The organism is Marinococcus tarijensis (genome assembly GCF_054971385.1).
In genome coordinates this window covers 171,993-229,663 of record NZ_JBQOJA010000001.1, presented here as the reverse complement: position 1 = coordinate 229,663, position 57,671 = coordinate 171,993, and the positions used below count along the sequence as shown (strand labels likewise).

The 57,671-nt window shown below is 46.9% G+C and carries 57 protein-coding genes (2 of these 57 cut by a window edge); 37 read left to right on the top strand and 20 right to left on the bottom strand.

Annotated elements, in window-relative coordinates; all coding sequences use genetic code 11:
• The 7 genes from groL to ACTTK7_RS01095 all read left to right on the top strand — a co-directional run.
• A protein-coding gene (gene groL / locus ACTTK7_RS01125; RefSeq protein WP_462865136.1) for a chaperonin GroEL crosses the window boundary here: on the top strand, positions 1-712 show its end. 935 nt of this gene lie to the left of the window's left edge; the window shows 712 of its 1,647 coding nt (coding positions 936-1,647); the start codon falls outside the window, past its left edge; it ends in the stop codon at positions 710-712.
• A gap of 376 nt (positions 713-1,088) precedes the next feature.
• Positions 1,089-1,988 carry an Ltp family lipoprotein gene (locus ACTTK7_RS01120; RefSeq protein ID WP_462865134.1) on the top strand — a complete coding sequence of 300 codons (900 nt, stop codon included), beginning with the start codon at positions 1,089-1,091 and terminating at the stop codon, positions 1,986-1,988.
• A 124-nt stretch (positions 1,989-2,112) separates the two neighbouring features.
• The gene (locus tag ACTTK7_RS01115) at positions 2,113-3,087 is read left to right on the top strand and encodes a Gfo/Idh/MocA family protein (protein WP_462865133.1); all 975 of its coding nucleotides are present in this window, start codon (positions 2,113-2,115) and stop codon (positions 3,085-3,087) included.
• 87 nt (positions 3,088-3,174) lie between these two features.
• Entirely contained in the window at positions 3,175-3,519 is a 345-nt protein-coding gene (locus tag ACTTK7_RS01110; protein ID WP_462865132.1) for an ArsR/SmtB family transcription factor, read from the top strand.
• A 47-nt stretch (positions 3,520-3,566) separates the two neighbouring features.
• On the top strand, positions 3,567-4,016 hold the full coding sequence (arsC, locus tag ACTTK7_RS01105) for an arsenate reductase (thioredoxin) (RefSeq protein WP_462865131.1): 450 nt from the start codon (positions 3,567-3,569) through the stop codon (positions 4,014-4,016).
• Positions 3,994-4,938 (top strand): thioredoxin-disulfide reductase, encoded by a 945-nt coding sequence (gene trxB, locus ACTTK7_RS01100; protein WP_462865130.1) that lies wholly within the window; start codon positions 3,994-3,996, stop codon positions 4,936-4,938. The genes arsC and trxB overlap by 23 nt, the downstream gene beginning before the upstream one ends.
• A 135-nt stretch (positions 4,939-5,073) precedes the next feature.
• Entirely contained in the window at positions 5,074-6,195 is a 1,122-nt protein-coding gene (locus ACTTK7_RS01095) for a PQQ-dependent sugar dehydrogenase (protein WP_462865129.1), read from the top strand.
• A 159-nt stretch (positions 6,196-6,354) separates the two neighbouring features.
• Here the strand turns inward: ACTTK7_RS01095 and ACTTK7_RS01090 are convergent, their stop codons facing one another.
• The 4 genes from ACTTK7_RS01090 to ACTTK7_RS01075 form a co-directional block, all read right to left on the bottom strand.
• Entirely contained in the window at positions 6,355-7,071 is a 717-nt protein-coding gene (locus tag ACTTK7_RS01090; RefSeq protein ID WP_462865128.1) for a Na-translocating system protein MpsC family protein, read from the bottom strand.
• Between the two features lie 202 nt (positions 7,072-7,273).
• A complete protein-coding gene (locus ACTTK7_RS01085; protein ID WP_462865127.1) occupies positions 7,274-8,731 on the bottom strand; it encodes a DUF2254 domain-containing protein in 1,458 nt (485 codons plus the stop codon).
• A gap of 54 nt (positions 8,732-8,785) precedes the next feature.
• Positions 8,786-9,253 carry a universal stress protein gene (locus ACTTK7_RS01080; protein WP_462865125.1) on the bottom strand — a complete coding sequence of 156 codons (468 nt, stop codon included), beginning with the start codon at positions 9,251-9,253 and terminating at the stop codon, positions 8,786-8,788.
• Positions 9,250-9,459: a hypothetical protein gene (locus ACTTK7_RS01075; protein ID WP_462865123.1), complete on the bottom strand. Its 210-nt coding sequence runs from the start codon at positions 9,457-9,459 to the stop codon at positions 9,250-9,252. Before ACTTK7_RS01075 ends, ACTTK7_RS01080 begins: the two co-directional genes overlap by 4 nt.
• 282 nt (positions 9,460-9,741) lie before the next feature.
• On the opposite strand from ACTTK7_RS01075, the gene ACTTK7_RS01070 reads away from it, so the two are divergent.
• Positions 9,742-10,296, top strand: a complete 555-nt coding sequence (locus ACTTK7_RS01070) for a hypothetical protein (protein WP_462865121.1) — start codon at positions 9,742-9,744, stop codon at positions 10,294-10,296.
• A 431-nt stretch (positions 10,297-10,727) separates the two neighbouring features.
• Complete coding sequence (locus tag ACTTK7_RS01065; protein ID WP_462865119.1) at positions 10,728-11,600, top strand: YihY/virulence factor BrkB family protein; 873 nt, start codon at positions 10,728-10,730, stop codon at positions 11,598-11,600.
• A gap of 84 nt (positions 11,601-11,684) precedes the next feature.
• Here ACTTK7_RS01065 and ACTTK7_RS01060 read toward each other — a convergent pair whose 3' ends face one another.
• Positions 11,685-12,446: an SDR family oxidoreductase gene (locus ACTTK7_RS01060; RefSeq protein WP_462865118.1), complete on the bottom strand. Its 762-nt coding sequence runs from the start codon at positions 12,444-12,446 to the stop codon at positions 11,685-11,687.
• 199 nt (positions 12,447-12,645) lie between these two features.
• On the opposite strand from ACTTK7_RS01060, the gene ACTTK7_RS01055 reads away from it, so the two are divergent.
• Positions 12,646-13,260, top strand: a complete 615-nt coding sequence (locus ACTTK7_RS01055; RefSeq protein ID WP_462865116.1) for a TetR/AcrR family transcriptional regulator — start codon at positions 12,646-12,648, stop codon at positions 13,258-13,260.
• Positions 13,261-13,276: 16 nt separating this feature from the next.
• Here ACTTK7_RS01055 and ACTTK7_RS01050 read toward each other — a convergent pair whose 3' ends face one another.
• Positions 13,277-15,004 carry a plasmid pRiA4b ORF-3 family protein gene (locus ACTTK7_RS01050; RefSeq protein ID WP_462865114.1) on the bottom strand — a complete coding sequence of 576 codons (1,728 nt, stop codon included), beginning with the start codon at positions 15,002-15,004 and terminating at the stop codon, positions 13,277-13,279.
• Between the two features lie 125 nt (positions 15,005-15,129).
• Here ACTTK7_RS01050 and ACTTK7_RS01045 point away from each other — a divergent pair, with 125 nt between their 5' ends.
• On the top strand, positions 15,130-17,076 hold the full coding sequence (locus tag ACTTK7_RS01045) for a DNA/RNA helicase domain-containing protein (protein WP_462865112.1): 1,947 nt from the start codon (positions 15,130-15,132) through the stop codon (positions 17,074-17,076).
• A 46-nt stretch (positions 17,077-17,122) separates the two neighbouring features.
• Here ACTTK7_RS01045 and ACTTK7_RS01040 read toward each other — a convergent pair whose 3' ends face one another.
• Entirely contained in the window at positions 17,123-18,226 is a 1,104-nt protein-coding gene (locus ACTTK7_RS01040; RefSeq protein ID WP_462865110.1) for an AbrB family transcriptional regulator, read from the bottom strand.
• Positions 18,227-18,396: 170 nt separating this feature from the next.
• Between ACTTK7_RS01040 and ACTTK7_RS01035 the strand changes: the two genes are divergently transcribed.
• The 3 genes from ACTTK7_RS01035 (at position 18,397) to ACTTK7_RS01025 (ending at position 22,677) form a co-directional block, all read left to right on the top strand.
• Complete coding sequence (locus ACTTK7_RS01035; RefSeq protein WP_462865109.1) at positions 18,397-19,725, top strand: DUF2252 domain-containing protein; 1,329 nt, start codon at positions 18,397-18,399, stop codon at positions 19,723-19,725.
• A gap of 269 nt (positions 19,726-19,994) precedes the next feature.
• Positions 19,995-21,041, top strand: coding sequence for a GGDEF domain-containing protein (locus tag ACTTK7_RS01030; RefSeq protein WP_462865107.1), 1,047 nt, complete (start codon positions 19,995-19,997; stop codon positions 21,039-21,041).
• A gap of 220 nt (positions 21,042-21,261) precedes the next feature.
• A complete protein-coding gene (locus ACTTK7_RS01025; RefSeq protein WP_462865105.1) occupies positions 21,262-22,677 on the top strand; it encodes a right-handed parallel beta-helix repeat-containing protein in 1,416 nt (471 codons plus the stop codon).
• A 50-nt stretch (positions 22,678-22,727) separates the two neighbouring features.
• On the opposite strand, the gene pelG is transcribed toward ACTTK7_RS01025, so the two are convergent.
• Genes pelG through ACTTK7_RS01000 form a run of 5 tightly spaced genes read right to left on the bottom strand, consistent with a single transcriptional unit; the run spans position 22,728 to position 29,594 of the window.
• The gene (gene pelG / locus ACTTK7_RS01020) at positions 22,728-24,200 is read right to left on the bottom strand and encodes an exopolysaccharide Pel transporter PelG (protein WP_462865103.1); all 1,473 of its coding nucleotides are present in this window, start codon (positions 24,198-24,200) and stop codon (positions 22,728-22,730) included.
• Positions 24,181-25,602, bottom strand: coding sequence for a GT4 family glycosyltransferase PelF (pelF, locus tag ACTTK7_RS01015; RefSeq protein ID WP_462865101.1), 1,422 nt, complete (start codon positions 25,600-25,602; stop codon positions 24,181-24,183). The genes pelG and pelF overlap by 20 nt, the downstream gene beginning before the upstream one ends.
• Positions 25,599-27,437 (bottom strand): DUF2194 domain-containing protein, encoded by a 1,839-nt coding sequence (locus tag ACTTK7_RS01010; protein ID WP_462865100.1) that lies wholly within the window; start codon positions 27,435-27,437, stop codon positions 25,599-25,601. The genes pelF and ACTTK7_RS01010 overlap by 4 nt, the downstream gene beginning before the upstream one ends.
• Positions 27,437-28,369, bottom strand: coding sequence for a tetratricopeptide repeat protein (locus ACTTK7_RS01005; protein WP_462865098.1), 933 nt, complete (start codon positions 28,367-28,369; stop codon positions 27,437-27,439). The genes ACTTK7_RS01010 and ACTTK7_RS01005 overlap by 1 nt, the downstream gene beginning before the upstream one ends.
• The gene (locus ACTTK7_RS01000) at positions 28,359-29,594 is read right to left on the bottom strand and encodes a hypothetical protein (protein WP_462865097.1); all 1,236 of its coding nucleotides are present in this window, start codon (positions 29,592-29,594) and stop codon (positions 28,359-28,361) included. Before ACTTK7_RS01000 ends, ACTTK7_RS01005 begins: the two co-directional genes overlap by 11 nt.
• A gap of 283 nt (positions 29,595-29,877) precedes the next feature.
• On the opposite strand from ACTTK7_RS01000, the gene ACTTK7_RS00995 reads away from it, so the two are divergent.
• From ACTTK7_RS00995 to ACTTK7_RS00945, 11 genes are all read left to right on the top strand, one after another.
• Entirely contained in the window at positions 29,878-30,663 is a 786-nt protein-coding gene (locus ACTTK7_RS00995) for a putative glycoside hydrolase (protein ID WP_462865095.1), read from the top strand.
• A gap of 109 nt (positions 30,664-30,772) precedes the next feature.
• Positions 30,773-31,786, top strand: coding sequence for a UDP-glucose 4-epimerase GalE (gene galE, locus ACTTK7_RS00990; protein WP_462865093.1), 1,014 nt, complete (start codon positions 30,773-30,775; stop codon positions 31,784-31,786).
• Between the two features lie 228 nt (positions 31,787-32,014).
• On the top strand, positions 32,015-33,043 hold the full coding sequence (locus ACTTK7_RS00985; protein WP_462865092.1) for a polysaccharide deacetylase family protein: 1,029 nt from the start codon (positions 32,015-32,017) through the stop codon (positions 33,041-33,043).
• Positions 33,044-33,110: 67 nt separating this feature from the next.
• The gene (locus ACTTK7_RS00980; RefSeq protein WP_462865091.1) at positions 33,111-33,362 is read left to right on the top strand and encodes a hypothetical protein; all 252 of its coding nucleotides are present in this window, start codon (positions 33,111-33,113) and stop codon (positions 33,360-33,362) included.
• Positions 33,363-33,558: 196 nt separating this feature from the next.
• The gene (locus ACTTK7_RS00975; RefSeq protein ID WP_462865089.1) at positions 33,559-34,008 is read left to right on the top strand and encodes a MarR family winged helix-turn-helix transcriptional regulator; all 450 of its coding nucleotides are present in this window, start codon (positions 33,559-33,561) and stop codon (positions 34,006-34,008) included.
• A 68-nt stretch (positions 34,009-34,076) separates the two neighbouring features.
• Positions 34,077-35,000, top strand: a complete 924-nt coding sequence (locus ACTTK7_RS00970; protein ID WP_462865087.1) for a ring-cleaving dioxygenase — start codon at positions 34,077-34,079, stop codon at positions 34,998-35,000.
• 12 nt (positions 35,001-35,012) lie between these two features.
• Entirely contained in the window at positions 35,013-35,621 is a 609-nt protein-coding gene (locus ACTTK7_RS00965) for an alpha/beta hydrolase (protein WP_462865085.1), read from the top strand.
• Positions 35,622-35,753: 132 nt separating this feature from the next.
• Positions 35,754-36,371 (top strand): NAD(P)H:quinone oxidoreductase, encoded by a 618-nt coding sequence (wrbA, locus tag ACTTK7_RS00960; RefSeq protein ID WP_298788485.1) that lies wholly within the window; start codon positions 35,754-35,756, stop codon positions 36,369-36,371.
• 72 nt (positions 36,372-36,443) lie between these two features.
• Positions 36,444-37,430, top strand: coding sequence for a ring-cleaving dioxygenase (locus tag ACTTK7_RS00955; protein ID WP_462865083.1), 987 nt, complete (start codon positions 36,444-36,446; stop codon positions 37,428-37,430).
• Between the two features lie 125 nt (positions 37,431-37,555).
• Positions 37,556-37,942 carry a (deoxy)nucleoside triphosphate pyrophosphohydrolase gene (locus tag ACTTK7_RS00950; protein WP_462865082.1) on the top strand — a complete coding sequence of 129 codons (387 nt, stop codon included), beginning with the start codon at positions 37,556-37,558 and terminating at the stop codon, positions 37,940-37,942.
• A gap of 29 nt (positions 37,943-37,971) precedes the next feature.
• Positions 37,972-40,851, top strand: a complete 2,880-nt coding sequence (locus ACTTK7_RS00945; protein ID WP_462865080.1) for a DUF3427 domain-containing protein — start codon at positions 37,972-37,974, stop codon at positions 40,849-40,851.
• 66 nt (positions 40,852-40,917) lie between these two features.
• Here the strand turns inward: ACTTK7_RS00945 and ACTTK7_RS00940 are convergent, their stop codons facing one another.
• Entirely contained in the window at positions 40,918-41,217 is a 300-nt protein-coding gene (locus tag ACTTK7_RS00940; RefSeq protein WP_462865078.1) for a hypothetical protein, read from the bottom strand.
• A gap of 545 nt (positions 41,218-41,762) precedes the next feature.
• Here ACTTK7_RS00940 and ACTTK7_RS00935 point away from each other — a divergent pair.
• Positions 41,763-42,062 carry a hypothetical protein gene (locus ACTTK7_RS00935; protein ID WP_462865076.1) on the top strand — a complete coding sequence of 100 codons (300 nt, stop codon included), beginning with the start codon at positions 41,763-41,765 and terminating at the stop codon, positions 42,060-42,062.
• 124 nt (positions 42,063-42,186) lie between these two features.
• Positions 42,187-42,888 (top strand): SDR family NAD(P)-dependent oxidoreductase, encoded by a 702-nt coding sequence (locus ACTTK7_RS00930; protein WP_462865075.1) that lies wholly within the window; start codon positions 42,187-42,189, stop codon positions 42,886-42,888.
• Positions 42,889-42,960: 72 nt separating this feature from the next.
• Here the strand turns inward: ACTTK7_RS00930 and ACTTK7_RS00925 are convergent, their stop codons facing one another.
• The gene (locus tag ACTTK7_RS00925; RefSeq protein ID WP_462865073.1) at positions 42,961-43,947 is read right to left on the bottom strand and encodes an alpha/beta hydrolase fold domain-containing protein; all 987 of its coding nucleotides are present in this window, start codon (positions 43,945-43,947) and stop codon (positions 42,961-42,963) included.
• 103 nt (positions 43,948-44,050) lie between these two features.
• Positions 44,051-45,052 (bottom strand): acyltransferase family protein, encoded by a 1,002-nt coding sequence (locus tag ACTTK7_RS00920; RefSeq protein ID WP_462865072.1) that lies wholly within the window; start codon positions 45,050-45,052, stop codon positions 44,051-44,053.
• 216 nt (positions 45,053-45,268) lie between these two features.
• On the opposite strand from ACTTK7_RS00920, the gene ACTTK7_RS00915 reads away from it, so the two are divergent.
• The 4 genes from ACTTK7_RS00915 (at position 45,269) to ACTTK7_RS00900 (ending at position 47,510) form a co-directional block, all read left to right on the top strand.
• On the top strand, positions 45,269-45,580 hold the full coding sequence (locus tag ACTTK7_RS00915; protein ID WP_462865071.1) for a hypothetical protein: 312 nt from the start codon (positions 45,269-45,271) through the stop codon (positions 45,578-45,580).
• A gap of 185 nt (positions 45,581-45,765) precedes the next feature.
• A complete protein-coding gene (locus ACTTK7_RS00910) occupies positions 45,766-46,074 on the top strand; it encodes a hypothetical protein (RefSeq protein ID WP_462865069.1) in 309 nt (102 codons plus the stop codon).
• A 117-nt stretch (positions 46,075-46,191) separates the two neighbouring features.
• On the top strand, positions 46,192-47,040 hold the full coding sequence (locus ACTTK7_RS00905) for a phosphotransferase family protein (RefSeq protein ID WP_462865067.1): 849 nt from the start codon (positions 46,192-46,194) through the stop codon (positions 47,038-47,040).
• Entirely contained in the window at positions 47,037-47,510 is a 474-nt protein-coding gene (locus ACTTK7_RS00900; protein WP_462865065.1) for a GNAT family N-acetyltransferase, read from the top strand. Before ACTTK7_RS00905 ends, ACTTK7_RS00900 begins: the two co-directional genes overlap by 4 nt.
• A 37-nt stretch (positions 47,511-47,547) precedes the next feature.
• On the opposite strand, the gene ACTTK7_RS00895 is transcribed toward ACTTK7_RS00900, so the two are convergent.
• The 4 genes from ACTTK7_RS00895 to ACTTK7_RS00880 all read right to left on the bottom strand — a co-directional run bounded on the left by ACTTK7_RS00895 (position 47,548) and on the right by ACTTK7_RS00880 (position 51,591).
• Complete coding sequence (locus ACTTK7_RS00895) at positions 47,548-48,357, bottom strand: ABC transporter ATP-binding protein (protein WP_462865063.1); 810 nt, start codon at positions 48,355-48,357, stop codon at positions 47,548-47,550.
• 29 nt (positions 48,358-48,386) lie between these two features.
• Positions 48,387-49,421 (bottom strand): FecCD family ABC transporter permease, encoded by a 1,035-nt coding sequence (locus ACTTK7_RS00890; protein ID WP_462865061.1) that lies wholly within the window; start codon positions 49,419-49,421, stop codon positions 48,387-48,389.
• Complete coding sequence (locus tag ACTTK7_RS00885; protein WP_462865060.1) at positions 49,422-50,462, bottom strand: FecCD family ABC transporter permease; 1,041 nt, start codon at positions 50,460-50,462, stop codon at positions 49,422-49,424. It lies immediately after the preceding gene.
• A gap of 220 nt (positions 50,463-50,682) precedes the next feature.
• A complete protein-coding gene (locus ACTTK7_RS00880) occupies positions 50,683-51,591 on the bottom strand; it encodes a VOC family protein (RefSeq protein ID WP_462865058.1) in 909 nt (302 codons plus the stop codon).
• Between the two features lie 240 nt (positions 51,592-51,831).
• Between ACTTK7_RS00880 and ACTTK7_RS00875 the strand changes: the two genes are divergently transcribed.
• Together ACTTK7_RS00875 and ACTTK7_RS00870 are read left to right on the top strand one after the other, a co-directional pair.
• On the top strand, positions 51,832-52,038 hold the full coding sequence (locus tag ACTTK7_RS00875; RefSeq protein WP_462865056.1) for a hypothetical protein: 207 nt from the start codon (positions 51,832-51,834) through the stop codon (positions 52,036-52,038).
• 1 nt (position 52,039) lies between these two features.
• Entirely contained in the window at positions 52,040-52,612 is a 573-nt protein-coding gene (locus ACTTK7_RS00870) for a Fic/DOC family protein (RefSeq protein WP_462865054.1), read from the top strand.
• A 33-nt stretch (positions 52,613-52,645) separates the two neighbouring features.
• Here the strand turns inward: ACTTK7_RS00870 and ACTTK7_RS00865 are convergent, their stop codons facing one another.
• Positions 52,646-53,281 (bottom strand): YitT family protein, encoded by a 636-nt coding sequence (locus ACTTK7_RS00865; RefSeq protein WP_462865052.1) that lies wholly within the window; start codon positions 53,279-53,281, stop codon positions 52,646-52,648.
• A 153-nt stretch (positions 53,282-53,434) separates the two neighbouring features.
• Here ACTTK7_RS00865 and ACTTK7_RS00860 point away from each other — a divergent pair, with 153 nt between their 5' ends.
• The 4 genes from ACTTK7_RS00860 to ACTTK7_RS00845 form a co-directional block, all read left to right on the top strand.
• Positions 53,435-53,866, top strand: a complete 432-nt coding sequence (locus ACTTK7_RS00860; RefSeq protein WP_462865050.1) for an Lrp/AsnC family transcriptional regulator — start codon at positions 53,435-53,437, stop codon at positions 53,864-53,866.
• A gap of 107 nt (positions 53,867-53,973) precedes the next feature.
• Complete coding sequence (locus ACTTK7_RS00855) at positions 53,974-54,933, top strand: AAA family ATPase (protein WP_462865161.1); 960 nt, start codon at positions 53,974-53,976, stop codon at positions 54,931-54,933.
• Complete coding sequence (locus ACTTK7_RS00850) at positions 54,930-56,114, top strand: DUF58 domain-containing protein (RefSeq protein WP_462865049.1); 1,185 nt, start codon at positions 54,930-54,932, stop codon at positions 56,112-56,114. The genes ACTTK7_RS00855 and ACTTK7_RS00850 overlap by 4 nt, the downstream gene beginning before the upstream one ends.
• A gap of 15 nt (positions 56,115-56,129) precedes the next feature.
• A protein-coding gene (locus tag ACTTK7_RS00845) for a transglutaminase TgpA family protein (protein ID WP_462865047.1) crosses the window boundary here: on the top strand, positions 56,130-57,671 show its 5' portion. 612 nt of this gene lie beyond the right edge of the window; 1,542 of the gene's 2,154 nt are visible here — the first part of the coding sequence; the start codon lies at positions 56,130-56,132; its stop codon lies beyond the right edge, outside the window.

The following is a 57,671-nucleotide window of genomic DNA, read 5'->3' as shown; positions in this document are numbered from 1 at the left end:
CGATCAGCTTGGTCACGCTAACAAAATCACCATCGATAAAGACAACACTACGATCGTAGAAGGAAGCGGCGATCCACAGACCATCGGTGCCCGTGTAACGCAGCTCCGTACGCAGATGGAAGAAACGACTTCCGAATTCGATCGTGAAAAACTTCAGGAACGCCTCGCGAAGCTTGCCGGCGGCGTAGCCGTTGTTAAAGTCGGCGCAGCTTCTGAAACGGAAATGAAAGAGCGCAAGCTCCGCATCGAAGACGCCCTCAGCTCTACACGCGCAGCAGTAGAAGAAGGCATTGTCTCCGGCGGCGGTACCGCGCTGATGAACGTCTACAAAAAAGTAGAAGAAGAAATGAACAACACAACAGGCGACGAAGCAACCGGCGTGAAAATCGTTCTCCGTGCCCTCGAAGAACCACTCCGTCAGATTGCTCATAACGCAGGCCTTGAAGGCTCCGTTATCGTTGAGCGCCTGAAAACAGAAGCAGTTGGACACGGCTACAACGCAGCGACCGGCGAATGGGTGAACATGATTGACGCAGGCATTGTCGATCCTACAAAAGTTACCCGCTCCGCGCTGCAAAACGCATCGTCCGTATCCTCCATGTTCCTGACCACCGAAGCAGTTATCGCCGATATCCCAGAAGAAAATGGCGGCGGTGCCGGCGGCGGCATGCCAGACATGGGTGGCATGGGCGGAATGGGCGGCATGATGTAATGTCGCTCGCCCAGCCCTTATGTAGTAAGGGTGCTTCTCGATAGGGAAGGTTAAAATGAGCAGAATGCTAACATTTTGCTAACATTTGAATAGGATTTATTTTAAGCTTCTCATGAGTTCATTGAACTTGTGGGAAGCTTTTTTATGTTTTTTGTTCATGCGAACGCTAAGACGATTACCTGTTAGGCAATCAATCTAACCACTAATAAAGCAAACTGGACACTCAAGGAATCCGTTAATCGTAAAGTTTCCAAGAATCTTTTCAGACCCTCTATTCGATGCGGCCAAAATCATATAAAGGCTCTACCGCAGTGTATTGCCAGCTTTACTTTACCATGATAAAATGTAACCATTATATGTAAAAGGAGGGATTTTAATGAGGTATAAAGAAAAGAAAAAATGGTATCAGCGGATTCCGGGGTATCGTTCCGGGGCAAAGTGGAAGATGATTACAGCTTCTGTTATTTACGCTTTAATTTTATTTGTTATACTATCTCCAACCGATTCTTCCACAGAAATAGCCGGTGAAAATACCGCGGAAGATGTGACAGAATTAGAAGCAGAAGATGCCACGGTAGCTACGAATAAGCAAAAAAACAATGAAGAGAAAGAAAAACAGGAAGCAAAAGAAGAGGAGGAGCGCGCGGCTGAAGAGGAAGCCGAGCAGGAAGCGAAGGAAGAAGAACGTGAGGCTGAAGAAGCCGAGCGGGAAGCGAAGGAAGAAGAACGTCAGGCTGAAGAAGAAGCTGAACAGGAAGCGAGAGAAGAGGAAGAGCGCGAGGCTGAAGAAGAGGCTGAGCGGGAAGCAGAGGAAGAAGAGGAACGTCAGGCTGAAGAATCCAGCGGATCTGTTTCTCAGGAGCAGGCACTGAGTCAGGCTCAGAGCTACCTGGACTATACGTCCTTTTCTAAATCAGGCTTGATCGAGCAATTGGAATATGAGGGCTTCAGCACAGAAGATGCAACATATGCTGTGGAAAACGTCACAGTGGACTGGGAGGAGCAGGCGGTCAGCCAGGCCGAGGATTATCTGGAGTACACCGCATTCTCTGAATCAGGATTGATTGAGCAACTAGAATACGACGGTTTCAGTTCATCGGAAGCGGCTCATGGTGTGGCAAATGTCTCGGTGGACTGGGAGGAACAGGCGGTGCTTCAGGCCGAGGATTATCTGGAATACAGCTCTTTTTCAAGACAGGGCCTGATTGATCAACTGACCTTTGAAGGGTTCAGCACAGAGCATGCCACCTATGCTGCCGGCCAGGTTGGTTTGTAATAGACATATTAATTTTAAGGGAACAGCAAAAGCTGCTCCCTTTATCCATAGGCAATGGCTTTTACATTAAAAGGTATAAAAGAATGTTGAATAGACAAATGAATTTCATTTGGGAGGAAACGCTATGAAAAACATACGATGGGGCATTATAGGGTGCGGTAACGTGACAGAAGTGAAAAGCGGTCCCGCCTTTCAGCTGGCTGAAAACAGCTCCCTGCAGGCGGTGATGAGAAGAAATGGAGAAAAAGCGCAGGACTATGCACAACGTCACGGGGTTCCCAGCTGGTACGATAAAGCGGAGGATCTTATCCACGACAACGAAGTGGATGCCGTTTATATTGCGACGCCGCCTTCCTCGCACAGGGAGTATACGATCATGGCCGCCGACGCAGGGAAGCCGGTATATGTAGAAAAACCGATGGCAGGCAGCACGGATGAATGCGCAGAAATGATAAAAGCCTGCGAAAATAACGATGTACCTTTGTTTGTTGCCTACTATAGAAGATCCCTCCCTCGTTTTCGAAGGGTGAAAGAGCTGTTGGATGCCGGAAGCATCGGAGAGGTGCGGTTTGCTTCTATTCAGCAGACCCAGCCTATTGTTCCAAAAGATGAAAACGGCGAATGGCCTTGGAGGGTAAACCCTGAAAAGGGCGGAGCAGGGCTATTCTATGATATAGGCTCTCATACGCTGGATCTTTTTGATTACCTGCTCGGCCCTTTAAGCGAGGTGAAGGGTTCTGCGGTAAACCTGGCTGATTCCTATCCGGCTGAAGACACGGTAAGCGGCACATGGAAATTTGAAAGCGGGGCTGTCGGAATAGGTGTATGGAATTTTTCTTCCTATAATAAAGAAGACGATAACCGTATTGTTGGCACAAAAGGAGAAATAAAATTCTCGACATTTGACGACAAGCCGATTATCCTTCTGAAGGAAGCCGGTGAAGAGTCTTTTTATATTGAGCATCCGAAGCATATTCAGTATTACCATATTCAATCTATTGTCGATGAACTGCTTGGAAAAGGAGCCTGTCCAAGCACCGGCAACACGGCGCTCCGTACTAATCAGGCAATGGAGGAACTGGTAAAAGAATATTATTAAAAGGTCTTTGCTAAGCGTTATTTATTGACGTTTGGCGAATTATATATTAGCATATGCTTATATAATAAAACGATGGTAGGTGAACGTATGGAAAAGATCAAACCGGAAATTAAAGACACTGCTTCTGTACTGAAGCTTTTGGGCGATAATACCCGTCTTTCCATTGTCGGCCTTGTACAGAACCATGAGTGCTGCGTGTGTGAATTCGTTGAGCTTTTGCAGATGTCGCAGTCATCGGTGAGCCAGCATCTCAGAAAGCTCCGGGACGCCGGCCTGGTCAAAGAACAGCGGAAGGGCCACTGGATTTTTTATTCGTTTAACCGGCAGCATCCTTCGGCAGAAATGGTGGAAGATATACTCCGGCATGTGCCGGATCAGAATGAAAAGCTGCAGCAGCTGGAACGGGATGGTCTGCGCATTAATTGCGACTGAGGCCCATCACCACTGGGATTAATATTTTGTGAAATGAGGATGCAGCCATGAGCAAAAAGAAATTGTATTTTTTATGTACGGGCAATTCCTGCCGCAGCCAGATGGCAGAAGGGTTTGGGCATTATTTCCTGGGAAATGACTGGGAGGTCCGGAGTGCCGGTATCGAAGCCCACGGCCTGAATCCAAAGGCGGTCGAAGCCATGAACGAAGTCGGCATCGATATATCCACACAGAAGTCGAGCATGATCGATTCAGAGTATTTAAACAATGCAGACATGGTGGTCACGCTTTGCGGCGATGCCAACGATAAGTGTCCAATGACCCCGCCGTATGTAACGCGGGAGCACTGGGGCTTTGACGACCCGGCAAAAGCAGAGGGCACAGAGGACGAACGCTGGATGGTTTTTCAGCGTGTACGTGATGAAATTAAAAGCCGTATTCAGAGTTTTGCTGAAGAAGGAAAGGAGTCATTTTATGACGGAAGAACGGATTTATGATGTGATTATCGCGGGCGCCGGACCGGCCGGCATGACCGCGGCGGTGTACGCCTCCCGGGCAGAAATGGACACGCTCATGCTCGAGCGCGGCGTGCCCGGCGGCCAGATGGCCAACACCGAGGACGTGGAAAACTACCCGGGCTTTGACCATATTCTCGGGCCCGACCTGTCGACGAAAATGTTCCAGCACGCCCAGAAGTTCGGGGCGGCGTACGCCTACGGCGACATCTCCCGTGTCGAGGACGGCAAGGAGTACAAAACCGTCTACGCCGGAAACAAGATGTACAAAACGCGCGCGCTCATCATCGCGACCGGTGCCGAGTACAAGCAGCTCGGCGTCGAGGGCGAAAAAGAGCTCGGCGGCCGCGGCGTATCCTACTGTGCGGTCTGTGACGGCGCCTTTTTCCGCAACAAGGAGATCGTGGTCGTCGGCGGCGGGGATTCCGCCGTCGAGGAGGCGGTGTATCTGACCCGGTTTGCCGATAAGGTGACGGTCATTCACCGCCGCGACGAGCTGCGGGCGCAGAAAATCCTGCAGCAGCGCGCATTTGTGAACGACAAGATCGACTTTAAATGGAGCACGGTGGTCAAAACGATCAACGGCGACGGCGGCAAGGTCGGAAGCGTCACGCTGACGGACCTGAAGACCGGCGAGGACTACGACTTTGCGACCAGCGGCGCGTTCATCTACATCGGGCTGCTGCCGCTGAACGGGGCGTTTCTGGACCTGGGCATCACGAACGATGAGGGCTACATTGAAACGAACGAGGAAATGGAAACAAAGATTCCGGGCGTGTTCGCCGCCGGCGACATCCGGGACAAATTCCTGCGCCAGATCGTGACGGCGACCGGCGACGGGTCGCTCGCGGCGCAGACGGCGCAGCAGTACGTGGAAGAACTGAAGAACGCGGTCGAAGCGTAAGCGCTTTGGCCCGGTAATCGTAGATTACCCGCCCTGACTGCACAAGGCAGCCAGGGCGTTTTTTTATGGTAGTATTATGATAAAAGTAAGTGGTTATCCAAAGGCTTATGCTGTTTTCATGAAAGGAGAGCTGAAATGATAATCGATCCCATCAGAAAAAATACAATCAACCTCTTGGTCTTCGGAGCAGTGGTTCTTGCCGGATGCAGTGCGGAGGAGAACGATGAAGGCCCGGAAGAAAATGCCGGAGAGACTACGGAGGCTGTGGATTCAGTTTCTGAAGCAGAAACAGAGGATTGGAGCGTAGAAGTGGTGGCGAAAAATCTCGATGTCCCGTGGTCGTTAAACATTCAGGAGGACACGTATTATATGACCAACCGCGGGGGAGGGGTAATCGAGGTGAGCGGCGGAGAAACAGAAGGCCTTTCGCTAAATACGAGTGATGCTGTGGCAAATGAAGGGGAGGGCGGCCTGCTTGGCTTTGTGCTGGCTGAGGATTTTGCTGACTCTTCGGAAGGCTATGCGTATTACACGTACCGTAAAAATGATGGAGCGCTCGTGAACAGAGTGGTTGCTGTGGAGCGGGGTGACAGCCAATGGAATGAAACGGAGGTGCTGCTTGATGACATTCCGGGGAGTCGGATTCATAATGGTGGCCGGCTGGAAATCGGGCCCGATGGTTATTTATATGCTACCGCCGGAGATTCAGACGTGCCTTCACTTGCGCAGGATGAAGACAGCCTTGCAGGGAGTATATTGCGAATGACGGTCAATGGAGAGGTGCCTGAGGATAACCCGTTTGAAGATTCTTATGTGTACAGCTACGGCCACCGGAATCCGCAGGGACTCGCCTGGAACAATGATGGCCAGCTGTACAGCTCAGAGCACGGGCCGAACGCCCAGGATGAAATCAATGTAATTGAGCCTGGAACTAACTACGGCTGGCCGGAAATTACCGGCAGTGAACCAGCAGAAGGACTGGAAGCGCCGGCGATTCAATCCGAAAATACTACCTGGGCGCCTTCCGGCACAGCTTTTTTCGAAGATACTCTTCTGGTAGCCGGACTTCGCGGGGAGAGTCTTTATGCCTTTGATGAAGAAGCAGAAGAAATGACTGCTGTATTTGGAGAAGAAGGCAGGCTCCGGGATGTCAAAGTTGAAGATGGAGACGTTTACCTGCTAACAAATAATACAGATGGAAGAGGGGAACCGGCAGAAAATGATGACCGTCTGCTAAAGCTTACCCTGGATGAATAGTTATTTATAGTATTTTCGCTGGTTGGCAGACAATACCACTGAACAGCGAATTTTTGCTGAAAAAATCATGAGCTTTCGAAGGGTGCAGAGATTTAAAATAAAAAAGCCATCCCTAAAGAAAAGCTCTTTAGAAACGACTTAAAGCAAAGCTGAGCGGTTTTATGTTTTTTCTGCAGGATCTGTAATGAAAACGACGAGACTTCGGTCACGGGCAAAATCCCAGTCAACGAAGATATCACGGACTGTGGTGCCGAATATAGAATCAAATTGTTCTTTATAGAGTTCCTCTTTTTCAAGAAGACGCTTCGTTGATTTCAAAATTTCCAAATGACCCGTTCGGATTAATTCTTTTTCAATTAAAATCAGGCCGCCCGTGCGTACGGCGAGCATCGTTCGTTCATTTACAGGGTGGACGGTTACGTCGTCAGGCTTTTTCCCTACTTCTTCACTGACACGCTGGACCGCCTGCTTAATATCCTCCTGGCGTGGTGTGCGGTTCCTCTCCTGCTTTTCCTTCAGTTTATCAGGGTGAAAGGCGGTGATAACTCCCGATTTGTTTTCAATATTCCAGTCAAAATAGAATTCCCAGCCTTCGATATCCAGGAGAGAGGAAATATAATGCTCGATTTCAGGAAGCATTTTTGCCATCATGATTTCTCTTAATTCCTCGACGGCGCTCTTGTCTCTCTGATCGAGCATGACTTTTTCAATCGGGGATAAGAACTTACGTATATGCATGACAATACAGCAGGGATCGACGCTCACGTAGACGGATTCGGGTCCTTTGCCGAAATGATCGCGAAGCACTCTGCCGAGGTAGCTTCCAATTTGTTTCTGATATTCTTCTATTTGTTCAGGCGCAGAATGTTCAGCCATGTTTTCACCTCTTATTCATTGTGTTGAATGGACTAAATTAATGCAGTTGATTAAGTACGGCTGCGGCCTGGCAGCGCCTGACGCTTTTACAGCATACAGGCGTTGATAGAGGTGCAGCCATAAATAATCAACAGCCTCACACCGCAGCGATAAATAAGAAAACCTTTTATTTTTATATCTGGAATTGTTCAAACAAACACCTTTAAGCGTCGCTGAAAGCTTTTTCCCGTTTCTGTTCATGCTTGTATAAAACCGGTGAAGCCGTAGCGGGCTCTTTCTCTGGGTACTCGTTTTTTTCGAGCTTTTCCATCAGGCTGTTGAAGGATTCGTGCTGCCCGGCGGCTGTGGAGATAGCGCGTAGGTAGCTGAAGCATTGTCTCCGGTCGTGATCAAACAGCATTTTGCCTTCAAAGTTCCAGGCGATGCTTTCGGCGTAATGCCAGCACATGCCTGCTGCTTCTCCTTCAAGGGAATCAGCGAGCAAATGAAGAGCCTCCAGCACGCGGTTGGTGATTTTAATATCATTTTTAGCAGCTTCTGCAATGGGAGAGAAAGTGGCGTACACATAATAGGCGAAAGTACTTTCCTTCATTACGACCCGCACTTCGTCCTTTGCATCGACCAGGTGCGGTCTGTGGGAGGCAGTGCCGGAAATGGAGCTGATTAAATCGGCGAGCTGGTAGATCGCCTCTTCCGCAGTAGACGGCTCATTATTTCCGATAGCTTTTAAGGAAATCTCTGTTAATTTCCGTACGCTGAAGTTCATGTCCTGCATCTCTGTTTTTTTGTTACCGATAAACAAAAACTGCAGGTACATCTGTTCATTTACAGGAGTGTTTGGCTTTTCGCCATATCGCTGATAGAAAAACAGGGTATCGCCCTCGAACAGATAATCGCCGACTCTTCGTTCAAGATACACGACGAGCTCATCCTTTTCTGCCTGGTTGATCAGACGTTTAAAATCCACAAGCTGCAGAAAGCCTCCGGAGGAACTGGCAATGGAATAAACCGGCGAATCCTGAGGGAGAGGGTATTCCTTTTGTGGATACGGTCGGTGCTCTTGTAAATCCTGTTCATTCGTAGCAGCAATGGTTTTCTGCGAGCGTTCGTTCAGGTTGTTGGTTAGGTTTGCCACCTGCATCCATTTGGCAGCATGATTAATAAACAAAATAAAATTGATTGCAGATACACAAGCGGCCGCAACCCCGAGAAACGGGAAAATAACGTATTCGCTGATGGATGCATTCAGCATAAAAAAGCCAATCAGAATGTAAAAGTATGATAAATTAAAAACACCAATGGCATGCAGGGTTCTACGGTCTGCAATAAAGCTGAAAAGAACACGGGGGGTAAACTGGCCGGAAAAGCTGGTTAAAACAATTAAAATCATATTGAACGTAAACGCATGAATCATTAATATACCGTAAGCAAGTGTGCTGTATATCATTTCTGTTAATGCGTAATCAGCGGTGAAAAAAGAGCCCAGAGGCAGCGCCGGCTGAAGGCCGAATTCAATACCATAGGCGGCAAAGGCTGCGACCACTGCAAGCAGGGCGTAGATCATAGGGAGCGGCCATAAGCTTGAGCGTAGTTCATACCAGCGCTGGTTTTTGGACATGCTTTGTACTTTCTTAATAAATTTAGGCATTAAATGGCGCATACTTTCCTCCTTTCGTTATGGGCGTGATAAAAACAAATTATTAGGTTATTCTGTTCAGGAGTAGGCATCTAATGCAGCCAGCCGGCTGTTTCGGACCACCCGCACTTCACATGGTGATTTGCCAGCCACAATACGGGAACGTCTGCCGCGCAGAAAACGTTCGAAGGCGGGGCCGCCGGTTTCTCCGATGAGAATCAAGTCGGTATTGTACGCAAAACAGAGATGGCGGGCCAATCGCTTTTCCGGAATACCAGTATCGACCACTGCTTCCACCTCCCTGACACCTTTACGCCTTGCCTCCTCTTTGTAAGCCTGAAGATGATAAGCGGCCTTTTCTTTTAAATAACGAACGCCTTTAGGATCAATCCGCTGAAGGTTTGCATACCGGTATTCATCGAAAACAAAGGCAAGTACTAAAGACGCCCCGTGCTCAAGAGCCATAGCGCATGCTTCTTCGAAAGCATCATAGGAAGGCGTTTCCAGGACATCCAGACCAACGAGTATCCGGCTGTAATGACTCATAGCATTCTTCCTTTCCGAAAACGAATTTTGGCAAATAAAAAAAGCCAGAAAAAGAAAAGTCTCTTTTTCCGGCTTATGTTACAGGGCTTTATTATCCCAACATTGCTGCCATTATCGAATATTTGATGAATTAATATTGTTTTTGGTTTTTCTGCAGGAAAAGTAAGGCGGGAGCCGGCAGCAGTAGAAAAAGGTTCTGCTTCCATACAAATCAGAACTCCAGGAAAAAGGGCCGTCTCATAAAAAAGCCACAAAGGAGGAGAGCCTCTTTTGTGGCTTATGCTTTAGCTTTATATCTAAGCATTCCTGCCGAAATTATTTACCTTTAATGAAATAACCAATTAAGATCTTACCATAATATCGTTATAACCGGAAGTGGAAAGATCAAAACATGTTTCTGGGGAGGAGTATTGCTTGCAGGTATATGTGTCCAGCAAGTACACTTATTGAAGACATAACGGCTGGGGGAGTTCATCATAAAACTATCGTTGAAAACAGTACTCATAGTCGCAGGGGTTAGTCTTTTAATTATACCGGGAGTGCTTGCACTGCTGCACTTCTTTACTCCGTTCAGTCTTGGAAAGAATACGACAGAGGACGGTATTGTATTAAAAGAACCAAAGGAAGCAACCGAAGACGTTTCCGGTATACATACAGAAGTGAGTACTCATATACAGCAGGCTCACAGGTATTGGAACAAGCAGACCGGCTATGGAGCCATCGATAAGGTGACGGCTGACGATTTTAGCAGCATCAGCGCCCGGATTGAAGCAACTGAAGAAGTAATAGACAAGATTGATGATCCAAGGCTGCAGAAGGATTTCAATAATGCTGTCCGCTGGCAGCAGGTTATTGAAGCAAAGCCTGAAACAGAAGAGGTTCAGCAGGCTGCCCGTTGGACGCACCGTATTTATCATGATTTAGATGAGTACATTAATGATTACGATGAGGCTCCGTTGTTTGGTGCAACTCATTTTGATAATGGAAGCATTTCCGAAAGCGATAAAGTTCTTGAACAGGTGGACCGTCTACCCGAAGATTGAAAATAAAAAGAAGGATACCACGCCAGGTATCCTTCTTTTATCTGTAGAGAAAGCTCTTCCTACGCCGGCAGGAAGAGTTTTTAATTTGTAGAAAGGTCAAAAAGAACGATTTGCGGGGTCTTTTATGAGAGAGCTCAGCTTCTTAATTGATGCGCAGAAAAATAGGTTTCAATTGCTCTTACTAAAGGTAAAATAACCACAGGTCACAGCTAAATAATATGGGCAGCAGCAGACAGTTCCAGCTGTTCTGTAAGCCAGGGAAAGCTCTTTTATTTTTATGGCTTCAAATGCAGAGGCTGTCTGTTGGATAGCAATTAATAAACGAAAGGAGAATGCACTTAACCACAGGGTACTCGTTTCAGAAATCGTTTGGTTTTATGGGCTTTCGTAAGTCATAAAAGATATCCTATGCAGAGAAGGGACGTATACATGTGAAAAAGATTAAGCCGTACATTTCGGACTTGATGACCGAATTTAAAGAGGATAATGTACCCTTGCTGGCAGCTGCCCAGGCTTACTATTATATTCTTTCCATCTTTCCACTGCTTATTTTTGCGTTAACGATTTTGCCATTATTAAATTTAAATCCCAACTCTGTCGTCAGCTTTATAGGAACAATTGCCCCGTCGGATACTGCCTCTTTGTTTGAGGAAAATATTACCACGTTAGTGCAGGAACCCCGTGGTATTTTATTTGTAGTCAGTCTGCTCGGTGCACTCTGGTCAGCCTCGAATGGGATAAATGCGTTTATCAAATCATCTAATGAGGCTTATGATGTCGAGGAATCACGCTCGTTTATTAAAGTACGTCTGATCGCCATTGCACTTACAATCTGTATGATTCTGACCATTGTAGTGGCTCTGGTACTGCCGATATTTGGGAATGTTATAATATCGATGATCAGTTCCATTCTCGGCCTTCCGGCTCAGACAGAGATTTTATTTCAATTGCTCCGGTGGGTGATTGCAGTCATCGTTATGACGTTGATGCTTCTTCTGCTCTACCGGTTCGCTCCGAACAAAACATTAAAGTGGAAGGAAATACTGGTCGGCTCGTTAACGGCTGCACTTTTATGGCAGATTGTATCGCTTGGCTTTTCCTTTTATGTCAGCAACTTTGGAAACTATTCGGCTACCTACGGAAGCCTCGGTGGTGTTATTATTCTGCTGCTCTGGTTTTTCCTGACCGGCCTGGTGCTTATGATTGGTGCGGAGTTAAACGTTATTTTTCACCGAAGAAAGAATGGTACAGGCAGAAGAAGCAGAGAGCGAAAAACTGCACAAAGTGAAAAGTCCAGCTCATAATTCCTAAATGTAAAATAAATAAAAACGGTTCCGGTTGTTGTCCGGGACCGTTTTTTATGAGATGCGTATTGGATAGCGGTCCCTCTAAAAACCAGCCGTCCAGCCACCGTCGGCGGTTAACACGGTGCCGTTGATAAATCCAGCATCGTCGGAAGCTAAAAACAGTGCTGCGCTTGCAATTTCGTCGGCCTGTCCGACGCGCGGGATCAGGGACTGGGTTTTCTGGGTACGGGAGTAACCGAATTCATTCATATCCTTCATTGTAGAGCCAATGTTGGTTTGAACTGCTCCCGGAGCAATAGCATTGCAGCGGATGCCTTTATCTGCGTACATAAAACCTGTGTTTTTGGTCAGCCCGACAACGGCATGCTTTGAAGCCGTATAGGCTGCTCCGGCGTGCGCACCGTTCAGGCCGCCGGTCGAAGCGGTATTAATAATAACGCCCTTTTCTTTTTTCAGGAAAATCGGAAGCGCGTAACGAATGGCCCGCATGACGCTTTTTGTATTAATATCAAAAAGCAGATCCCATTTCTCATCGCTAATGTCCCCGGCTGCTTCCATGCCATCCATAATGCCCGCATTGTTAACCAGAATATTGAGCGTGCCGTAAGCGTCGACTGCCGTATCAATCATTTTTTTAATATCGTCCGCTTTTGTTACATTCACCTCCACCGCCTGTGCGGTGCCGCCGTTTGACGTAATCGATGCTGCCGCTTCTTCGGCCCCCTCCCTATTCACGTCGGCCACAATTACCTTTGCTCCTTCAGCAGCGAAGCGTTCAGCGATTGCTTTCCCCATTCCCGATGCAGCACCGGTCACTACCGCCGTTTTTGCCTCTAATTTCATTTTTCTTCCTCCTCCAGGTTAATGTATTCGCTTACAAATTGATTTATTCAACATTTGTTCAATAATTAATTCTAATTGTAGTATAATAGACACAAGTCTTTAACTACAATCATCAAAGCAAGCCGGTATTGTTGATTAGTAAACAAGTATCGCCGTTTTTGTTTATAATTCTAAAATTATAGAAAAAAGGAGGAGGTTTATGAAATCATCCTCTGAATCTGAAGCCAAAGACCGGAGAGTAAAGAAATCAAAACAAGCCATGCAGCAATCACTGCTTGAATGGATGGAGGAGAAAGACTTTACATCCATCACGGTCACAAACATTGTCCAGCGGGCCAATGTTAACCGGGGAACATTTTATAAACACTATGATTATAAGGAGCAGATCCTTGAAGAAATCACGGATGAAGTCACCACTGAATTAAAGGAAGCATTCCAGGAGCCCTATAAAAGTAAAGCACTGCTGGAGCTGCCAAAATTAACGGTCTCTTCGGTGAAAATATTCGAGCATGTATTGAAGCATAAGCGCTTTTATACGCTTGTTATCGCTTCAAATGTCCTCACCGGCTTTCAGTACAAATTAGCTTCGCTTCTCCGGGACCTCATGGTTGAGGATCTTTTTCAAGCGGCAGAAGACGATGGCATTGACCGAAGACTGCAGGCCGGCTATCACTCCCATGCTATTTTTGGGATGATTGTTGAATGGGTGCGCGGCGGATTTGAATACCAGCCGGGTTATATGGCTGAGCAGCTGTTATTAATACTTAGAAACCACCCGGCTGATATCGTGTTTAAAGCCGAAGCCGAAACCTGAAGTTCCTGTGCCTATGTTAATAGCGCGATAGCTGCCGGATTAAATCATTGACGAGATTTTCCAGCACCGCGATTCGTTTTTTCGTATGCATGACAGTCGGCACACGTGAAATCGCTGCTTTTAATGAAGCAGCTGCTTTAGAACCGGTAACGGTGACCGATTTAGGCACTCCCTGGAAGGTGTTCATGCATAATTGATTAAACTTTTGCAGAAACTGTTGTGAAGCTTCTTCCTGGCTGGTCGCAATGTCGTGCGAGAGCACTATTTCTGATTTTTTATCGACAAATATACAGATCCACGGATGAATTGGAGTGCCGGCCGGAGAATTACCGAAAGTAAAGGAATCCACCTTGAATATCCCCCCGTATAAATGAGTATTCCGCATAGGAAGCTTCTCTAAGGAAGAGTTATCCGGAATCTCGAAATCTCCGGCAGCGGGCGGGCCTTGACCGACGGTCTCCTCAGAAAACAATGGCTCCAGTCGCACATTATGAACTTTCTCGTAGGAATTTCGGAGTTCTCCCTCGTCGAAAACAGGAATTATATTCGTTTCTGCTCCGTTCAAGGCACGTGGATTGGAGTCAAAATAGTCGAGCACCATCGGCACGAGTGGAAGTACATGCAAAAAGGCAAAAAGGTCGTGCGCTTGTAAAAACTGGGGACTTTTTCCAGGCGTCAGCTGTCTGAATGTCGGCCAACGATCATGGTCGTGGAAGGCGTAGCCGGTCTGAATGATCAACTGGTGATCGGGCGGCTCCAATTCCTCTATATCGTCAAATGAAAGAAACAGTGCTTCCAAATCATCGGCAGTAAACGAAGGATCGAAAAACTGTCTGTATAAAGCCCGTTCTTCTGTATCTCCGGTGTACAATGCCAACCCGTAGACCTCCTGTTCATCTCCGAGCACACTGGCAATAAAGCGTTCCCCGGTCTCCGGCAGCGTGAAACCGAATAGGTCGGCAGAGGCAATATCCCTCCACGGAGCGTCCCAATAGAATTCCCTTGCTTCATCAAACAGGTCTGCCCATTCTCCTAACGTGGCAAGGTCGTTCTCCTTTACGCCGGGAAGAGGAACAAACTTCTCCCAATCTGATTCATCTGAAGTGCCGAAATTTTCAACGAAGTAAAGCAGGTCGTTTAAGTAATGGCGGAACCTCGTTTCGCTGAAATTTCCCTTTGGCGTCCGCCATGTGTCATCAGAAACCTCTGCACGGGGGTTTGGCTTGGTTACGTTTAAACATACAGGAGAAGGATCAGCAGATTCTCCAGTTACGATTTGTTCGAGCAGGACTTCGTGCTCGTGGTCCTCACCGAAGTCATATAGATAGGTAATCTTCTGTCCTTCTTTCCAAAGCCAGTCGAAAATCGATTCGTTTCGTTCATCGAACACGCCTGGCTTTTCTTCGATATCCGGAAAGTCCATGCTCGTAATTTCATATACTGCAGGCCGGTCCGGCGCCATTCGCTGCTTAATCTGCTGGTATGCTTCCTGGTTCATGGAGCGCGCACTTTTCATTGGTTCAAGAACCTCTTTTTCAAAATGTTTTATTTTGTCCCTGTATTCCTTATGCTTAATATCACTGCTTTCCTGCAGACGAAAGCTGTGCAGGTGGCTCTGTTCCCATAAAAAGGCTGCCTGAATTAAGTTATGCAGATCAAAAAATGTAAACGAAGAAGGAAGCTCAAATCTTCTCCATACGGGAGGTTTTGTATCCAGAAGCCGTACCTTTAAGCGTAGTTTCAATTTAGTCACCTCCTAAAGATTATATCTATAGTCTAGCAGAAATATTTAAGGAAAAGGAAAAGCTTTCTTTGCATGATACGATAGAAAAAACAACATCATTTTACTAGCTGAAAGGAGCTTTGGCCTTGATCGTCTACGAAGCAAATAAACAAGAATTTCTTGAGGATATTTTCCACGATGAACTGGTTACCAACATATGCAGCAATTATACGTCCAAGGTCGGTAAAATTAACGAAGCAGAGGTAAGGTCCTGGGATAATTCGATGCAGTACATGTACCGGGTGCTGATGGATGACGAAATTCCGGAAAATGCCGGCGTTGCGATTGAATTTAAAATTCCTTATACGTCAAAGCGGGTGGATTTTTTAATATCAGGCAGAAATAATAATGATCCCACTATCATTATTGTCGAGCTGAAGCAGTGGAGCAGGGCGGAGAAAATTACGGGGAAAGAAGCAATCGTTAAAACGGCAATGGGAGGCGGACTGGTGGAAACAACTCATCCTTCCTATCAGGCCTGGTCATACGCCTCTCTGATTAAAGATTATAACGAAAATGTACAAAAGGAACGTATTGAACTGCACCCGTGTGCTTATTTACATAACTACCTGCTGCAGCCGGAAAATGAACCGCTCACCGATGATGTCTACACCTATTACGTGGACCAGGCTCCTGTATTTGCAAAGGGAGGGGCCGGCAAGCTCCGCGCGTTTATTAAACAGTACCTGACGCATGGGGATAACAAGGAAAATATCTACAAAATTGAAAAGGGGAAAATCCGCCCGTCGAAATCGCTTCAGGATACGCTCAACAGCATGCTTGCGGGAAACGATGAATTTCTGATGATTGACGACCAGAAGGTTGTATACGAAACAGCGCTGCAGCTCGCAGAAGAAGCAAAACGCACGAATACCAAGCAGGTGCTCGTCGTTGAAGGCGGCCCGGGGACGGGGAAATCGGTGCTTGCGGTTAACCTGCTGGTGGAGCTGACCAACAGAAATCAAACTGTCCAGTATGTAACGAAAAATTCAGCGCCGCGAAACGTGTATGCCAATAAACTAAAGCAGGACTACCGCAAAACCCATATTGATAATTTATTTAAGGGGTCAGGCAGCTATGTGGACCGGCCGAAGGATGAACTAGATGTGCTGGTTGTAGATGAAGCCCACCGCTTAAATGAAAAGTCCGGTTTGTTTCAAAATCTCGGAGAAAACCAGATGAAAGAAATTATCAATACATCGAAGCTGGCGGTATTTTTCATGGATGAACACCAGCGGGTCACCTTAAAGGACGTGGGGACGACGAAGGAAATCGAAGCATTCACTGAGCAGGCAGGAGGCGCCCTCCGCCGGATGAAGCTTGCCTCCCAGTTCCGCTGCAATGGCTCCGACGGGTACCTGGCCTGGGTGGATGATACGCTCGGTGTCCGGGAAACAGCCAATGAACATTTCATGGGAAGCGATTACGATTTTCGGGTATTCAGTGATCCAAATGCCTTATACGAAACGATTGCTTCGTTGAATGAGCAAAATAACAAAGCAAGGCTTGTCGCCGGATATTGCTGGGAATGGCCTAAAAAGGAGCGGGCTTACTCGGACGCACACGACATTACACTTCCCGGGCACAGCTTTGGCATTAGCTGGAACCTCGATACCTCTAATACATGGGCTATTGATGCTGGCTCTGTCACAGAAGCGGGATGTATTCACACGTGCCAGGGACTCGAATTCGATTACGTGGGTGTTATTATCGGGGATGACCTCGTGTACCGGGACGGGGAGATACAGACCGATTATACGAAACGGGCCAAAACCGATCAATCGCTGCGCGGGATCAAAAAAATGATGAAAGAGGAGCCGGAAAAAGCCGGAAGGATTGCCGACGAAATTATCCGGAACACCTACCGGACGTTAATGACGAGAGGGCAGAAGGGATGCTTTATCTACTGCACGGATAAGGAACTTGAGCAGTATTTTAAAGAACGGCTGGCGCTCACGGAGCTCGGGTACAAGCCGGAGAGCTTTTTCAAAAAGGATCTGGAGGTAGCTGAAATCTATTCCGAGTATGAATAACACTAAAAAGTATTCCTTCGCCCTGGTAAAAGGGAGAGGAATACTTTTAGTTTTTCAATGACTTACGTGCTCTGATCCATTTAAACAGCCACCGAAGTATTGGCGGCACGGCTATAAAGATGAACAGAATGCGAAACAGCTGATAGCAGATAACAATGGAAATATCGGCGTTTACCTCCCGGCCGATAATGCCCATCTGGTCCATGCCCCCGGGAGCGAGGCTTAATAAGGCAGTAGCGGGAGAAACATGGTGCATGTGTTCTAAAATCAGGCTGAGGCTGAACGCCCCGGCGATCAGTACGACTCCGCCCATTACAGTCAGCACTCCGATTCTTGCTTTATGCTGAAGCTGTTCGGGCTTGAGGAGCAGACCAAAATATGTGCCGATCAAAAGCTGGGCTGCGTTCGTGATAACAACCGGCAGTGCTGGCGCCTGGAGGCCGGTAAGCGTAACAGCAATCATGATAAGCATAGGAGCAAGCATGTAGGGGGTGGGCAGCCGGAGCTTCTGGCCCGCCCAGGACACAGCGAGACAGAGGCCCAAAAACAGTAGAGCTGAAGGAAAAAGGCTGTCCCAGGAGGCCGCTGTGCGGACGTAGCTTCCGCCGGCTGCTGCCTCTCCGTCTGTAAATAGCTGACTCACTGCAAGCACGGGAACAAAAAACATAATTAAAATAATCCGGGTCACCTGCATGAAGGTGACAACTGTAATATCAATCTGGCTTTCTTCCTCTGCGAGAGTCACCATCTGGGAGAGGCCTCCCGGAATGCTTCCAGTCAAAGCCGTGGGCAGGGGCACTCCGGAAAGAGAAGCAAATCCGAAGGCCATTAGTCCTGAAAATAAAAGAAGCAGCATTGTCAGCCCGATCATCATCGGCAGCTGGGAGCCGATCTGATAAAAGGTCTCCATCGTAAATGCCAGGCCGATCGTATAGCCGACAAGTATTAATCCGGTGTTTCGAAGGGGCTGGGGCCAGTACATCTGCGCGCGGGGCAGCTTCGAAAGAAAGAGTACGACAGCCATCGGTCCGAGCAGCCAGGGCACAGGAATGTTCAGCACGGAAAAGAAAAATCCGCCGGCGCAGGCAGCTGCCGCAGTAACAAAGAGGCGCAGCCAGGGCGGCTGTACATATGCAGAATTAGAAAACATACAAAGACCTTCTTTATTGTTTAGTGGCGTAGATCAAGGTGATTGTAGCATAAAAACAATCAGGCTTCGAAAAAGGGAAAGGATACAAGAGGGAAAAGACGGAAGATGATACGTGCGCTTTAACATGGTACGATAGAAAATAATGGAATTCATGAAAAGGGGGAGATTTTTTGGCGGAACCAAATAAAGAACTGGATTTTTACACGACAAAAAGATACCTGCGTAAGCAGACGCTCGCAACCATTCTTGAGCAATTCGATGACCGGCTGATGAACCTGAGTAAAACCCGTCGCAAGGCGAAATACGTCAAGATGAAGCAGGACCCCTACAGCTTTTTCCGTGGAAGCGCGTATTTGTTTTACTATGATGTAGTCAATATTCCATTCCGGCATCATACACCAGAAGACAGGCCGACCTGGATTATGGGCGATATGCATATGGAGAACTTCAGCAGCTTTCAGAATGAGAACGGAGAAATTGTTTTTGATGTAGATGATTTTGACGAAGGCTATCTTGGTTCTTATCTGTACGACGTACTCCGAATGGTGGTAAGCATCCGATTGTTTGCGCTGCAGCAGGGATTTAATGATGAGGAGCGGGATGCTTTCGTGAGGACGTATTTAAATGCGTACTATAAGCGCCTGAAAAAATTCAAAAAAGGCAAAGAGGATCCGGTCGAAACGCAGTTCACTTCCAAAAATACAAAGCAGCCGATCAAAAAAACGCTCGAAAAGCTTGAGGACCGAAAAGCTACCCACGAGCTCGACAAGCAGACTTTCGTTAATGAGAGCGGCGACCATATATTTGAGAGGGAAAAATCAAAACTCGATTCAGTGACTGACAATGAGTACCGGGAAATAATAAAAATCTGGGATCAGTATTTGGGCAGCCTAGCAGAGGAAAGCTACCAGAGCGAGGAACATTATGAAATCAAGGACATAGTAAAAAAGACAGGAGCCGGCATTGGCTCCACCGGCCTGAAGCGTTTTTACATTTTAATTGAAGGCGGAGAGGATCACATTATTCTGGAAGCAAAGGAAGCGCGGACACCGATCCCGGCTTACTTTTTTCCCTATGAAGAAATGTTTTGGACGACAAATAAGCATCAGGGCAAGCGGGTGATCAAAACCCAGCGGGCGATGCATCATCTGGCTGACCCTTATTTAGGCTACTTTACGCTTCAACACCGCGACTACTACGTGCGGGAGCGGTCCCCGTACGACAAAGATTTAAAAAGCAAGCATTTGGAAAAGCCGAAACGAATGCACCGAACGGTGAAAACAATGGGGAAAATATCAGCAAAGGTTCATGCCCGGGCGGATGTTGATATTGCTCAGGGACTGCTTGATTATCACAGCGAGAATGAAATATTAAAAGCCATTGGAGATGACGAAGAAATTTTTATTGAGGAAATGGTTACATGGTCAAGATTTTACAAAAAGCGGGTGGAAGAGGATTACGAGCTCTTTCTTGAATGGCTGAAGGAAAGCTTCGCATAAAGAAAAACCAACGGTGCCGGCGGAAAAGCCGGCATTTTTTTACATATAGCAGGAGCCTAAAAGCAAGCCTTTTGAAAAAGCGTTTTTTTATATGGCTGAGTCTGAAAAATTTTCATAATAAATGAATGAATTTGAAGACAAGAGGGTAATAATGATGATAAAGCAAGACTAAAGAACTATATATTTGAAGAGTAAAAACTAACTATATTTTTTATTACTGGACAAAAACTGTGCCGTCGCAAGTTTTGCGGTTGAGGGAGGGCTGGCGTATGAGTGGACAAGATAAAGAAGTGCAGTTATACCATACGACAATCAAGTACGGTGTAGACATTGCCTTTATCATTCATATGGTTTGGCTCGCAGGGTTTTGGTGGCTGCAATTCGAAACGATGGCTGCTGTGAATGTGATTAGCTGCCTTGTATATGTGATAGCCTACTATTTGATGAAAAAAAGGAAATATGTAACGTGCTTTTTCCTTGTGCTTACAGAGATCATGGCTCATGCTGCGGTTGCGACGATAGTGCTTGGATGGGAGACGGGATTTCATTACTATATGATTGTTACTGCCTATGTACTGTTCTTTTTTCCTCAAATCCGCAGGGTGAAGGCGACGGCTTTTGTAATTATTATAATTTTATATATGGGGGTTTATAGACTGACTGTAAACATACCCCCTCTGGAAAATGATATTGCGGCTTTTGTTTTTCCCGAAGCGAATATGATAGGGGCGCTTTGCATTATAGCGCTGCTCGGATCGATTTTTCGTAATAATTTCGATCAAATGATACAGAACCTTCATCAAATGAACCGGCAGCTTGAACATATGGCCGCAACGGATGCACTCACAGGGCTTTTTACAAGACGGAAAAGGTATGAACTTATGTCTGAAAAAATGGAAATGAATACTCCCTTCTATATTATGATGATTGATATCGACTATTTTAAAGCGATTAATGACCAATACGGGCATGCGGTTGGAGACGCAGCTATCATGCATGTTTCGGAGGTTATTGCTGCAAATCTGAAGAATAAAGATTTTGTTTCACGATGGGGCGGGGAAGAATTTTTGGCAGCGGCAGAAGTTTCAGGTGCACAAGAGGCGGAAAGGCTGGCGGAGACTGTGAAGGAGGAGATGAATATCAATGTCCTGCACCACTGCGGGGAATTAGTTCTGGTAACAGTCTCGATCGGAATAGCGAAATGGGAAGAAGGCAAAGACATTGAAGAGGTAATTAATCAGGCGGACCGGGCGTTATATAATGCGAAGCAAAAAGGGCGGAATCGTACCACAATACACGAAGTGGTGGAAACCTAATAATAGCTCTTCAGCTTAAAAAGCTGGAGAGTTCTTTTATTAAAAGCGGTCCAGAATGAAAAAAGGGAGTATAATAAATAAAGATAGAGGGGCCGTTCCTGTAAAAAATAAAATTCAGGCAGGGAGTAGGACTTACCTCTTGTTATGACGTATAATAAATAACAGTATCATCCCTGTGCAGAACATTCAGGGTAACTTCGACAAAAAGTGAGCAGATTAAATGAAAAAACTATGGATCGCCCTGACGCTTCTTATTGCAGGAGGCATTACAGCCGGAGTATTAATCTTTTCGGAATGCACCCAGGCAGCCGTGAGCTCCTGTCTTTATGTAGCGACGGACGGGGACGACAGTAATGACGGCAGCAGATCGGCCCCGCTGCAGACGTTGAACGCAGCTTCTGAACAGGCGGAGCCTGGAACAATCGTATATGTCAGAGGGGGCACGTACGAAGAACCGCTGGAGGTATCACAAAGCGGCAGCGCCTTGAATCCGGTTACGTTTGAAGCATATGAAGACGAGGAAGTAATTTTAAGCGGGGAAGAAATGGAAGATGAAGCAGGTATAACAGCAATGATCCGCATAGAAAACCAGAATCATATCACCATTCGTGGATTCACCATCCAGAATTTATCGACAGAAATTAGCAACGAAACACCAGTAGGTATTTTCGTTCATGACAGCGCCGAAGGAATTACGCTCGATAACAATCATATCCGCGGTATCGAAACAAACGCAGACAGTGGGAACGCTCACGGTATTGCAGTATACGGCCGGGAATCAATAACCAATGTCGAAATTATTAACAATACGGTGGAAAATCTTATACTCGGATCAAGCGAAGCGGTCGTGTTAAATGGAAATGTAGAAGATTTTACGATTGCTTCGAATACAGTACGCCATAACGATAACATTGGAATTGATATGATCGGCTACGAGGATATTGGAGACGACCCGGATCTTGATTACACACGGAATGGAATAGTGGAAAACAATACCGTCTACGACAACTCTTCGTATGGTAATCCTGCGTATGGCGAGGGGGATGTTTATGCCGCGGGGGGCATCTATGTAGACGGCGGCAGCGACATTGATATTCAGAACAATACGGTATACAGGAATGACCTGGGTATTGAAGCAACCTCGGAGCAGGACGGGGAACAGGCGGAAAATATCCGGATTACCGGAAACACCGTCTATGAAAACAATTTTACCGGTATCTCCATCGGCGGGTATGACGAAAAAAGAGGCGGGACGAAAGACAGTACGATTACAGAAAACATTATATACCGTAATGATACAAACGATTTGGACGGAGGACAGTTGCTGCTGCAGAATGATACTGAAAACAACAGGATTGAAAACAATATATTAACAGCAGGAAGCTCCCGGGTGTTTGTGGCTAATTACTTTGAAGATAATACGGATAACGAATTTGACCACAATGTGTATCACCGGGAGAAGGGCAAGGAAGGCATCTGGATCTGGGAAAACGAGCAGGCCTCGACGCTTAATGAATTTCAGTCCCTGATTGGCAGTGATAACGATTCCCGTTATGTGAATCCGCAGTATAAAAACGCCTCTAATTACAACTTTGAATTGTCCCGGAACTCACCCGCACGTGATGTTATTGAATAAAAATAAGGCCGGACGGATAGCAGTTTATCTGTCCGGCCTTTCTTATGCTTTTAAAGGATAGTGCGTTTGTTCATCCACTGACTCAATTTAGTAAATAAGGTCGGAGGATTTGGACGTTCAAGATTATTCGGGTTGCAAAAAGCAAAGTAATCAACTTTTTCAATAAAGTACGTGAGACGGAGCAGAGCAAACAGCAGTGCTCCGCTCGATCCGAGAGCAAAGCTTAATCCGTAGCCGTTAAATCCAAAAGGAAGCAGCAGGAAGGTAAGCACCGCATTTAAAGAGAAAAACAGGATGGAAGTAATCATCGCACCACGACGGTCTTCAAAATAGAGAAGGATCAGCGTCAGCACAAGAACCATCGCGTTTGAAAACGCCCCGACCGTCGTAAAACGGAAAATCGAAATGATGTCATCCTCGATAGGGACAAACGTAGTAACGTAGCCAATCGATAAAATGATCACAATCGAAATCAGGCCCTGGCTGCGAACGAGCCGTTCAAGCTCCTGCTTTAAGACGTACTGCATAGATTCCTTCGACGTTTTTATCTGCTGAAGCGTCCCTCCCTGGTTGATATAGCCGTAAAATGAACGATACCGCTCGTAAAAGCGGGTCTCCACCGATACGACAAAGATAATCAGGGTAGGAATAATAGTCAGATACGACCAGAAGATCGCGGTATCATACACCCGGTTATAGACGAACGAGTCGAGAAGAATTGATCTTCCTTCCCCGAACCAGATAATCCAGTTACACACCCAGATACCGACATTGTACAAAAATCCGGTCCAGAACAAGGTCGGGTATTTGTCGAAATAGCTGATGTATTGAAACTGGCTGTCAGATGTATGAAGAGGAAACGTGATCAGCATCGAAAACAGCAGCCCAAACAAGGTGATAACCATGCCGCTCGTAAATCCGAGTACAAGCATAAAGCTTGTAGCGTGCGGAATGAACGTAAAAGCTTCTGCAGAGCGGCCAAGGAGAAATACCATGCCCACCGCAATTACTGCTCCGGACAAAAAGCTGTAGGCGACCGCCTGATAAAACTTTGCGGCACTTAAGAACAAAAACAGCACCCAGATTAAGTTAATGGTTACAAACAACACGAGGAGCAAAAGCTCATACAAAAATGGAAGAGAGCTGATCCATATAAAGATGAGCCAGGCAGTAACCGCGAGAAGCAGAGTCGCTTTTGTCATTCCGAGAAAGGTTGGAAAGACTTTATTTGTCTTTTTCTCATAAAACAGATCCGCGACATACCGCGTAACTACCAGCTGCTGGATACCAAACAGCACCTGGGAAAATATAAACGAATAGGAAATCGATAAGTTGAAAAGCTCCCTTTCCTGCAGCGTCACAGGCAGAAAAACCATGGAAAACCATTGGATCATCGCAATCGTGGCGATAACGACAATCCATGGTCCTGCGGTGACGAGACCGGCAAAAGCATAGGCTTTCATCCTGGAGGAAAAATAATCTTCCTGAAACAACTGCTGGAGTTTAAACCCTATGCCGGCCATATTCGAGCCCCCTTTGGTGATAACGTTCTGTGTACTCCTGAATAAACTGATGAATCTGGTAATACGCTTCGACCCGGTTCTGCCCGTTGCGGCCGAACTTTTCGGCCTCTTCCGGGTGCTGATAAATCCATTCACATCGCTGGGCGACCTGATCGGGATTCACCGGAGGAACAACAAAGCCGGCCGGGCCGTATGGATCGCCTTCCCGGCCGTGAATCAGCTCGGAGCAGGAGCCTACATTTGTAGCGATAAACGGGAGGCCTGCTGCCATGCCTTCAAGAACGGCCAGTGGCTGTCCTTCAGAAATACTTGTCAGCAGACATACATCAAAGGTTGGCAGGTAATCGGTAATGTTTACTTTTCCGACTAGAAAAACGTGGTCCTGGAGTCCAAGCTGGTCAACGAGACGCCGGCACTCCCCGGCATACTCGAGATCTTCATCCAGAGGCCCCATAATAGTGAGTTTAAAAGGAACAGACCGGCTTTTTAAGATGTTACCGGCATGAATCATCGTCTTGATGTCTTTAATAGGAACAACGCGCACGATGGCTCCGATATGAACGTAGGATCGATGATGCTTATCTTTTTCTACAAGCGATAAGCGGGAGTAGTCAATTCCATTTGGAATGATTTCAATCTTAGCCGGATCAGCCCCAATATCCTCCTGCAATTCGCCGTTGCGGGCAAACAGGGTGATTACATCATCCGCCTCTTTGTATGCCTGTCGGGAAAGATGGTGGAAAAACGTGATCCAGCGCTGTTTGTAGTAATCCGGGATCCAGTCAGCCTGAAGAATTTCTTCCTCGCGCTCCCGGGAATAAATGCCATGCTCGGTCAGAAGATAGGGAATTTCCTGCTGTTTTTTAATAGCTGCAGCTACCATGCCGGCATAGCCTGTCGAGGCTGAATGCACAATATCAAGCTCCGGAAATGAAAATTGAAGCAGTTCGATTACGGGCGCAAACATGCCACGCCACATCCAGAAATAGTCGATAAACGAACCGGACTGCTGTTCCTTTTCGTAGCTCTGCTGCACAATTTCCCAGAACAGGCCGCTGGAGAAAAAGTTCTCTGTGCCCCCGAGCTTTTGTCCGAGAGCGAGAAGAGCGTCCGAACGGACGGAATCAAACATCATCCATTCGGTAATTGCTTCTTCGTCCTCCGGCGTTAAATGAAAATTCCGCTGGCGCCTCGGCTGCTGCATATTAAGAGGAAGATTCAGAACCTGCGAAATATTGGCCGGCAGCTCATAGCGGTAATCCTCCGGAAAGATCGGCTCCGGAGTAATAGCGATGATGACGAATTCATGCTCGGGCATCTGTTTTACGAGCATCTGTACCCAGCTGGCCACCCCGCCGCTGACGTACGGATAGCTTCCTTCTACAACCATGCCTATTCTCATGACGCATCATCCTTTAATGGAATTTCAGCCTGCGGTTCTTCGAGGGTGAGACGATACAGGGTCCCGGAATCGCCGTAGGCTTCAATGGAGCCAAAGTCAAAGCTCCCTGTTTCAATGGAGGTGCCTTTTTCAACACGAAGCATCATGGTGGAAGGCTCAAGCAGATTCTCACCCTGAATCATAATCCGATCCTCCTGGTACGTAACGTCAATGCTTGACTGCTGATAGCTTTTCATCCGTTCTGTTGCCTGTGCCTGGGTCATGCTGTCGAGATGTGGATAAGTGTCTTCGACAAAAACAGCCATATCTTCAAATTGGGCTTTCATATCCTCCCAGCCTTCCCCGTAGGCACGATCCGGGTCAAGCACATCATCCGGGTGAATAAAGTGAGAGAATACCCCGAAGTTTGCAATTGCATCTGCCTGAATAAACTGAGAGTCAGCATTTTCCCAATATCCGCTGGAGACGCGTGGAAAATGGTAAATCGATGGATATTTTTCATCTTCTTCAAATTCCTGAATAAAGCTTCCTTCGCCTTCGCCGGTATAAAGAGAAGCAATCGTGTTGATGCTTGGGAGTGCTTCGTGGATTGCTTCAATCCCAGTTCTGTTTAATACGTTGGAGGGCGGCACGTACGTTTTAAATTCCTCTTCAGGATAGTAATGCTGAAAGACTTCCTCCACCCGCGTCAGTGATTCCTTCATTTGTGCCTTACTCTCCCACGGACGGTATAAAAGCTCGGGATCCATTGGTTCGTCTTCGGTTACAAGCGGCTGGTGATTGTACCCGTGAAGCCCGATCTCCCCGTCATGGCGGTAAACATTTCTGCCAAAGAAAAGAAGGGGAAAGCGGTCACTCTCAATAAGCTCTTCGGCTGTGAGGTCCATGGTATCCTGATACGTTCCGATAATTAACCCGGTATACGTAAGGTCATGATCCATGCCAATTTGCTTCATATCCTCCCACCAGATATCGGCGTAAAAGTCTTCCACAGACATGCCGTATTGATTGGCAATTTGTTCATCTTCCTCTGACGGTGCGGGCGCGGGGAAGTCATCAATATGGGTCATCTTAATATCGGCCTGACTGCTTGCAAAAGCAGGCGGAAGAATAGATAGCGACTGGAGCAGCATGCCGCGGGCATTTTTCATCTCCATGGCAGTAGTGTTCCAAAAAAGCGTCTTCCCTTCGCCGTACTCATTCGCCCACATTAACGGGTCACCTTCGACCGATAAATAAGGCTCCGCTTCTTCACGCAATGTTATATTGGCGATGCTGTGGGAAAAGAGAGGGGAATCACTATCAAGATCGGTATACCCTGGAAAAAGCTCCTGCTCAAATGTCAGTCCCTGGCGGTTGCTGAAATCATTTACGTCATCGATACCAAGCATTTCATTGTATCTTGTGTCAATAAAGCGGGCACCAATATAAAGCCGTCCGCCCCCTTCGACAAATGACTCTATCTCTTCAAATGGCCATTCTTCTCCGTGTTCGCCGGCAAGTACAAGCACATTATAAGGAGAAGGCTCAAGGTCTGCAATTTCATCCTGAGAAATTTCGGTATAAGGTACCTTGGCATAATCGAGAGCGTACTCAAAGTTATTTAATGTATTTTTAGAGAGGTCGCTGTCGTTTTTGTGCACGTAGACATTCATTTCTTCTCCCGCCGTTTCCTCATTGCCTGCATTCATTGTTTCCGTCTCCTCCGCGGTATTTGAGGCCAGGTGCGGAAGCCACAGCTGAAAACGCTCGAGCCTGATAAACTGGAGAACAAGAAGGATACTTATAATCACAACAAAGAGCCCGATCGTTGACTTCATCATCTGCTTTCTCATCAAACGGCCCCTCCCATCTGCCGGACGACATACTGACGTTTTTCCGGTATCTTTTCAGCAGCAACGTTTTCATGCATTTGGGAAAGGACATGCTCTATTTCTGTCCAGTCTTTTTGATTATAGTAGTATTCAATCAGGTTTAAATAACCGTCGGCTTCATGCGGAAATGCCTGAAGCATATACATATATGTGTTGACGGCCTGTGTTGGGGAATGAAGCTGCAGATAAATATCTCCAAGCTGGTTAAAGACCTCCATATAATCCGGAAAATCTTTAGCTGCCTGCTCTAGGAATTGGAGAAAGACGTAGCGGAGGTGCTCCTGAGAATGATCGTCAAGCAGGCGGCTGTCGAGATAGCCCCGGTACACGTCAATCAATCTGCTGAGAGTTTCTTCGCTATGAAATTGCTCATGCTCGTTTTTTGCTGTATCAAGACTTTTTTCATAGCGGTCGACAAGCAGGTTCATTGTTGTGGCAGCGTAATGAACGGTTTCCGAATCATCATTGTTGAGTCCGAGGTTCAAATACTTTCCCTTGTCCGAGATGTTGGAGTTAATCAGCTTCAGCATTAAGCTTTTACGGTCCGGCTGATTTTCATTTGTAAATGCCTCCGTCAAGGGCGTGAGGTTTTTATTATCTTTGGCTTCATAACGCAGATGCTCCAGGTTAATCGGCTGAAACTTCACATATTCTGTATAGTCAGAGACAATTTTGTTTGAATCTACCCGTCTCGAAGCCCACCAGGCAAGGAGACCAAAAGCTTCCCCGATCAGGGGAAGAAAGCAGCTGATCAGCACGATCCAGATAACAGCTCCGTATTGCTCCGGATGCATTCTTTTTTTCGCGGCCTTCGCCGCAGCAAATAAAATACAGGCATGAACGATGTAAAAAAGAATAACGAGTATCGTTGGCTGTATAAGATTACCCAGCATGAGTGCCTCCTTTTTCTTTTAAGGCTTTTTTAATTCGTTTTTCGACCACCTGGGCGTTTTCGGCATCGGTGCCGGGCAGGAGGAAGTAGAGAATACTCTGTCTGGCATCAAAGCCGATAACATCTATTTCACGCAGGTAGGTCCGCAAAATAACTTCAGCTTCAGCAACAGACATTCCCTCAAAGCGGTCAAACTGAATGGCTACTGTGCTGTAGGGAACACCGTATTCTTCCTGGCGCACGTCCTGCTGGGCCACATGAGCATCGAAGGTATCTTTATAGTAGACATTTGTTCCGGGAAGCATTTGCTTCTCTTCATCCTTGGCCTGCCATTCACGTGCTTTTTCAATACGGTTGGAAATCCAGTCGAGCACAAAGGACATGATTTGGATTTCATGAGTAGTAAGACGGGAGAAATCGAGCTGATCGATAATCAGTACTTCCTGGATTTCTTCGTTATAAACGATAGGCCCTGCAATTACCGGGGCATTTTTTTCGTCTTTGACGTTTCGCAGCGTGATTGCCTTTTCCGTAAACAAACGCTGGTAAAAGGATGCTTCTTCGCTTAAAAATACGGTTTGCGGCAGTGTCTGCGAGCTTCCCTGGCGCACTCTCAGCCGAAGAGATCTTTTCGACGAATCTACGTGATAAATTGCAATGTCATTAGCTTTAAATAAATCTGCGATAATTGCGATCGCCTCATTTCGCACAAGCTCCGGCGTTGGCTGGTCCAGCTTAATGCCGACCTGGTAAATCTGGGCAAGAGTATGCTCGGAGTCCAGTACTTTTTCCTGCATAACCCGTTGGGAATCCTCGAGTTCTTTAATGGTTCTGGTCAGTTCTTTATTATCATCCTTCAATTCATCCTGGGTATACGTAAGGCTTTCATAGCGTTCCCGGTAGGACGAGCTGTAGAGGCCGCATATAACAGCGAGAAGCAGGGAAAACAATAAATAAAGGTAGTCTCCGGTGTCATAAAACAGAAGGAACAGATCATCCCCTGCTGTAAATGTGGCAATAACGTGATACACAAGGATAGTGAAAAAACTCAGGATGGCAATATTAATGCCGTATCGCAGAGAGAAAAACAAAACAACAAACAAAAATGGATTAAGTGTCCAATCAAGCATTCCCAGCTGGAATACCTGGTCGATGATCCCCAGTACAAGAACGACAACGAGCAGCTCCACAACTTTTCTCCACACATTTTTCTGCGTGTAAATCATCCCATCACCTCTTCAAAAAGTTATATTAGATTTATGTACCGTATTGCTATTGCCGCACCATCAGAGTAAGGTTAATGAAACTTTATACTTACAAAAAAATTGAAAACGTGACAATGAGGGCGCAATGACATGGTTCATAAATCCCTGCACTTAAAAAGGACCGGTCCTAATTCTGTGCTTCAAAGCTTATTTATTATCTATAAGGAGGAGCGTTATGGGTATTATCTCACAAAAAATGATTTTTGTTACAAATTTTTCACTATTTTTTTATGAGCCTTTTCTAATGAAAGCAAAAACCGCTTCTCACGGCACTTTCCCGCTGGCGAAAATGAAAAATTACAAAATTTTTTACGATTCCCCAAATAAAAACATACTCAGGGAAATGAAAAATTATGATGTGGTAATCATTGAACCGGTTTATTATTCCAGACAGCAGGTGAAGACCATTCAACGGGCGGGAACGAAAGTTTACGGTTATATTAATGCAATGGAAGCGGACCGTTGGAATGAGGCTTTGTATACACAGATGGAGGAAAAAGATTTTTTTCACCGTCTCGGAAGCCGTGTATATTATAAACAGTGGGATTCCTACCTTATGAACATGGACGAGGAGCATTACCGGCAGGTCCTTTTGAATGAAGTCACAAAGCAGGTTCACGGCAAAGGGTTTGACGGTGTATTTTTAGACACGGTGGGAAACATTGATGACGAGCATGAAAACGAATCTGAAATACTGCGGGAACAGCGCGCGGCAATGGCTTCATTTATGCGGAGTATTAAAGAAAAGCATTCACAGCTGGCCATTATTCAGAACTGGGGTTTTGACACACTCAGAACCACTACGTATCCGTACGTAAACGGTATTATGTGGGAAGGATTCGAGTATTCAGCAATTGCAGGGGATGAATGGGCGCAGCAGAAAATTGCCGAATTAAAAAAGCTGCGGAAAAAACACAAAATTCAGGTACTGACGGTCTCGGGGCGTGAAGAGAAAGAAAGCCGGCAGTACGCAGAATCTAAAGGGTTCTGCCATTTTCATTCCCCGCGCGGGTATAATGTCTGGGAATAGAGCAGAAAAACCAAGCAGTAAAGAGTTTTACAGATAATAGTATTGTTATTAGAAAGAAAATGATGTAGTTTGAAAATAATAAATAACCAAATTTTGGGGGAGATCAGCGATGATTCTAGTAACCGGCGGTGCGGGGTATATAGGAAGCCATATTTGTGTAGAACTATTGGAGGAAGGTCACGAAGTAATAGTTATTGATAATTTTTCCAACAGTCGCTCTGTTTCCCTGGAACGGGTGGAGGAAATCACAGGAAAAAATCTTGAATATTTCGATGTGGATCTGCTGGACCGCGAAGGAATGGAGAGCATATTTGAAAAATTTAATATTGAAGCAGTCATTCATCTGGCAGGGCTAAAGGCAGTCGGAGAGTCTGTGGAAGTTCCGCTCAAATACTATCATAACAATATTACAGGCAGTATTATTCTTTTGGAAGCAATGAAAAAATATGATGTCAAAAAGATGATTTTTTCCTCTTCGGCTACCGTGTACGGCACACCGAAAACAAATCCAATTACGGAGGACTTTGAGCTGCAGGCAACGAACCCCTATGGCAATTCAAAACTGATGATTGAAGATATTCTCCGGGATCTTTACGTGTCCGATCACGAATGGAGTATTTCCATTCTACGGTATTTTAATCCTATTGGCGCACACCCAAGTGGACGCATTGGAGAGTCTCCAAACGGTATCCCGAACAACCTGATGCCCTATATAACGCAGGTGGCGGTAGGGAAGCTCCCGCAGCTGAATGTATTCGGCGATGATTATCCGACAAAAGACGGCACAGGAGTGCGGGACTACATTCACGTTGTAGACCTTGCGAAGGGTCATTTAAGCGCCCTGCATAAATCGATGGAAGGGCCGGGTATTGGAGAGTTTAACCTTGGCACCGGCCAGGGCTACAGTGTACTGGAATTGGTGGAGGCCTTCGAAAAAGCTTCCGGAAAGGACGTGCCGTATGAAATAAGGGACCGGCGTCCGGGGGATATTGCTGTCTGTTATGCCGACCCGGCCAAGGCACGTGATGAATTGGGATGGACCGCTCAAAAAGGAGTCGAGGATATGTGTGAGGATTCCTGGCGCTGGATTAACAATAATCCAGAGGGTTACCCGTCTGTGTAAATAGTAATGACTTAGAAAAAGCCTGGTACGCCAGGCTTTTTTTGCTTATATTTCTAAATTTAAGAGATATTTCTAAAAAAATGTACTTTATATGTATAAAATATAGTTCTTAAAGCACGGTACTTATTACTGTATTTGCAGTATAATAAAAGAAATAATGAATGTTTGTTCACTCATACATATGCCGGCTGACCGGCATAACTAAAAAATGGGGTGAGCAGGATGGTTATGAAGTGGTTTAAAGCCGCTGTCATTCTAGTATTTTTGCTTGTTACCTGTTTCTCGTTCCCGGTTCAGGCGGACGCTGCGACTTCAAAGTATGTAGTGAAGGGCAACACTTCGAGCAAGGTGGTGGCGCTTACTTTTGATGACGGCGCGGACGGTATGAACATTTCCAAAATTCTTCAGACACTGTCGACCCACAATGTAAAAGCTACGTTTTTCTTAACTGGTTCTGGTACGAAGGATCACCCGCAGTCTATTCGAAATATCGCAGCTGCCGGGCACCAGCTCGGTAATCATTCATATTCCCATCCTGATTTCACTACCATTTCCACTACGAAAATGAAAAAGGAGTTAGCAGATACTGAAGCCCTTGTAAAAAGCACTACCGGCAAATCAACCAAGCCAATCTTCCGGGCTCCATTTGGCGCCACCAACTCCACTGTGCTTAAAACAGTGGGAGATGCAGGCTATACGCATACTCTGCACTGGAATATCGATACCATTGACTGGAGAGGACTTTCAAAAACGCAGGTGCTGAATAAAGTAGTGAATAATATTGAACCGGGTTCTATCGTATTAATGCATACCGGGGCAGGAGCCCCTGGCACGCCAGCCGCACTGCCGGAAATGATTACCAAGCTGAAAGCGCAGGGATACAAATTTGTAACGGTCTCTGAGCTTCTGCAAATCCAGGGTTCGCCATCGGCCGGAGGAGCTTCTTATACCGTGAAATCGGGTGACACGCTGTACAGCATCGCAAACCGCAACGATGTGAGCGTGACAGAGCTGAAAAAAGCGAACGGCATCCCGACGAGCTCGAACGTCATCCGGGTCGGTCAGGTATTGAAAATCCCGGGTAAAGGCACAGTCTCTCCGCCAGCCTCATCTACTACGTACACCGTAAAGTCAGGTGATACGTTGTACAGCATCGCGGGAAGATACAATACTACTGTCCAAAAAATTGCGGCGGATAATAGCATCTCCAATACTGGTGTGCTCAGTATTGGTCAGAAATTGAAAATCGCTTCGTAATAAAAGGTTGAACGTAAGCCCTGTACGGGTAAAGAGAATCAGACCGTAAGAAAAGGGAGGTTTTCCAATGACCGAAATTACGTTCAAACCAGAAAAAGGCACACACACTACGAAAAGCAGCGACGGTCATAACATTCAGTACACAATCAATTTCGTGGAAAAAAATAACGAACGGGCCGTACACGTGAATTACGAAACGAAGGACCGGCTTACACCGCAGGCTGGAACAGTACTATTTGAAATGGGACAAACAACGATAGAGCAGCGTGGAGTTGTTTTTAATTTAGATGGTACGCTTGAAAAAGGAGAAAATGAATAAACCGGCTGGCTTTTTCAGCCGGTTTTATTTGTTTAAAAGGAAAAATGATTACAACTAAGGTCGTTTTTTAATCAGCAAAGCTATGCTGGTCCTTAAATGTAAAAGCTTTTTCTTAAAATATTCTCCTCCTTCTTGACACATGAAAAAACAGCGTGTAATATTATCTTTAATTAAAGATAATTGAATTAAGGATATGATGAGCATGAGTAACCCTATAAGCGGGCAGGACCTCGCTTTAAAATCATTAGTCGTGTTATCAAGAGCTAATCATGCAGTAGAAGAAAAAATTCGGGAGGATATACGGGCCCATGGTTTGAACCCTACCGAATTTGCTGTGCTTGAGCTTTTGTATCACAAAGGAGAGCAGGCCATTCAGCGCATCGGAGAAAAAATTCTACTGTCGAGTGGAAGCATGACCTACGTTATTGATAAACTCGAAAAGAAAAAATATCTTTTCCGGACACGGTGTCCGGAAGACCGGAGAATTATTAATGTACGTATTACAGAAGAAGGCTCTGCCTTGATGGATGAGATATTCCCCCGTCACCAGGCAGCTATTCAGGAGATGTTCAGCGTGCTTGATGACCAGGAAAAAGAAACATTTATAGCTCTGCTGAAAAAATTAGGTCTCTCTCTCGAAAAATAAATTTTTTTGCGTTAATATCTTGAATTAAAGATATATGGTTTCGAAATAATAGTGAAGGGAGGGTGAATATGAGGAAAAAAACCGTTGGTATTCATCACATTACGGCTATCGTAGAAAATCCAAAAGAAAATGTCGCCTTTTATTTAGAAATCCTTGGTTTAAGGCTTGTTAAGAAAACTGTGAATTTTGATGATCCCGGCACGTATCATCTGTATTTTGGTGACAGGGAAGGTTCGCCGGGGACCATTATGACGTTTTTTCCCTGGGGCCGGGCACGTAAGGGACGGATCGGCAGCGGCCAGGTCGGCACTACGGTTTTCGCAGTGCCTTTGGGGAGTCTTGCCTTCTGGAAAGAACGCCTTACGGCCTGCGGGGTGGAAATAGAAAACGTTGAAAGGTATAACGAAGCCAGTCTCCGTTTTCAGGACCCGCACGGCCTTTGCTTAGAGCTGACGGAGCGGCCGCTGAACGGGAACAGTTCTTCAACGGTACCTGAGGCTTACGCTATTCAGGGGTTTGCCGGGGCGGTACTGAATTCAGGGGCGCCTCACCAGACAGCTGATCTTCTCGGGCAGGTGATGGGAATGAAGTATGTGGGACAGGATGGGACGTATCTGCGTTTCCAGACCGAAGCCTCTGTCGGTAATACCATTGAGATCAGTACGGCTCCCGTTCCAAGAGGAGAACTCGGGACAGGTACTGTGCACCATATAGCCTTCCGGGCTCAGGATGACGCGGACCAGCTCGAATGGCAGCAGCATATGACGGCCCATGGCTACGTGCCTACGGAAGTAAAGGACCGTGATTATTTCAAAGCAATCTATTTCCGGGAGCATGGCGGTTTGTTGTTTGAGATTGCGACTGATCCCCCGGGATTTACCCGGGATGAGCCGTTCGAACAGCTGGGACAGGAATTGAAGCTGCCGGACTGGCTGGAGCCAAGGCGGGAGCAGATTGAAGCGTCACTGGAACCGGTGCATGCATCAGAATAAAGGAGGATTACAGTGAAACACATTTTTCAACAGGGAACTGACCAGAGCAAACCAACATTCATGCTTCTTCACGGGACAGGAGGAACGGAAAACGATCTATTGCCGGTGGCAGGAATGATAGATGATTCCGCTTCGGTGCTTGGGGTGCGAGGAAATATTACGGAAAATGGCATGCCGAGATTCTTTAAACGACTGGCCGAAGGCGTGTTTGATGAAGAGGATTTAATGAAACAGACGGAGGAGCTTTATGAATTTATAGACACCGCTTCTGCAGAGCATTCCTTTGACCGGAAGAACGTGGTGGCTGTTGGGTATTCCAATGGGGCCGATATTGCTGCGAACCTGCTCTTTCATTACGAAGAGCCGGTGAAAGGGGCAGCTCTTTTTCATCCGATGGTGCCACGCCGCGGCATACAGCTTCCCGATTTAACCGGCCTGCCTGTGTTTATTGGGGCGGGGAAAAATGACCCGATCTGCCGGCCGGAAGAAACAGAGGAACTGGCGAAAATGCTTGAAGCAGCCGGTGCTGAGGTCACCCTGCATTGGGAGGACGGTGGCCATCAGCTGACAAGAGAGGAAGTGGAGCAGGCGGCTGCCTGGTATAAACGCTCGGTACTGTAACCTGATTGATTCTCGTGTGTGAATGGAGCACGCATCCTTATACCAGAAAGCATGCAGGAATAAAAGAAATGGTGGTGCACGAAAGTGGGACTATTTGATTTTTTGAAACAAAATACAAGGAGCGATGAAGCAATGGAAAACGTAAAAGTAGCAGTCATTTATTACAGCGCAACAGGCACAAACTATACAATGGGACAATGGGCCGTGGAAGGCGCAGAAGCAGCCGGGGCGGAAGCGAAGCTCGTCCGTGTTCCGGAGCTTGCTCCTGACGAAGCGGTACATGCAAACCCGGCCTGGAAGCAGCATCTCGAAGATACCTCTCATATTCCGGAAGCGACACTCGCTGACCTGGAATGGGCAGACGCCTTTATTTTCAGTATGCCGACGCGTTTTGGCAACCTGCCGGCGCAGATGAAGCAGTTCATTGATACGACCGGCGGCCTGTGGATGAACGGCCAGCTGGTCAATAAAGTAGTGAGCGGCATGTCCTCCGCCCAGAACCCGCACGGCGGACAGGAAGCTACGGTGAAAAACCTGTATACGACGATGATGCACTGGGGAGCGATCATCGCTTCTCCAGGCTACACAGATCCGGTCACGTTTGCTTCCGGCGGCAACCCTTATGGCACGAGTGTCACGGTTGACCAGGAAGGTAACATGCAGGAAGACATTGAAGAAGCCGTCAAGCATCAGGCGAAGCGTACAGTGACAGTAGCTTCATGGGTGAAAAAAGGTATGGAGCAGCAGTAGTCAAAAGGGGGGCGCACGCGCCCCTTTTATATGGAATCTAATAAAGCATTTGAAACAAAGGAGGAACGCAGGGTGGAAGGAATCAGAGGCCTGCACCACGTAACAGCTATTACGAGCAGTGCAGAAAAAAATTATGAGTTCTTCACGTACGTATTAGGTATGAGACTGATCAAAAAAACCGTCAATCAGGACGATATTCAGACGTATCATTTGTTTTTTGCCGACGATGAAGGGAATGCCGGCACCGACATGACCTTTTTTGATTTTCCGGGTATCCCTAAAGGCACACACGGCACAAACGAGATCGCACGGACGTCTTTCCGGGTGCCAAGTGATGAGGCTCTGGCATATTGGGAAAAGCGGTTTGACCGAAAGGATATTAAGCACCAGGGCATTTATGAACGCTTTGGCAAAAAACGCCTCCCGTTTGTTGATTTTGATGAACAGCAGTATGAACTTGTTTCTGATGAAAACAATGAAGGAGTGCCGGCAGGTAAGCCGTGGAAGAGCGGTCCTGTTCCAGACGAGTACGCGATTACGGGGCTTGGACCCATTTATGTCCGTATCGATAACATTGACTATTTCAAAGAAATGATGGAGCGCGTGCTCATGTTTAAAGAAATCGGGCATGACGGCTCATTTCGTTTATTTGAGGTCGGAGAAGGAGGAAACGGTGCCCAGGTGATCGTCGAATACAACGCGGTTCTTCCGCCGGCGCGTCAGGGCTACGGCACTGTGCACCACTCGGCATTCCGGGTGAAGGATCGCGAGGAGCTCGACGCCTGGATTCAGCGGATGGCGGACTTCCGTTTCCGCACATCAGGATACGTGAACCGGCATTATTTTGAATCACTTTACTCTCAGGTGGCACCGCAGATTTTATTTGAATTTGCGACGGATGGACCGGGATTCATGGGAGACGAACCATATGAAACGCTCGGAGAAAATCTTGCTCTGCCGCCGATGCTCGAGCCGCAGCGCGAACAGATCGAGGCATCTGTGCGGCCGATTGATACAGTAAGAAGCACGAAAACGTTTGAAAAAGAATACAATGACTAAGTCAACGCCTTCGGCCTCCGGGCCGGGGGTTTTTTTATGACTCATCTTTGCCTGAAAAATGGAAAGTATAGTAAGCTGGTAAAAAGAAGTCAGAACGCATCTCCATTCAGAAGGGCAGGGGTAAAATGAAAAAAGACATCTATGTGGTGGGAGCAGTCATTTACGACAAAGAGTGGATTCTTTGCGCTCAGCGCGGACAGACGAAAACTCTCCCGCTGAAATGGGAATTCCCGGGCGGGAAAATTGAAGCAGGGGAAACGCCGGGGCATGCGCTGCAAAGAGAAATCAGGGAAGAAATGAAATGCGGCATCAGCATTGAAGACAAAATTGAGGAAACAACGCATGAATACGATTTCGGGATCGTGCACTTAACAACATTTTATTGCAGGCTTACTGGAGAAGAACCGACACTTACGGAACACCGTACCATCAAATGGGTACATAAAAATCATCTGTATGAACTGGACTGGGCACCGGCAGATATTCCTGCCATTCATAAAATCACTCAGTAGTTTTTATTACAAACATAGGCAGGAGCTTGATGATGGATACAGTACGTCAATTACAGGAATCGTTATACCGCGGCTTTATTGACCAGAACAGCTACGAGCGCAGTCCTTATGCACCAAAGCTTTTGATGAATGACAAACAAAAGCATGAGGAGGTGCTCGCTACACTTGTTCATGAATTGCAACGGTGTGAATCTTTTTTCTTTTCAGTTGCCTTTATTACGGAAAGTGGCCTGGCCACCCTGAAAACACACCTGCTGGAACTGAAGGAACGCGGTGTGCATGGGAGAATACTTACGTCCACCTTTCTGCAGTTTAATCAGCCGAAGGTCTTTCAGGAGCTGCTGAAAATTACGAATGTGGAAGTGCGCTTAGCGGAAATTGACGGATTCCATTCCAAAGGATATGTATTTAAGCATAACGACCACTATTCGCTGATGGTAGGGAGCTCGAACCTGACGGTGCATGCGCTGAAGGTGAACTACGAATGGAACATTAAGCTGCATTCTCATGAAAACGGAGAGGTGATTCATCACTTCCGGGAGCAGTTTGAGGATACCTGGTCGCAGGCCATACCGTTGACAGAGGAATGGATAGAAAAGTATCAGCAGCTGTATCGCCCGCAGGCCCAGGAGAAGATTGCCGAGCTTTCTCCAGCCTGGATTGACCGGAACGCAATGAAGGAAGCACTGGAAATCCAGCCGAATAAAATGCAGCAGGCAGCTTTGAAGGAACTGGAGACCTTGAGAACAGCCGGGCAGCAAAAGGGGCTCGTCATCTCAGCAACAGGTACCGGAAAAACGTATTTAGCCGCATTCGATGTACGAAAGTACCGGCCCCGAAAGATGCTGTTTATCGTACACCGGGAGCAGATTCTCCGGAAAGCAAAGGACGACTTCGCCGAAGTTCTCGGCGGCCGCACAGAGAATTTTGGGTTATATACCGGCGCCGGCCAGGACACGGAGGCCCGCTACGTGTTTGCAACAATACAAACAATTTCAAGGGATATTCACCTGCACAGGTTCGACCCTGAAGCGTTTGATTATATTTTAATCGATGAAGTACATAAAGCAGGGGCTGCATCGTATCAAAAGGTTATCGATTATTTTCAACCATCCTTTTTACTTGGTATGACAGCGACACCGGAGCGAAGCGATGATGTAAATATCTTCGCTCTGTTTGACTATCAGGTGGCTTATGAAATACGGCTGCAGGAAGCGCTTGAAGAAGAAATGCTCTGTCCTTTTCATTATTTTGGGGTGACCGATTATGATAAGAACGGAGAAGTGATTGATCAGACGACAGATTTGAGCCGGCTTGTGTCGGAGGAGCGTGTAGAACACCTGCTCGAAAAAATCCATTATTACGGTTATTCTGGGGAGACGGTGCGTGGACTGATTTTCTGCAGCCGGAACAAGGAGGCAGAAGAGCTGTCAGCTCTAATGAACCAAAAAGGGCGGAATACCGTAGTGCTGACGGGTGCCCATTCGCAGGACGAGCGGTGGAAGCAGGTGAACCGTCTTGAAAACGGCGTGATTGAATACATTATTACTGTGGACATATTCAATGAAGGCATTGATATACCGGGTGTCAACCAGGTCGTCATGCTCCGGCAGACGCAGTCGAGCATTATCTTTACCCAGCAGCTTGGGAGAGGTCTCCGCAAGGATCCCGCCAAGGATTTCGTAACCGTCGTGGATTTTATCGGCAATTATAAAAATAACTATTTGATTCCGGTGGCACTCTCCGGCGACCGTTCGCTCAATAAAGATAATATCCGCCGGAGGATGCAGACCAATAGCTTTGTTCAGGGTGTTTCCTCTATTAATTTTGAAGAGGTGGCCAAAAAGAAGGTGTTTGCTGCTATCGATCAGACGAATCTGCAGGAAATGCGAAAGCTGAAGGAATCTTATACGAATGTAAAGCAGCGTATCGGAAGGATGCCGCTTTTAAAGGATTTTCTGCAGCAGAATGCCGTGGATCCGGAGGTGATCACTTCTAAATATGGAAGCTATCATCGTTTTCTGGGCAAATTGAAGGAAGAGGTCCCCCGGCTGTCTCCGCTTGAGGATCAGCTCCTGTATCTCATTTCGGCGGAATTTATTAACGGAAAACGCCTGCATGAAGTGGAAGTACTTCGGCATCTTCTCAAGCATAGCCGCATTACCACGGGAGAAATAGAGCATATTGTGCAGGCGTCAGGGGACGCTGGAACAAAGGCAGCGGCCGTCTCAGTGAAGAGGCTTTTAACAACGGATTTTTTCACAGATCCTTATCAGAAAAGGTACGGCAGAACCCCGCTGATTGAAGAGGCGAAAGGAACCATCATGTGGCACACTGCGATGAAAGAAGCGCTCGCCGGTTCATCCTGGTTCAGCGTGCTCGTGGAAGACGTGCTTTCCTGTGCGGAGATGAAGAATGAACAATACGGCAGGCCGCCGTTTACGCTGTACCAAAAATATTCCCGTAAGGACGTATGCCGGCTGCTGAACTGGGAAAACGATGAAAGCTCAACCATATATGGCTATAAAACGAAATACGGCACGACCCCTATTTTTATTACGTACCATAAGCCGGAAGACGTGGAAGCAAATATTAATTACGAGGATGAGTTTATTAGCCGCAAAGAGCTTCAGTGGTATACAAGGAGCAACCGGACCACTGCCTCCAGGGAAGTGCAGGAAATTATCGATGCAGATAAACACGGTAACCGCATTTATATCTTTGTGAAAAAAGACGATGATGAAGGCCGTGAGTTTTATTACATGGGCGAAGCATGCCCGCTGAAGCACACGGAAGAAGATACATCCATGCAGGATAAAAACGGAAAATCAATTCCGGTTGTGCGGTTGAAGCTTCAATTAAAGGAAGAAATCGATGCTGATCTGTACCGTTACCTGCACAGTGATTAAAATACAAAATAAACTCAGCCTGCAGTACTTAATCTTCTGGCTTCTTTAATAGGCTGTTGAATAATACTAAGCTTCTCTTCGTTCCTTGAGCTTCCACAGCCCGGGAAGTGGCACGAGTCGTACAGGAATAATTTCGTCTTTTGAATAAGCTTCTAAAGAGGCCTCCTCTCTCATCAGGGAAACGTACACAAGCCTTTCATTATGCAGAAAAGCCATATGTGACTTTAATCGTTCTGTTTGGGCGGGGGTAAGGTGAAGAGTGAAGGGCTGGTTACTTTTTAGTCGTCTATCTACAGGGGCACCCGCCAAATGGTTAAGCTCCTTAAGTGTTTTTTCTGTTTTGTAATCGAAAATGCTCCGCAGCATAGATGCTTTCCCTCCTTTAGCTGAAATACAGCAGACAATGTTAGAGATATTGATTATTCGCTTTTCTTCTGGCTGTTTGTGTTTAGGCGGTCCCAAAGCAGCAGTCCATAACAGGAAACGCCGCAGAGAAGTGTGAAAAATATGGCCATATTAGTGTCTGTCCTTTCTTACTTGTTTTATCTTAAAAATACAAAAAGCCAGAAAAAGAGCTCACACCCTTTTTCTGGCTTTTGGCCCGGTTATTGTCCAGGCCACTGCTGCCAATTATGCAGTTAGTGCGGAAGCAGGATAGCTGATAGCAATTCGTTCCTTTTCGTTTCAGAATTGACGATCAGCTTTTGAACTGATGCCTATATGAAATTCTGAAGAAAGTGTAAATATTCATTCCCGCCATTAAGGCTTTTTGAAGATATGCTACACATATTGCCATATTCTTTGGTTATTAAACATATCACATGCACATAAATCATTATGGTAAGATATGTTAATGAATTGGAAGCTTGAAGAAGCATTTTTATTCTAAGCTTACTGGTGGGGAGGAGATCATGATTGGAAGTTCATGGCCGGTGATTCACATAGACGGAGAAATAAAAAAGTTCAGCATTACAGCGTTAGGTATACTTGCTACGCAGTGGGTGCTTTTTCTTACTGGTTTTTATACTATACTGCCCCAGGCTCCAGCAGAAAAAATATTCATTTCTGCCTGGATGGTTTCCGCCGGCGTGGGTGTTATTGGCGCTGCATGGGAGTGGAGGAATAACCAAAGATTTTCAAGGCTGCTGCTGATGCTTGCTGTTTTAAATGGACTCTTCGCCTGGGCGGCTCATGGCCTGGGAAGTATGTAAAACAGCTTCCCGTTTTCAGGTTTAACGTACATGAAATATATCTATTTTATTACTCTGCTTCCCGGACTAGGCGGCTCTTCCTTCGGGTATAGGGGAGCATATAGACTGGAAGGAGGAGCATATAATGAAAAAGAACGCCCTGGTGACTGGCGGGAATCGCGGTATTGGACTGGAAGCCTGCCGGCAGTTAGCTCAAAGCGGCTTCAAGGTATGGCGTGGAGCAAGAGACGAGAATGCAGGCAGGGAAGCAGCAAAAGCGTTACAGGACGAAGAACTCGACGTTCAGTTTATTTCACTCGATGTCGGTCTCCCTGATATGGTGGAGGCGGTGAAAAAACAAATTCTGGACGAGGACGGAAAACTCGATGTGCTTGTAAATAATGCCGGGATTTTTCCGGATCAAAAGCAGTCGATCGTTGATATTGAACCAGAGACGTTCGAAGATATTCAATTAACAAATTATTTCGGACCGTTTTTTATGATGAGGAGCTTTATGCCCTCCATGCTCGAAGCAGGCTATGGACGTATCGTAAATATAGCTGCTGAAATCGGAGTTTCCGGCACTATGGATGCCCCGATGGGCGGAGCGTATAAATCCTCTAAATATGGATTAAATGCTCTGACACGGCTGTTCGCCGGAGCAGTGCGGAAAAAAGATGTAAAAGTGAATTCGGTCAGCCCGGGATGGGTACAGACCGATTTGGGCGGAGAAAAAGCTAAGCGAAAGCCGGCTGAAGCAATGAAAGGTATTTTGTGGCTTGCCCAGCTTGAAGAAGACGGACCAAACGGAAAGTTTTTCCGTGATAAGGATGAACTGGATTTTTAAAGCAGACGCACCTCCCGGAGTGCGTTTTTTTATTGAAGAAATCCCATCATTAACCACAAAAATACCTCCACCTTAATCTGTGGTGGAGGTATCATCTGCATCGTCGTTAATGATGTTAACTATCTGCTGTGTGGCCCGGCGGCCTTCATCGGTGTCCTGGAGCTGAAACACATGAGGCATTTCCGAATACTCATAGTAGTTGATGGGAATATTTTGCTCGTCGGTAATCTTAGAAAACTTCCGGGCATCCGCAAGAAACAATTCATGGGTACCGACAATTAAAGTCATATCTCCAAGCCCGGTCATATCTCCATAAATTGGACTTACCATCGGATTTTTCAAATCGGCGTCTCCGGCATAGGAAGCTCCGGCATTCAGCAGCCATTCCAAATCAAGAAAAGGATCTACCGAAGTTAAATTCTGAATGCCGGGATTTGTCATGCTGACGTCAAGCCACGGAGAAAGCATGATAATATCTCCCGGCTGTTCGATGCCCTGGCGGTTTAGCTCCTGGGCAAGTGCGAGAGCCAGTCCGCCACCGGCAGAATCTCCCATAATAACAATATTTTCAGCTTCTGTGTTCTCAAGTGTGTACGTGTAGAGAGGCACCAGCTTTTCGAAGGCCTCTTCATATTGATGCTGCGGAGCTTTCGGGTAAACAGGGAGCATTACCGTGCTGTCAGTCTGATTCTGCACTCCTGCAAGCCACTGAAAATGACGCGGGTTTGGCTGACTGACGTAGCCGCCCCCGTGCAGATAAATGATTTTCTTTTCTGCGGTCTGTTCGTTATCGAGTACATAGCTGTCCATGCCGTTTAATGTCATTTTTTCGTAATCATAACGGGCCTCAGTTTCTTCGGGAAGCTGGTACTCCGGCCTGTCCGGGTAAGGCCCGTCCATGCCGGTTGAGCCGTCAACAAGGTTTGTCACTACGGACATTACCGGGCGGTCCTCGTGCCAGCTTGTGTAAAGAATAAACGCAGAAAATCCTGCAGCGAAAAGACCCAAAAGGCTCAAAATCCAGTATTGTAATTTTCTCTTTGGTGTTTGTCTTTTCATGCACCGACCTTCCTTAAAAGTTGCTTCGTGAGAACCAATACGTATTATCTTAACACAGGTATTTGATTGTTTACAGTTTTCGGTCCAGAAGGAGCCCGGGGTATTATTTGCCGATAAGAAATGGAGCTTTGTTTTTGATTAAATATACGAATGGCACGCTGATGATAAGCGTAGCTACAGTAAACATAATTCCCCATAAAGAAGTAATATGCATTGGGTTGCCTTCAATACCGAAGCCGTATTGAAGCGTGATACGGATGATGGCAAAAATCATAAAATGTAAAGCGAAAATGATCAGTGAGTTCTGGCCCAAATAACTGAGGATGCGGCTTTTTCCCTCGAGACGGAAGCTTAAAAATAATATACCTGCAATGCCGAGCAGAGAAGTGGAAATAAAGATAGGAATAGACTCGTATTCCCCGGAGCGCATGTCGATCCGATTCGTAAATTGAATGAGCGGATATATAAGGCTGAGTGCTGCTGCGGCTGCCACCCAGCCAAAGGAGTGTTCGAATATTTTTGTCCGGGCCTTTAGCATGTAACCGAGTCCGAAAAACAATACAGCAACAGTAGCTACTTGAATACTCCATGGGAGCATGGAGTCAAACCAGCGGGTGGAAAAATATCCTGCCGCAGCGACAGCAATAATGCTGATAACGCGCACACTGTTCCACGGCACATATTTGAGCAGCAGGTAAAAGCCGACCTCGACTACAAATAGGCAGGTTAAAAACCATATAGCTGGATTGTAGGTGAGCAGGTAGTTGTCTCCGGCAGAGTAAAATATACCAAGAGCGGGAATAATAGCGTCAACGTCATCTTTACCCAGAAGAGGACGCTCGAGAAAAAACCAGAATGTATATGTAATGATAGAGAAGGTGAAATAAGGTAAAAGCAGTGAGCGGCCTTTTTTTCTGGCGAAATCGACCGGCCGAAGATCAGTATAGCCGCCTTTAAACGTCACGCCGGATAAAAGAAAGAACAAAGGCATATGAAAGGCGAAAATATACTGGCGTAGAATATCGTCAATAGGGGCGTGTCCAAGGACTACGAGAATTATGCCTAGACCTTTGGCAATATTCACCCATTCAAAGTGCTGGTTCATCATTATCACCTGCGTCAACTGTTAATTTTAGTGTCAGAAATGCTGAAAGATACAGCATACCACGGAGAAAAAGCGAGAACTATCGCAATTGTATGTAAAAAAGTAAAATGAACTGCTTAAAAAAACAATATACTACGTCACATACCCTGTATACCGCCATTGTATACGACGAAATGAAACAATACCGCAAATAACCGCAGAAAGGGGTCTATCCTCATGCAGGAATTCCGTCTCACAAAAATAAAGCTCGAACATTCAGCGAAAACGATCAATATTTCACGGGGATCACTGACCATTTATGACGATGAAGCCAGTATATGGTATGCCGAGATTGAACAGCCTTCTGAGTTGGAATTATTACATGAATGGAAGAAAAAAGATACAGAAGAAGAAGTGGTATTTTTTACTGATGGCCACAGCGCAAGAATCGGCTTCGCTAAAGTCACGAGAGTAACAGAAAGCAGCTCGGGAGTGAGTGTGAGCTTTAAAGGAAGTGGAGAACTGAGGCTTTTGGGAAGCAAACAGTAATAAAAATACCTTTGGTGGCTGAACGAGCGCCCGTACCGGTTACTCTGCCCCAGAGCAGAAAGATCAAAAATGTGTAAGCGCTTTAAAATGCTTTTAAAATGTGTGAAAATAGGGAAAAGTATAGAAACAATAAAATTTGGAGCCGGAATAGAAGTCTTTGGAACTCATTAAGGGGGGCGTTACCGATGAAAGAGTATCGCTTAACGAGGCTGAAGTTTGAACACGCACAAACACCATTGACGTTCGATAAAGGACTTTTAACTGTATATGATTACGAGCCGGCAGAAGTGTGGTATGTAGAGCTGGAAAACCCTCATCACATCGAGCTGTTTGAAGAAATGTATGACAACTGTGATGTGCGCAGCATGATTTTTTATACAGAGCGGAACAGCGCAAGGATTGGCAAAGCAAACATTACCAGGGTATTAAAAAGCAGTGGAAAAGTGAGCGTCAGTATTAAGGGCGAAGAAGCATTAAAGCTTGTAGGAAGTTAAACAGCCGGTGCCCGGGAATTGTCCCGGGTCTTTTTTTGCTCTGACGGTAAAAAACAGATTCCGGAAAGGACTGAACGGGAAAGAAAAAAGCAGAACACAAAGAATGGAAGATGACACATGCTGATAGATGTAAAAAAAGAATGGGAAAAAATCATTGGCCCATTCGCGAGCGAGCGTTTGACGGGAGGGTTCAGTCACCACACCTTTTTGGTTACCCAGGCGTCGGGAGAGCTTGTATTGAAAATTGAGAAAGGCCGCGGCAGCTATCTGCGCAGGGAGTATGAAGTTCTGGAAAAGCTGCAGGGCGGATCCTTTCTTCCGGCTCCAGCGGGAAGTCTGGAATCAGAGGGCTATTTTTCATTTATGCAAAGCTATCATCATGGAGAAAACGTCTCTAAACTGCCGCTTAACTCTTCCTTCTGGCTTGAAGCCTATAAAAAGCTTGCTGCCGTGCTTGCTTCTGAGGTGCACAGCCGTTCAGGCAAGGTTCGGGAGTATGACCGGAATGCGGAGCCTTTGCAGCTGGGTATAGATACGCTCCCCCCACAGGGCATGCATCAGCAGGCTGTAGAAGCCTGGGAAGCGCGGACAACCGGGGAAATTACGTTTGTTCACGGAGATGCAGGGCCGCACAATATGATTCTGAATGAAAACTATAGAGCAGTCCTGATCGATTGGGAGTGGGCCGGATGGAACGATCCGATGATAGACATCAGCTGGGCATTATGGAACGCAGCATTCCACGCCCCTGAAAGATACAGCGAACTCCGTCGTGCATTTTTAGAGACGTACGTAAGTATTCGTACGATGAATATTACAGATGAGAATATTAAAGCCTACAGTCTTGCTGTGATTTACCGGGCGCTTGGCCGGGTAAAACGTTCTCCGGAGGCTATTCAGCGCCGATGGATCAAACGGCTGGAATGGACATTGACCAGCAACTGGGAAAAGGGGGAAACGCTGTGAACATTCAGCCAATGAAAGAAATTGACTGGCAGAAGAAAAAGGATTTCTTTGCCACCTGCTGGGAAACAAATGAGATGCATGTTAATAATCAAACGTATGTACTGCCGGAGCTTGAAGGATTCTGTGTTCAGGAGGAGGGTGTACTTGCCGCAGCGATTACTTATACATACGAAGCCCGCATCGGTTTAATTGTGTCTCTGGACAGCATCATTGAGAAACAGGGACATGCGAGCCATCTGCTTATGCATGCAGAGGAGTATTTAAAAAAGGCAGGGGTAGAGGATCTTAGGGTCGTTATTACAAATGAGAATGAATACGCGCTTCGTTTTTACCGGCGCCGGGGGTTTCAACTGGCGAGTGTGCATGTTGATGCTGCGAGGAGAGCCCGGGAGGATAAGCCTTCGATCCCGCTTGTCGGCGTAAACGGAATAACAATACGGGATGAATGGCACCTGAGAAAATGGTTATAGCAAAAGAGAGCCGTGCATTATTATGCCGGCTCTCTTTTTAGGACCCAAATATTGGGGAAGCTGCCTGTTCCTCGCATAAATTATAAGGCAGACAGAGCGGCATTCCGGAACGGGGATCTTTAATAATATCGCTTTTAATGCCAAACACTTTTTCGATAATTCCTGCTTCCATCACTTCGTGGGGCGTGCCGGTCTTTACAACATTACCGTGTTTGATGGCAACAATATGGTGGGCGTAGCGGCTGGCATGATTCAAATCATGCACGACCATTACGATTGTCCGGTGCTCCTGTACATTCAGTTTTTCAAGAATGTTCAGCACTTCCATCTGATGGGCCATATCAAGAAAGGTGGTAGGCTCATCCAGGAACAGGGTTTCGGTTTCCTGTGCCAGAGCCATGGCAATCCATGCCCGCTGGCGCTGCCCACCGGATAAATGATCAATTGGGCGGTTGGCGAATGCGCGCATGCCGGTGATTTCAATTGCCCAGCCGATCATTTCTTTATCATGGGCTTTTAAGGAACCAAAACCGCGCTGATGGGGGGCCCGCCCGTACGTTACAAGCTCCGTAACCGTCAAGCCCTGCGGCGCTTCGGGGTTTTGGGGAAGAATGGCCATCTGTTTGGCGAGCTCTTTTGTTTTTTGGTTGTGAATGGAGCTGCCGTTTAAGTAAACGACGCCCTTCGAAGGCTTCATCAGCCTGGACAGGGCCTTAAGAATGGTAGACTTTCCGGAACCATTTGCGCCGACGAGCGCGGTAATTTTACCAGAAGGAATCTCAATATTTAAATCGTTTACGATTGTCTGCTGATCATAACCAATATGGAGTTGATCTGTTTCGATCATCGCATAAACATCCTTTCAGGGTGATAAAGTTAGAAATTGCTTCTGGCAAGCAGGTACAGGAAGTAAGGAGCGCCAATAACGGCAACGACGATTCCCGCATGAATTTCCGACGGCTGAATGATAGTACGGCCGAGTGTGTCCGCAAACAAAAGCAGAAGACCTCCGAGAAGCGCCGAGGCAGGGAGAGCAAGCGCGTGATTGGGACCGATCAGCCTCCGTGCAATATGAGGAGCAATCAGTCCGACAAAGCCGATACCGCCGCTGACAGAAACAGCCGATGCTGCAAGAGCCACCGAGGCGAAGGTGAGCATGAGGCGTTCCTTTTCTACCCGAAGGCCAAGTCCTTTTGCCATCTGTTCGCCAAACGTAAGAGTATCAAGAGCGCGCCACCGGTAATAAATGAAAATCGATAATATAATAAACCAGGGAAGAAACGAATATACATAAGGCCAGGTGGACCCGTAAATTCTTCCAGCCAGCCATATAGCGACAAAGTCAAACTGCTCCGGCTGCAGGCGCAGCATAAGGACGGTCATCAGTGCATTCAGCCCGGCAGCTACCGCGATGCCGGTCAGTATCATTCTCATTGGTACGAGTCCGAGCTGCCGGTCGTAGGCCAGGATGTAAATTAATGCTGCAGCGAGCAGACCGCCGAAAAGCGCGAATACCGGAAGTAAATAAGGAGAAGCGGTGTCAATCGAGCTGAAAAATGAAATATATAAAACTACAAACAAACCGGCTCCAGTAGTAATACCGAGAATCCCCGGATCGGCCAGACTGTTACGGGAGATTCCCTGCAGCACGCATCCTGAAACGGCAAGAGCCGCTCCGACAAGAAGTGCGATGACGATCCGGGGAAGACGGAACTGAAATAGAACGAGATTCTGGTTACTATCGCCAAACCCAAAGAGCGTCTTTAACACCTCAAACGGACCCAGCGGGGTGACACCGGAATTCATGCTGAACAGCAGCACGATAAATATTAGAACGGCGAGGAAGCTGAATACGAAAATGCGCCGTCTGCGGCGCTTTCGTTCCCATTCGCCGGAAAATATAGAATGCATTTAAAGCTCCCTCCTCTCGCGGCGCGCAATGTATAAGAAGAACGGCACACCGATAAGCGCGAATAAAGAGCCGAGAGGGGTTTCGTACGGTGGATTAATAATTCGGGCACCGATATCGGCAAGCGACATAAAAATCCCGCCCACCACGATAGAGCACGGAATGATCGCCCGGTAGTCGACTCCTACGAAAAACCGGACGACGTGAGGAATAACGAGGCCGACAAAGCCGATAGGACCCGCAATGGACACGGCAATGCCGGCGAGAAACAAAACGGCCAGTGTGCAGAGTAATTTAATCACGCCGACACGCTGCCCAAGACCCGAAGCAATATCGTCCCCAAGGCTTAAAATAGTAACAGACCTCGATAGGGCCACTGCAAATACAAGCGCTCCACCCATCCATGGTAGGGCTGGCAGCAGCTGTTCCCACCGGACGCCGGACAACCCGCCGGCATACCAGAAAGCAATATCCTGGCTGAGGTCAAAGTGAATGGCGATGCCTTCACTTAACGCAGTGAACAGAGCATTAATCGCCGCTCCGGCAAGCACCATGCGAAGAGGCGTCAGGCCGATGCGTGAAAGCGAAGCAATGCCAAAAATCAGCCCCATGCTGATCGCCGCCCCTAAAAAAGAAAAAACGATCAACAGGTTATAAGAAAGCCCCGGCAGAAATGCAAAACAGACCGCCACCATGAAAATTGAACCTGCATTGATGCCGAGAATTCCGGGTTCGGCCAGTGGATTTCTTGTCATTCCCTGCATAATGGCTCCGGCTACAGCGAAGCAGGCACCGACAATAACATCTGCGATAGCCCTTGGCAGACGAAGCTCGCGGATCACGACATGATCATTCAGGGAAGCGTCATAGTGAAACAATGCGTTCCAAACAGTACCAATCTCCACGTCTGCAGCACCGACAGAAATTGAAAGCAAAAAAATAAATCCAAGTATAGGAAGGCCGGCAATAAACATTAGTACAGCTGTTACAGGACGTGAAGTAATATCGTCTTTATAGGTGGAAGGTTCCGTTTGTTGACGCATTTTTATCCTCTTTCAACATTAAAAAGTCATTCAGTAGTGATAATCATTATCAATCAATATTTATCATATCAGTTGAATTTCTTTCTGTCCATGTTTTCCTGTATAAGCAGGGTAAATAAACAAAACCCGGCCTTTTCCAGAAGAAGGAAGAAGCCGGATATACTTAAAAGTTATATCAGTTAATAATTATATAAGCCTGGATGGCGGTGAAAAGTGATTTTTATTCGGCCAGCCGGGCCATCTGGTCAGAGGATAGGGCGGCTACCGGAGCGTTTGCGGTAAGGCATACGACGATGCCTGAAGGATCAGTGACATAAATGGCATCGTCTTCGCGGTGAAATGGGTAGTCCGCTTTCTCCAGCCTTTCAGTGACAGCTTCCAGAGACTGGCCGGGAGGAAGCAAAAGTGTATACATGTCAAGGCCGGTGTTTCGAATGGATGCTTTAGGAGCCTTGGCTCCGGCCCAAGGATTAAGCCCGATATGGTGATGATAGCCTCCGGCGGCAACAAAAAAAGCAGGGAATTTCTGCGGGTCAGCGGCCAGGTCGAATCCCAGCACCTCTACATAAAAACGATAAGCTTCATTCATATCGTGCACATGAAGATGAACGTGCCCCATCACAGTTTCGGACGGCAGACCGTGCCACTGTGTATTTTTCCCTTCCTGAAGGAGCTGTTGTTCATGCAGGGGATCCACCGTCATATGGACGAACCCGTTACTGTCATAGTGCCATTCTGTCCGGGAGCGGTCACGGTAAACCTCGATGCCGTTTCCGTCCGGGTCCGTCAGATAGAGCGCTTCGCTAACGCTGTGATCAGAGGCTCCGAACCGCTCACCGATGCTGTGCAGATGACGGGCGAAGGCTCCCAGGGAGGCACGGTCCGGAAGAAGAACGGCAAAGTGATACAGCCCGGCATACGTGCGCGGGGGAGTAATCGAGCCTTCCACTTCCCGAAGCATGACGAGGGGAAGTTCGTCTGACGGCACACCGAGAACAGCGGCAGAAGATGAGCGTTCGAGTATCCGGAGGCCGATTACGTTTTCGTAATAAGCAGCGGCCCGGCCGATATCCTGCACCCTGAGCTGCACAGGCCCGACAGTAACAGCGGGATCAATTACATTAGTCATGCGTAAACACTCCTCTAATTTTTATTATAGTATGCAGATGCATGTAGAGTTCATCATACTAGGAAAAGGCTCAGGCATGGAAGTGCCCACTTTGAAGTGGTATAGTATCCCAAAAGATACTAACGAAGGCGCACCTGAAAAAACGATAAACAAGGATTTTCTTTTACCCAGGGCAGGAGAGGGCGGGAGGAAGCGAGAAGAAAGCAAAATAATTTCATTACAGGCAGGGGAGGGCAAACAATGCATGAAAAACAAGGATCGTCCGCAGTGGACAAATACCATTTCCCGGACACGCCCGAAGAACAGGAGCTTAAGAACGCGATTGTTTCTGCAGAAGTAGAAGGTTTTGTTTTTTCAGAAAAAGATATCGAAGCCGTGCGGAAGCTCCGCGACGGGCAAATGACGATTAAAGAAGTGGCAGCTTCTGTAGCGGAAGGGCGTTTATAATATGAGCGAATCCTATTACACGTATGGAGACAGCGGAGTGCTTATAAATAAAATGAATTTTCGGGAATCAGCGAAGGCAGAGAAAATCGAGCAGATTATTACAACGTACCGCCTGCAGCAGATGATGACGGCAAAAAAGGTGCTTGGCTCCTTTGATGAAGAGCATATAAGGCGTATTCACCGGCGGCTGTTTTCTGATGTATACGCCTGGGCCGGGGAATTTCGGACGGTGGATCTTGCTAAAGGAAGAACATCCTTTCTGCCTGCTGCGTTTATCGACAGGGGTCTGCGTCATCTAAGAGACTCTGTCCATGAAAAAAATAAACTGACGTACAGAGACAGAGGAGCTTTCGCCGAAGCCTTTGCCCCGGTTTATAATGACCTGAATCACATTCATCCATTCCGGGAAGGAAACGGCAGAACACAGCGGGAGTTCGTCCGCCAAATTGCCTGGCACCATGGCTTTGACATGAAGTACACTCCGCTCCAGCAGGAAAAGCTGTTTGAAGCTTCTGTTGCTGATGATGAAAAGAAAGCAGCTGCAGCACTGACGGAGGGCCTGACTGAAAGCTGAAAAAGCAGCCTCCCCCGGGAAGCTGCTTTTGATTTATTGTTTTTCGATGAGGGCCCCCTGACGTGAGGAATGCGGCTTCGCTTTAGGAATGGGCCTTGAAGCGGCAATTCTTCCTTTAGCTATGCTGAGCACAAAAGCAGTAGCGGTAATGGATAGTGTGGAATAAGCGCCTGCAATTAAGCCGACAGAAGCGAGCCCCACAGCCACGGCCAGTATATCAAAGGATAAATTGACTTTGCCGGGGTTCCACTGGAGCCGGCGCTGAAGAAATAATGCCAGAATGTTAGCCCCGCCGAGCGAGGTGTTGTTCATAAATAAAATTGATATGCCAGCTCCTATACTGACACCGCCGAAAATGGCTCCAGCAGCCGGATGGATGCTGAAGGCAGGAAGAAAGTAATCCAGACTTGTCAGTGCGGAAAGCAGAGACACTGCGGCGATTGTGTTCAGCGTGAATTTCCATCCCATATGCACAACAGAAAACACATAAAAGGGCAGGTTAATAATAAAAAACACAGCCGAAAAAGAGAGCGGAAGGACGTACGTTAAGCCAAGCGCCAGGCCTGCCGTGCCTCCTGTGACTAAATCAGCGTGCTGGAGCAGAGTAATGCCGAAGGCAGCTAACAAACATCCGGCCAGGACTTGTAGTATATTGGTTATGTTTATCAACGGTCGTCTCCCCTTCAACAATAGGATACTTCTATTATAAGGAAAAATAATCCATGGTTGAATATACATATGAAGGATAATTGTTTTAAAAACAATAAAAATGAATACATAATTGATTTTTTATATTCAAATAGAAAGGTGAAGTGCGTTTAAATGGATCATATTGATGTCGAAATGCTCGAAATACTTCAGGAGGATGGAAGAATATCGGTAAGTGATTTATCCAAGAAATTAAATTTAAGCCGTCCAAGCGTTTCTGAACGAATGATGAGGCTGCAGGAGAAAGGGATTATTGATCACTTCAGTGCAGTGGTTTCCCCGGAAGCTGTGGGCCGGGATACGCTTCTGATGATCCAGGTGAGCGAGCTGAAGGATACGATCCCCCGTTTTGAAAAAATGATTGCAGAGGACACGAGGGTGCTGGAATGCCACCGGGTGACCGGGGAAGTGAGCTATTTTATTAAAGCAGCGGTGGAAGGGATGGACAGCCTGAGAGAGCTTGTTGATACCCTGATCTCCTATGGAAACATTAATACATCGATTGTGCTGAAATCGCCGGTGGAGCGAAGGAAAATACTGCCGTAAAACCGGGATCAGGGATAATCGGTTTTCTTTCTAGGGGTGGGTAATTGTGATAAGATTAATATGATTTAGAGAGCGAGAGCATATAAAGTAGGGGGAGAAAGATATTGGTGAACGAACGTGAAGCGTTGCAGCGTGTCATCGAAAACGTGCAGCAGGTCGTGGTCGGAAAAAAAGCTGAAATTGAATTGAGTCTGACAGCGCTCCTGGCCCGCGGACATATCCTGCTTGAAGATGTGCCCGGCGTGGGAAAGACGATGATGGTGCGGGCAATTGCCAAATCCATTGGCGCGAGTTTTAAACGGATACAATTCACCCCGGACCTCCTCCCGTCAGACGTTACAGGTGTTTCCATATATAATCAGCGGACGATGGAGTTTGAATTCCGGCCAGGTCCCTTAATGGGAAACGTTCTGCTCGCAGACGAGATCAACCGTACTTCCCCGAAAACGCAGTCAGCCCTTCTCGAAGCGCTGGAGGAAAAAAGCGTGACAGTCGACGGCGAAACGAGAAATCTCGAACGTTTATTTTTTGTGATGGCCACACAGAATCCGGTAGAGTACGGGGGGACGTATCCTCTGCCGGAAGCACAGCTCGATCGTTTTCTGTTTAAGCTCCGGCTGGGATATCCAACAGAAGAGCAGGAGATAGAAGTGCTCGAGCGCGTGGAATTCACGCATCCGATTGACGAGCTTTCCTCCGTGATGAGTCTTGAAGACGTTTTGAAGGCCCAGGAACTCGTGAAAAACGTGCACGTGGACCAGTCAGTGAAACACTATATTGTTTCCATTGTGCGTGAAAGCAGAAATCACCGCGATATTTATCTCGGCGTAAGTCCAAGGGGGTCAATTGCGCTGATGAAGGTGTCGCAGGCATATGCTTTTGTGAGAGGAAGAGACTATGTGACTCCGGATGATGTGAAGTATCTTGCGCCATTTGTTATGGGGCATCGTCTAATTCTGCAGACAGACCAGCAGATGGCGGATAAAGACGGAGAAACTGTAGTGCGGGACATTTTATCGAGTGTCCGTGTACCGGCATCGGACAGTGATTCGGCGGTACGCCCATGACTCGGTTTTTAAAAATCGGAAGAAAAGTAATGCAGCTGGCAGCTGTTGTGGCTGCATTAGCTGTATTATTTATTTACGCTATGTTCCAGGGAGGCTTTGTCAGCTGGTTTTTATTTTACAGTGTGACGACTCTTGCTGTAATGCAATTATTATTGTTAATTTATCCACTTCGTTCTTTAAAGGCTGAGCGCAGACTGGCTGCTGAGATGCTTTCATTCAACGGCTCTACAGAAGTCAGGGTTACATTGAAAAAAAGAATTCCACTTCCACTGATATATGTAAAGATCCGGGATCATCAGCCGTACGGGGTCCGGGACTGGGAAACGTCCGCTGAAGCCCTGGTGTTCCCTTTTTTTCAAAGGGAGGCCTCCTATTCCTACAGTATTAGGGGCAGAAGGCGGGGAAAGCACACCATCGATTATCTCCGTGTTCGTTCCGGTGATCTGTTTGGCTTTGTGGAGAAGGATTATGACATTCCAGTTTCTTCCTCGGTGGTGGTGCTTCCAAGAATGAGAAAACTAGCGAACTGGAATACAACGGCAGATAACTCCTCAGAAGCAGTATCGCTGTCGCAGCGGATACAAAATGAATCTGTGAATGTGGCAGGAGTCCGGGACTACACTCCCGGGGACCGGATGGCAAATATTGACTGGAAGGTAACGGCCCGGGCCGGAAAGCTTGTCACGAAAGAATTTGAATCCGAAAAAGGAGAGGGTTATTTTCTGCTGCTTGAAAACGCCGTTGATATAACGTCTGAATTATTTGAAACTGCGGTGGAATTTGCTGCTTCTTTAGCAGAGTATACCTATCAGATGAAAATGCCGATTGGCTGCGGAGTCACTGCTTCCGGACAGCTTCTGCAGCAACCCGGGACCTCGAAAGAGCATTTTCAGCGTATTTATCAGAGTCTGGCGTATGTGGAATTGAACACAGACACAGAGGCCTCGCCGTTTTTACGTCAGGCTTCGGGGCTCGAAGCGCTGATTTATGTTACCCCGGAGCTTTCTCGAATTAGAATTAAAGAATTAAAACAGTGGGCTGCACAGAAACGATCTGTTATTGTAGCTCTGCTGCCTGGTGAAAGCGGATTTTCCCGCCACGAGGGCGTAGAAGCGCTGCGGCACACCAATATTCATATATACTATGTGCAGCCGGGCGAGGCTGGCTTTGAAGTGCTGTAAAGGAGGCATAATTATTTGGTTAAACCGGAGCATACCTGGAAGAAGTTGATTGTTTATATTCTTGGTTATTTCCTGCTGGCAGAATGGCTGCTGCCTCTTCCAGAAGCTACCGGGACAGGGTCAGTTACTGTATTTATGGTGGTTTCCGCTGCCTTTTTTATCGTAATTTATCTGCGTCCGCCCTGGTGGGCAATTATCGGCAGCGTACTGCTTGTAATACTGATAGGTATAAACACTGTTTTTTATGAGGAATCATTGCTGCAGCTGGGCTGGCTGGCTGCCCTGGCGGCAGAAGTGCAGACTAATGCCGGTTATATTATCAGCGGCCAGTGGTACGCTCTGACAGATATGCTCCGCAGTGTTTTGTTTATGCTTCTGCTCGCTATTATGAGCTATTTGATTTATTTCTGGGTAGTTCAGTCCCGCCGGATTTTATTTTTTCTGACGTTTACGATTATTTATATTGGCGTGATGGATACTTTTTTCGAATACGATGGAATGTTTGCGGTAATCCGTACGTTTGTTATAGGATTTTTGCTTTTAGGGCTGCTTCAATGGGACCGTATCGTATCGCGGTCGGAGGACAGGCAGGCACAGAGAAAGGTCTTTAGCCGGTGGATGCTGATTATGGCTGTCTTTTTGATTATCGCCGGCGGTGTTGGCGTGCTTGCTCCCAAAAGTGAACCGCGGTGGCCTGACCCCGTTCCGTTTTTAACGTGGGGAGAAAGCAGCACCGGAAGCAGCCAGGGCGCACAGAAGATTGGCTATGACGATACCGATGAACGTCTGGGCGGCGGATTTCAAATGAGTGATACGCCGGTGTTTACTGCCTCCGGAGATATTAACGGCTACTGGCGGGGCGAAGCTAAAAATGTATATACCGGTCTTGGGTGGGAAATAGATACCCCTGATGAGACGTCTTCTGAGGCGGGCTTATACAATGAAAGTATCGAGACGGAAGACCAGGAAGTAAGCATTGAAATGGCAGAAACCCAGGAGTTTGATTTTGCCTTTTATCCGGGTTCGTTTCTTTCTATTGAAGAAGATATAGAAACATCAGTAGATACCTGGACAACCCAGGCGGAGTTTGAGACTGGCGGGGAGCCGGCTTCATTAACTAATTATACGGTGGCGTATGAAACAGCAGATTTCCCCGTAGAGCAGATGAGCGCTGTGACTGATAATTCAGAAGACCCGGAGGAAATCACGGAATACTTTACTCAGCTTCCGGACGATCTTCCGGGAGAAATTCAGGAGCTCGCTGAAGACCTTACAGAAGAAGAGGATAACCGCTATGCGAAGGCGAGGGCGGTAGAAAGGTATTTGCGCGGTCCGGATTTTTCCTATCAAACGACAAACATTCCGGCCCCCTCGGAAGGCGGGGATTATGTCAGCCAGTTTCTGTTTGAATCACGGACCGGATACTGTGACAATTACTCGACTTCGATGGCGGTGCTGCTTCGGACGCTGGATATACCAACACGCTGGGTGAAAGGGTTCACGGAAGGGGATCAGGCTCCGGGAAATGAAAACCAGGTGGAGGTTACCAATGAAAAT

Bases quoted from the DNA above. Each gene is read 5' to 3' on its own strand.
- ACTTK7_RS01120 (WP_462865134.1), top strand. From the start codon at position 1,089: ATGAGGTATAAAGAAAAGAAAAAATGGTATCAGCGGATTCCGGGGTAT.
- ACTTK7_RS01115 (WP_462865133.1), top strand. From the start codon at position 2,113: ATGAAAAACATACGATGGGGCATTATAGGGTGCGGTAACGTGACAGAA.
- ACTTK7_RS01110 (WP_462865132.1), top strand. From the start codon at position 3,175: ATGGAAAAGATCAAACCGGAAATTAAAGACACTGCTTCTGTACTGAAG.
- arsC (WP_462865131.1), top strand. From the start codon at position 3,567: ATGAGCAAAAAGAAATTGTATTTTTTATGTACGGGCAATTCCTGCCGC.
- trxB (WP_462865130.1), top strand. From the start codon at position 3,994: ATGACGGAAGAACGGATTTATGATGTGATTATCGCGGGCGCCGGACCG.
- ACTTK7_RS01095 (WP_462865129.1), top strand. From the start codon at position 5,074: ATGATAATCGATCCCATCAGAAAAAATACAATCAACCTCTTGGTCTTC.
- ACTTK7_RS01090 (WP_462865128.1), bottom strand. From the start codon at position 7,071: ATGGCTGAACATTCTGCGCCTGAACAAATAGAAGAATATCAGAAACAA.
- ACTTK7_RS01085 (WP_462865127.1), bottom strand. From the start codon at position 8,731: ATGCGCCATTTAATGCCTAAATTTATTAAGAAAGTACAAAGCATGTCC.
- ACTTK7_RS01080 (WP_462865125.1), bottom strand. From the start codon at position 9,253: ATGAGTCATTACAGCCGGATACTCGTTGGTCTGGATGTCCTGGAAACG.
- ACTTK7_RS01075 (WP_462865123.1), bottom strand. From the start codon at position 9,459: ATGGAAGCAGAACCTTTTTCTACTGCTGCCGGCTCCCGCCTTACTTTT.
- ACTTK7_RS01060 (WP_462865118.1), bottom strand. From the start codon at position 12,446: ATGAAATTAGAGGCAAAAACGGCGGTAGTGACCGGTGCTGCATCGGGA.
- ACTTK7_RS01055 (WP_462865116.1), top strand. From the start codon at position 12,646: ATGAAATCATCCTCTGAATCTGAAGCCAAAGACCGGAGAGTAAAGAAA.
- ACTTK7_RS01040 (WP_462865110.1), bottom strand. From the start codon at position 18,226: ATGTTTTCTAATTCTGCATATGTACAGCCGCCCTGGCTGCGCCTCTTT.
- ACTTK7_RS01030 (WP_462865107.1), top strand. From the start codon at position 19,995: ATGAGTGGACAAGATAAAGAAGTGCAGTTATACCATACGACAATCAAG.
- ACTTK7_RS01025 (WP_462865105.1), top strand. From the start codon at position 21,262: ATGAAAAAACTATGGATCGCCCTGACGCTTCTTATTGCAGGAGGCATT.
- pelG (WP_462865103.1), bottom strand. From the start codon at position 24,200: ATGGCCGGCATAGGGTTTAAACTCCAGCAGTTGTTTCAGGAAGATTAT.
- pelF (WP_462865101.1), bottom strand. From the start codon at position 25,602: ATGAGAATAGGCATGGTTGTAGAAGGAAGCTATCCGTACGTCAGCGGC.
- ACTTK7_RS01010 (WP_462865100.1), bottom strand. From the start codon at position 27,437: ATGAGAAAGCAGATGATGAAGTCAACGATCGGGCTCTTTGTTGTGATT.
- ACTTK7_RS01005 (WP_462865098.1), bottom strand. From the start codon at position 28,369: ATGCTGGGTAATCTTATACAGCCAACGATACTCGTTATTCTTTTTTAC.
- ACTTK7_RS01000 (WP_462865097.1), bottom strand. From the start codon at position 29,594: ATGATTTACACGCAGAAAAATGTGTGGAGAAAAGTTGTGGAGCTGCTC.
- ACTTK7_RS00995 (WP_462865095.1), top strand. From the start codon at position 29,878: ATGAAAGCAAAAACCGCTTCTCACGGCACTTTCCCGCTGGCGAAAATG.
- galE (WP_462865093.1), top strand. From the start codon at position 30,773: ATGATTCTAGTAACCGGCGGTGCGGGGTATATAGGAAGCCATATTTGT.
- ACTTK7_RS00985 (WP_462865092.1), top strand. From the start codon at position 32,015: ATGAAGTGGTTTAAAGCCGCTGTCATTCTAGTATTTTTGCTTGTTACC.
- ACTTK7_RS00980 (WP_462865091.1), top strand. From the start codon at position 33,111: ATGACCGAAATTACGTTCAAACCAGAAAAAGGCACACACACTACGAAA.
- ACTTK7_RS00975 (WP_462865089.1), top strand. From the start codon at position 33,559: ATGAGCATGAGTAACCCTATAAGCGGGCAGGACCTCGCTTTAAAATCA.
- ACTTK7_RS00970 (WP_462865087.1), top strand. From the start codon at position 34,077: ATGAGGAAAAAAACCGTTGGTATTCATCACATTACGGCTATCGTAGAA.
- wrbA (WP_298788485.1), top strand. From the start codon at position 35,754: ATGGAAAACGTAAAAGTAGCAGTCATTTATTACAGCGCAACAGGCACA.
- ACTTK7_RS00950 (WP_462865082.1), top strand. From the start codon at position 37,556: ATGAAAAAAGACATCTATGTGGTGGGAGCAGTCATTTACGACAAAGAG.
- ACTTK7_RS00945 (WP_462865080.1), top strand. From the start codon at position 37,972: ATGATGGATACAGTACGTCAATTACAGGAATCGTTATACCGCGGCTTT.
- ACTTK7_RS00940 (WP_462865078.1), bottom strand. From the start codon at position 41,217: ATGCTGCGGAGCATTTTCGATTACAAAACAGAAAAAACACTTAAGGAG.
- ACTTK7_RS00935 (WP_462865076.1), top strand. From the start codon at position 41,763: ATGATTGGAAGTTCATGGCCGGTGATTCACATAGACGGAGAAATAAAA.
- ACTTK7_RS00930 (WP_462865075.1), top strand. From the start codon at position 42,187: ATGAAAAAGAACGCCCTGGTGACTGGCGGGAATCGCGGTATTGGACTG.
- ACTTK7_RS00925 (WP_462865073.1), bottom strand. From the start codon at position 43,947: ATGAAAAGACAAACACCAAAGAGAAAATTACAATACTGGATTTTGAGC.
- ACTTK7_RS00920 (WP_462865072.1), bottom strand. From the start codon at position 45,052: ATGAACCAGCACTTTGAATGGGTGAATATTGCCAAAGGTCTAGGCATA.
- ACTTK7_RS00915 (WP_462865071.1), top strand. From the start codon at position 45,269: ATGCAGGAATTCCGTCTCACAAAAATAAAGCTCGAACATTCAGCGAAA.
- ACTTK7_RS00910 (WP_462865069.1), top strand. From the start codon at position 45,766: ATGAAAGAGTATCGCTTAACGAGGCTGAAGTTTGAACACGCACAAACA.
- ACTTK7_RS00905 (WP_462865067.1), top strand. From the start codon at position 46,192: ATGCTGATAGATGTAAAAAAAGAATGGGAAAAAATCATTGGCCCATTC.
- ACTTK7_RS00895 (WP_462865063.1), bottom strand. From the start codon at position 48,357: ATGATCGAAACAGATCAACTCCATATTGGTTATGATCAGCAGACAATC.
- ACTTK7_RS00890 (WP_462865061.1), bottom strand. From the start codon at position 49,421: ATGCATTCTATATTTTCCGGCGAATGGGAACGAAAGCGCCGCAGACGG.
- ACTTK7_RS00885 (WP_462865060.1), bottom strand. From the start codon at position 50,462: ATGCGTCAACAAACGGAACCTTCCACCTATAAAGACGATATTACTTCA.
- ACTTK7_RS00880 (WP_462865058.1), bottom strand. From the start codon at position 51,591: ATGACTAATGTAATTGATCCCGCTGTTACTGTCGGGCCTGTGCAGCTC.
- ACTTK7_RS00875 (WP_462865056.1), top strand. From the start codon at position 51,832: ATGCATGAAAAACAAGGATCGTCCGCAGTGGACAAATACCATTTCCCG.
- ACTTK7_RS00870 (WP_462865054.1), top strand. From the start codon at position 52,040: ATGAGCGAATCCTATTACACGTATGGAGACAGCGGAGTGCTTATAAAT.
- ACTTK7_RS00860 (WP_462865050.1), top strand. From the start codon at position 53,435: ATGGATCATATTGATGTCGAAATGCTCGAAATACTTCAGGAGGATGGA.
- ACTTK7_RS00850 (WP_462865049.1), top strand. From the start codon at position 54,930: ATGACTCGGTTTTTAAAAATCGGAAGAAAAGTAATGCAGCTGGCAGCT.